Source organism: Streptomyces coeruleorubidus (genome assembly GCF_008705135.1).
GTDB lineage: Bacteria > Actinomycetota > Actinomycetes > Streptomycetales > Streptomycetaceae > Streptomyces > Streptomyces coeruleofuscus.
This window is the reverse complement of record NZ_CP023694.1, coordinates 8,575,730-8,633,400: the sequence shown is the minus strand read 5'-3', so window position 1 is coordinate 8,633,400 and position 57,671 is coordinate 8,575,730. Positions and strand designations below refer to the sequence as shown.

Sequence of the window (57,671 nt, the reverse complement as noted above, 5' to 3'; positions counted from 1 at the left end):
GCCGAAGTCATCAAGTCCACCGGCGACTTCGCGAGGATCGGCCGGATCAACGTCATCCCCGACAAGGACGAGCGGATGGCGGAGATCAACGCCGATCCGATCAGATGGATCGCCTTCATGACGATCCGCAACAGCGTCGGCGAGGGGCACGACCAGTTCGTCGACGACATGTACTCCACGCCGGACGGGAAGTCGGTGGTCGTCTCCCGGCCCAGCTTCGCCGACGTCGTCTCGATCGACCTGGCCTCCGGGCGGACCAACTGGCGCTTCCCAGTGTCCGGTTTCCGCGCCGACCACATGGCCGTCTCCCCCGACGGCAAGCGGGTCGCGGTGTCGGCCTCGACCGGCAACACCGTGCACGTCCTGGACATCGAGACCGGCAAGCAGCTCGGCAAGGCCGCCACCGGCGCCAAGCCGCACGAGAACATCTTCACCAAGGACGGCAAGTACATCTACAACATGTCGATCGGCGAGGTGAACACGCAGACCGACGCGCCCTGGCTGGACTGGACGAAGGGCGACCGGCGCATCACCGTCATCGACGCGACCACGTACCAGCAGATCAAGGTCATCGACATGCGCTCGCGCCTGGACGCGATCGGCCTGAAGGACTTCTCCGACGCGGTCCGGCCCGCCGTGTTCTCGCCGGACGAGTCGAAGCTGTACTTCCAGGTGTCGTTCTTCAACGGCTTCTTCGAGTACGACCTGGCCTCCGACAAGATCACCCGTACGAAGACCCTGCCGAAGAACCCGGCGACCAGCGACGACCGCACCACCTTCGTCAACGACTCACGCCACCACGGCCTCTCGATGAGCCCGGACGGCAAGAAGCTGTGCGTCGCGGGGACCATGGACGACTACGCCACGGTCGTCGACCGCGGCACCCTCCAGGAGGGCCCGCTCGTCACCGCCGCCAAGCCCTACTGGGCGACGGTCAGCGGTGACGGCAGGAGTTGTGTCGTCTCCGAGAGCGGCTCCGACCAGGTCACGGCGATCGACTTCGCCACCGGGAAGAAGGTCGCGTCCGTGCCGGTCGGGGACCACCCGCAGCGTGTCCGGCTCGGTCATGTGGAGGCCGGCTGGACGAGCCCGTCCGCTAGTTGACCTCCTTCGCGGTCCATGCCGCCAGCTCGGAGCGGGCCGCGTTCAGCAGATCCGCCGAGGGAGCCGTCGCCCCGTTGGTCACCAGCGCGTAGTGCAGGACGCCCGAGTCCGGCGCGGTGAGCAGCAGGCGGCGGCTTCCCGTGCCGCCGGGCTCCTGGGCCACGCCGACCGGGGTCGTCGAGGTGTACGCGGGCGGGGCGTGGGACGTGCCCAGGTCGGAGACGACGGTGGTGGACGCGGTCGGGAAGCTCGCCGGCAGGTGCAGTTCGGTGGGTGCCCGGCCGCCGTCCGAACGCCACAGCAGCAGCCCGTACTGCCCCGAGCCCACCAGCCGCTTCACGTTCGGCAGTGAGTCCGGCACCGGGTTCCAGGTCAGGGTCGTCGAGCCGTCCCGGGAGCGGTCCTCGTAGGTGAAGCCGACGGTCTCCCCGGCCGTGGCGCTCGGGTAGAGGCGGTCCAGGAGCCGGGCGTCCTGGCGCAGCACCGGCTTGCCCGAGTCGTCGAGGCGTACGGCGGACAGGTCCTCGTCGTTCCAGGCGTCACCGGCGGTGAGCACCTTGTCGGGGTTGCCGTTCATCAGCTCGCGGTGCCGGCCGTTGTAGATGTCCCACTGCCATTGCGAGCCGGAGAGCACCGGTCCCGAGGCCGCCGGGTCGGACCACCAGTCGGCGCCCTTCAGGCGGGAGTCGAGGGCCTGGTACATCGCCTTGAGGACGGTCGGCGCCTTGTCGGAGACGTTGCCCGCCAGGGGATGCCCGAACTCGCTGACCACGGCGGCGGTCTGCGCGGCGGCCGCCCGGTCGCGGACCGTGCGGAAGTCGCCCGCGTACTGGCCGTCGGCCGCCTTGCCCCACATGAAGACGCCGGAGATGGCCTTCTGGTCGTAGAAGTGGGTGTTGAAGACGTAGCGGGGTCCGAGCTTGCCCGCGTCGAGCAGGCCGCCCTCCTGCTTCTGGAAGTCGAGGTTGGCGTTCCAGAAGAGGTTCGGCTCCACGAAGGCCGGCTTGTCCCGCCAGCCGGCCGCGTCCATACGGGCCCGGAACCTCTCGAAGAACGGCCACAGCACGTCCTTCTCCCAGGCGCGGCTGGTCTGCCCGGAGTCGTAGACGCCGGCATGCGGCTCGTTGTAGGGGTCGAAGCCGACGACGCCCTTGAACTGGTCGGCGCTCAGGTGCTGTCGGACGTACGCCATGGTCTTCTCGGCGGTGGCGAGGAAGGCGTCCTGCACGCCGTGCGCGTTGTGCCAGAAGTCGTACGTGGCACGCTTCACGGCCTCGTTCTGGGTGATGTTCTGCCCCCAGAAGAGGCAGATCCCGCAGGACTCGTCGGGGTAGTTCCCGGCGTCCACCGCCCACTTGGGCGCGCCGTCGCCCGTGTACCAGCTGTCGGAGTCGAAGAGGTGCCGGGAGTAGAGGTCCTGGTGGAAGTCGGGGTAGACGCGGATGCCTGCGTCGAGGAAGGCCTTCATCTGGGCGGTGGCCGCGGCCAGATAGGCGGTGTCCACCTTGCCGCGCTCGGGCTCGGCGTAGGCCCAGGAGAGCAGGAAGCGGACGGTGTTGCCGCCGCCGAGGGCGCGCAGCGCGGTCGCCGACTCGCGGGCGTCGGCGACGGAGGCGAAGGGCAGGCCCTTGTTCTCCGCGAGCTTGGTCTCGCCGGAGACGTTGTAGCCGCGCAGGACGACCTCGCGGCCGGAGGCGTCGGTGAACCGGCCGTTCTTCACGGTGACGGCCGGGTCGTCGAACCAGAGGGAGCCGGGAGGGGGCGCGGCGATGGCGGGCGGGACGCCCGCCACCGACAGGGAGCCGAAGAGGACAGCCAGGACAACCAGCAGACGTACTCGGATAGTCGGCATGTCCACTACAGTCCGGTGATATCAGGACACCGTCAACACCCCTGACTCTGGAGTAAGTTCCCTCTCGGCCAGCGCCCACACCTCAACCACCCACTCTTCGTGTCACGTTCAACAAGTACTCCTTCCTGTTCAGCGGGTTGTGGTCGGTGCGCGGACGCTCGGGAATCGTGCCGTGCGTGACTGGCGCATAGTGGTCGAAGACGCTCTCCAGTTCTCCCTCACCGCGGGTCAGTCCCGGCAGCAGTTGTCCGAGGGCGTGCACCCGGGCCGCCGGCACGGTGCCTTCGAGGACGCAGAGGTCGCCCCGGTTGCGCGTCGCCTCCGGCACGGCCGCGAGCCCGGCGAGGACCGGCAGCAGGGCGCCGAGGGTGTCGGCCGGGACCTCGACACGGAAGCGGTGCATCGGCTCGTGGACCCGTGTCCCGGCCCGCCGCAGCGCCTCGACGAGCACCAGCGGGGTGACGCCGCGGAAGTCGGCTCCGGTGCTCGACATGCTCTTGTCGAAGCCCTGGTGGGCGTGGCTCTGGCGGGGTGAGTAGCCGCTGTGGGTCATCGTGACGGTGCAGTCGGGGACCTGCCAGCCGTACAGCCCCTGGTCGAGGGTCTCGCGCACGGTGTCCTCGACGGCCTTGAAGAAGGCGTACGGCATGGACCCGAGCTCCACCTCCAGCCGGAAGCCGACGCCCGAGCCGACCGGTGCCGGTTCGACGCGCAGCCCGACCGTCGCGAGGAACGGGTTCGGGTCCTGCTTGTTGAACTCCACGGCGTGCCCGGTGCCGACGAGCCGTTCGACGCACAGCGGGGTGGTCTCGCGGAAGGTGACGTGGAGACCGTACTCGTCGGCGAGCGTGGCCTGGACGACCTCCTTCTGCACCTCGCCGTAGAGGGAGACGGAGGTCTCCTGCCGGCGTTCGTCCTGGCGCAGGCCGATCAGCGGGTCCTGTTCGGCGAGCTGGGTGAGCGCGAGGTGCAGTGCGCCTCGGTTCACACCGGGCCCCGGGACGACGACCGTCTCCAGGGTGGGCGGGGCGAAGAAGTGCTCGTACGCCTTGCGGGGTTCGCCGATCGCGTCGCCGATCCTGATGTCGCCGAGGCCCCACAGCCGGGCGATCTGCCCGGCGGCGACGGCGTCCGCACGGGTGTCCGTGCCGTGGCCGAAGACGCTGATCCCGGTGATCCGGCCCTCGGTGCCGTCCGCTCCGCAGGGGATCCGGTCGCGGGTGCGCAGCGTGCCGGAGTACATCCGGGCGTAGGCGACCTTCTCCCCCGCCGGGCCGCGCTCGACCTTGAACACGGTGCCGGAGACCGGCCCGTCCGTGTCCCCGTCGGCGGCCGGCAGCAGTTCCTCGATGCCGGACAGGAGCGCGTCCACGCCCGCGCCCGTGGCGGCGGAGCCGAAATAGACCGGGTGGACCAGGGCCTCCTGGGTCTGCGCGACGAGGGACCTGCGCAGGAGGGCGTCCGTGACAGCGTTCTCGACGTAGGCGGACAGCAGGGTGTCGTCGTGGTCGGCCAGGACGTCGAGGGCGGCGGCCGGGCCGGGTCCCGGGACGAAGCGGGCCGCGCGCGTGCCGAGGCCGGTGGCGGTTCCCATCGGCACGATCGCGGGTGTCAGGCGGGCCGCGACCGACCGCAGCACCTCCTCGTCCCGCGCCCCGCGCCGGTCGATCTTGTTGACGAAGAGCAGGGTCGGGATGCGCAGCCGCTGGAGCGTCCGCATCAGCACCCGCGTCTGCGCCTGCACGCCTTCGACTGCGGAGATCACGAGGACGGCGCCGTCCAGCACGCCGAGCACGCGCTCCACCTCGGCGATGAAGTCCGGGTGACCGGGTGTGTCGATGAGGTTGACCGTCACACCGTCGAGCGGGAACGAGACGACGGCGGACTTGATGGTGATGCCACGCTGCCGCTCCAGCGCGAGGGTGTCGGTACGGGTGTTCCCGTCGTCGACGCGGCCGACCTCGTCGATCACCCCGGCCGAATGGAGCAGCCGCTCGGTCAGGCTGGTCTTACCTGCGTCGACATGGGCGAGAATTCCAAGGTTGAGCAACTGCACGAAGCGTCATGTCCTTCGGAGAGAGAGCCGTTCCTGTCTGGGGGGACATGGACGCAGGGCGCATCTGTTGCTCCTCGGTACTCGATGACGTCGTGGACCCGAGCAGTGCAGCAGACCGGCCCGGTGGGCCACAACGGAATTAACCGCCGACGGGGTACCCGTGGGGTGTCTGGAAGGAGCCGGTCGTGCGTGACATCCTCCCGGTGCTCGGCCGCTGGTACGCGGCCGGGCTCCCGTTCGGCCTGGCGACCGTCGTCGAGGTCAGCCGCAGCACGCCGCGCGATCCGGGCGCGGCGATGGCGGTGGGTCCGGACGGGGAAGTCGTGGGCAGTGTGTCCGGGGGCTGTGTCGAGGGCGCGGTGTTCGAGCTGGCGCAAGAGGTCGTGGCGAGCGGCGAGGCCCGGCTGGAGACCTTCGGCTACAGCGACGAGGACGCCTTCGCCGTCGGCCTGACCTGCGGCGGTGAGATCACGCTGCTGGTGCGTCCCGTGACACCCGAGCTGGATCCCGCCTTCGGCTCGGTCGTGGACTGCGTCGCGGCCGGAGAACCGGTGACCACGGCGACGGTGACCGACGGCCCGGCCCCGCGCGGGGCGACGCTCGCCGTCCGGCCGGACCGGGTGTCGGGCACGCTGGGCACGAGCGGCCTGGACGCGGCCGTCACCGCCGACGCGCGCGGCGAGCTCGCTCTCGGTGCCACCGGGCTGCGGCACTACGGGCCGCGGGGGCAGCGCCGCGAGGACTCCGTCAGCGTGTTCCTCCAGTCCTTCGCACCGCCGCCGCGGATGCTGGTCTTCGGCGCGATCGACTACGCGGCGGCCGTCGCCCGCATCGGGGACTTCCTCGGCTACCGGGTCACGGTCTGCGACGCCCGCCCCGCCTTCGCCACGCCCCGGCGCTTCCCCGAGGGCGTCGAGGTGGTCGCCGAATGGCCGCACCGCTACCTGAGGGACACGGACACCGACGAGCGCACGGTCGTCTGCGTCCTCACGCACGACCCCAAGTTCGACGTGCCGCTGCTCCGGGAGGCACTGCGCCGGCCCGCCGCCTACATCGGGGCGATGGGCAGCCGCCGTACCCACGCCGACCGGGCGAAACGGCTGGCCGAGGCCGGGCTCACCGAGCGGGAGCTGTCCCGGCTGCGCTCACCGGTCGGTCTCGACCTCGGGGCCCGTACGCCCGAGGAGGTGGCGGTGTCCGTCGCCGCCGAGATCGTCGCGCTGCGGTGGGGCGGCACGGGGGCTCCGCTGACCGCCACGGAGGGTGCGGTGCATCCGCCCCGGCCCCGGTGAGTCAGGGCCGGGGGCCGTCGTCGGCGGGCCGTCGGCCCCAGGCGGAGATCATCGGTGAGGTGGCGAGGTCGAGGCGCCCGGCCTCGACGTCGGCGAGGTGCCGCTCGATCTCCTCGTCCGTGGCGAGGCCCTCGGCGACCAGCTTGTCCCGCACCTGCCGGACGGTGGCAGCCTCCAGGACGTCGCACGCGGGCGAGGTGACCGGGAAGTACCCGTCGGCCTCGACGTCGGCGAGTCCGGCCTCGCGCAGCAGCCGGGGCAGCCTGCGTCCGTAGGAGAGGTCGGCGCCGCGCTGCCGCAGCAGCTCGCGGAAGCCGGTGCGGAGCCGGTTGGCCAGCTCCTGCTCGGGGCCGTACTCGTCGGGGCAGATCAGCGGCTGGAGCGCGGGATCGGCGTCCTCCACCAGCAGCCGGCCGCCGGGGCGCAGGGCCTGGATCATGGTGCGCAGCGCGGCGTCGCGCTCGGTCACGTGGACCAGGACGAGGCGGGCGTGGACCAGGTCGAAGGGTCCGGCCGGGGGTTCGTCGCGGCCGACGTCGTGGCGGAGCACCTCGACTCCGTCGGGGGCGGCCGCCTCGGTCCAGGACACGTCGATGTCGGTGGCGAGCACCCGCCCGCGCGGCCCGACGCGCTCGCGGAGCCACGCGGCGACGCCCGGCCCGCCTGCCCCGACCTCCCAGCACCGCCACCCCTCGGCGACACCGACCGTCTCGAAGTGCCGGAACGTCGAGGCGTCGAAGAGGGCGCCCAGCGCGTCGAAGCGCGTACCGGCCTCGGCCTGCCGGTTGTCCAGGAGGTATCCGTCGTCCCGCGCCATGCGCCGATCATGACATGGCGGTTCTGTAAGCGGCCGGACAACCCCTAGCCGGGCGTGCGGGGCGGCAGCCGGTGCAGTTCCACGTCGGTGAGACGGCCGTCGGCGACGGTGGCGGTCATGTACGTGCAGTGGGGCTGGCGGCGGCGGTCCGTCGGGGAGCCCGGGTTGAGCAGGCGCAGGCCGGTGGGGGCCGTGGTGTCCCAGGGGATGTGGCTGTGCCCGAAGACCAGCACGTCGAGGCCGGGGAAGCGGGCTGCGCAGCGCTTCTCCCGGCCCTGCGCGGGGCCCGTCTCGTGGACCACGCCGAAGCGCAGCCCGCCCAGCTCCGCGTACGCCACCTCCGGCAGCCGGGCGCGCAGATCCGGTCCGTCGTTGTTGCCGTACACGCCGACGAGCCTGCGGCAGCGGTCCTCCAGCAGGTCGAGGGTGGCCGTGTCGACCCAGTCGCCGGCGTGGAACACGACGTCGGCGTGCGGGAGTTCGGCCAGCAGGGGGGCGGGCAGGGCCTTGGCCCGTTTGGGCAGGTGAGTATCGGACATGAGAAGCAGGCGCACATTCTCACCCTAGAGGCTTCCGGCCGCCCCGCCCGGGAACCCGGTCGATCTTCAAACAGGCGGAGAGCGCAGCTCAGTTGCCCCTGGCCGGAGATGATCACGGCCCGGTCTCGAAAGGTGAGGCGGCATCGCCGACCGGGTTAGCATCGGGCAACACGCAGTACAACTGGACGTCTACGGCAAGCGACCCGAAGGGGCCCGGAAACCCGATGCCGGTCAAGGTCAGCGTCATCGTCCCCGTCTACAACCCGGGGATCTACATCGAGGACTGCATCGCCTCGCTCCAGAGGCAGTCGTTGCCTCCCGAAGAGTACGAGGTGATCTTCGTCGACGACGGCTCGACCGACGAGACGCCGGCCCGGCTCGACGCGCTCGCCGCCGAGGACCCCCGGATGAAGGTCATCCACCAGGAGAACTCCGGCTGGTCGGGCAAGCCCCGCAATGTCGGCATCGAGGCCTCCCGCGGCGCGTTCGTCATGTTCGTCGACAACGACGACTACCTGGGCGACGAGGCCCTGGAGCGAATGTACGACTACGGCGTGGCCAACGGTGCCGATGTCGTCGTCGGCAAGATGGCCGGCAAGGGCCGCGGCGTGCCGGTGGAACTGTTCCGCCGCAACCACCCGCACGCCACCGTCGAGAACGCCCCGCTCATCGACAGCCTCACCCCGCACAAGATGTTCCGCCGCGCCTTCCTGGACCGCATCGGCCTGCGCTTCCCCGAGGGCAGAAGGCGCCTGGAGGACCACGTCTTCATCGCCGAGGCGTATCTGCGCGCGGAGAACGTCTCCGTGCTCAGCGACTACGTCTGCTACTACCACCTCCGGCGGGAGGACGGCTCCAACGCCGGTTTCGAACGCTTCGATCCGGTCGGCTACTTCAAGAACCTCCGTGAGGCCCTCGACGTCGTCGAGCGGTACACCGAGCCCGGACCGGTGCGTGACAAGCTCTTCCGGCGCTGGCTGCGCGTGGAGATGGTCGAGCGGCTGCGAGCCCGGCGCTTCCTCAAGCTGCCGGACGACTACCGCAGGGAGCTGTTCGCCGAGATCCACGAGGTCGTCGTCGAGCGGTTCGGTCCCGGCGTCGCGGCCGGGCTCCAGCCGACGCAGCAGGTCGTCGCCGCACTGACCGCGGCCGACCGGTACGACGACGTCGTCTCCTTCGCCCAGTGGGAGGCCGGTGTCGCGCCCAAGGCGGCCCCCGGGCACGTGGAGTGGAGGGACGGCTCCCTCAGCGTCGGCTTCACGGCCGAGTACACCTCCGGCGGGGAGCCGGTGACCTTCCCGGCCGACGCCGAGGCGACGCCGCTGGACGACGCGCCCAAGGATGTGTCCGAGGCGGTGGAGTGGGTGGCCGCGCAGACCGCCGCGCGCTTCGGCCAGGCCACCGCGGACCTGCTGCTGCGGGAGCGGTCCAGCGCCGCGCAGTACTTCATGCCCGTGCGGTTCACCCGCGAGACCGTGCCCGTCGGGGACGGCGGGGAGGTCCGGCTGGTGCTGCGGGCGACCGCCACCGTCGACCCGGCCGACCTGCCGAAGGACGGCGTCTGGGACGCGCTCGTCCGGGTCAAACTGGGCGGCTGGACCAAGGAGTGCCGGCTGGGCCCGGCGCCACGGGAGAGCCGGCCCACGCCGGACGTGGGGGTCGTCGGGGGTCGGCCGGTGCTGCCGTACTGGACGGATCCGCACGGCAACCTCTCCCTGGAGCTCGGAGTGCGTGGCAAGCGGCTCGGGCTGGGCCGCGTGCAGCAGTCCGGCGTCACCGTCTCCGGCGACCACGTCCGTGCGCTGCTTCCGGTGTACGTCCCCGGCGAGACCGAAGTGCGGCTGCGGTTCGTCTCCGCCCAGCAGATCCTCGAGGCGCCCGGCACGCTCTCCCCCGCCACGGACGGGACGGGGGCCGTGCTGGCGGCGGCCCTGCCCGTGGAGAATTTCGCGCGCGGCGTCTGGCGGGTGGCCCTGTGCCTGGCCCCGGACGCCGCCCGGCCGCTGTACACCGGGCTGCCGTTCGCGCTGCGCTCGGCGGGCGGGCGTGTGCAGGTGGCGCCGGTGCCGCAGCCCGGCCTGGCGCTGCGGGTGGCGCGGCGTGCGCGACGCGCGGTCGGTACCGTGCGTCGGAAGGTTTCCCGCATCAGGATCGGAGGGCAGTGACGGCATGCGACCACTGGGGATAGAGGGTGCCTGGGTGCTGGAGCCCAAGGTCTTCCCGGACGACCGGGGCAGCTTCCACGAGTGGTACCGCAGCTCGGAGTTCCGTGAGGCCACGGGCTACGACCTGTCCCTGGCCCAGGCCAACTGCTCGGTCTCCCGGCGGGGCGTGCTGCGGGGTGTGCACTTCGCGGATGTGCCGCCCAGCCAGGCCAAGTACGTCACCTGTGTGCGCGGTGCCGTCCTCGACGTGGTGATCGACATCCGCGTGGGCTCCCCCACCTACGGGCAGTGGGAAGCGGTACGGCTCGACGACGACACCCGGCACGCGGTGTTCCTCGCGGAGGGACTGGGCCACGCGTTCATGGCCCTGACGGACGACGCGACGGTGGTGTACCTGTGCTCGGCGGGCTACGCCCCGGAACGCGAACACGGCATCCACCCGCTCGACCCGGCCCTGGGCATCGAGTGGCCCGACGGAATCGAACCGCTCCTCTCCCCCAAGGACGAACAGGCCCCGACCCTGGCCGAAGCCGAACGCGAGGGCTTGCTGCCGTCGTATGAGGCTTGCCTGGCGTTTTACGAGGAGCTGCGGGGGCGGCAGCAGGACGGCTGACATCCGCGGCGCTCCCGGCGGAAAGGCCGAGTCACCTCACCCCGGCACGCCGAAGGCCCGGGCGCGCGCAGCGCCCGGGCTCGGATCCGCAAGGCGCCGGAGGCCTCAGCGGCTGACGCCCACCTGTTGCAGGGCCTTGCGCAGGGGCTCCCAGCCGATGGGGCGGGGCAGGCCGCGGTTGCGGGCCTGGACGAGGGGGCGCCAGAAGCCGGCTTCCACGAGGGCCTCGGGGCGCACCGCACCGGCCCGTTCCAGGATCGCCTCGGGGACCTTCTGCGGGTCGGGGATCTTGTACTCGGCCATGATCTCGTCGTACTTGTCGTGCAGGACCCGGTTGTTCGGGTCGGCGCCGAAGACGACGAGCTGGCCGGTCGGGGCGGTGTCCACCTGCACCGTGACCAGGTCGGGGCGGTAACGCGCCAGCACCTCGGTGATCTTGAAGACGTCGCCGGTCCAGGCGTTGGTGTGCCGGTCCCGGGCCGCCTCGTCGATGCTGCGCGGCAGCATGTCGTCGAGGACGATCACGCTGGACCAGTCCGAGTACTTCTCGACGTTCATGAAGTCGCGCAGTGCGAACTCGAACAGGTGCATGCCGTCGATGAACGACAGGTCCAGCGTCGTTTTGCGCCAGTAACCGATCGGGCTGCGGCCGCGGCGCAGGTTGCGCAGCGGGTGACGGCCGCCCTTGAGGTGCTGGAGGGGGTTGTCACGGGCGAAGAAGTCGTCGCTGGTGGCCTTCACCAGGTGGACGTCGCACCTCAGCTCCGACACCACCTTGAAGGCGGGGTCGATCGCGATGCTGGGGACGCGGGACAACGTCAGGCTGCGGCCGTCGTTGACGCCGATCTCCAGGTAGTTGCGATTGGCGCTGACCTTGTGCAGTTCCCGGAGGAACTCATGGCGTTTCACGAAGGGGGACCTTCCTTGCGGATACGGGGCAGTGCTTCGTGCAGGGCGGAGCGCCAGTCGCGCGGCAGCGGCAGGCCGATCTCCTGCCACCGGCGGTGTGCGAGGGCGCTGTACGCCGGGCGGGGCGCGGGCCGGGGGAAGGCCGCGCTGCTGGTGGGGCGGACCCGGTCCGGGTCGGCGCCGATGAGGGAGAACACCTCGCGTGCCAGCTCGTACCAGGTGGCCTCGCCGGAGTCGGTGGCGTGGAAGACGCCGTGCGCGTCGGGGCCGAGCCGTACGCCGAGGTCGGCGATCCGTTCGGCGACGTCCGCGCTCCAGGTGGGCTGCCCGCGCTGGTCGTCGACGACGTCGAGGGTGTCGCGGCGGGCTTCGAGTCCGATCATGGTCCGCACGAAGTTAGTGCCGTGGACCCCGTAGAGCCAAGCCGTGCGCACGATCGCGCTCGCTCCGGGCAGTTCCTCCAGCACGGCCCGCTCCCCGGCCAGTTTGGTGCGGCCGTAGGCGGTGCGCGGGCCCGTCGGGTGGTCCTCCGGGTAGGGGGTCGTGCGGGCCTCGCCGGAGAAGACGTAGTCCGTGGAGACGTGGATCAGGCGGGCGCCGTGCGCGGCGCAGGCCCGGGCGAGCAGGCGCGGTCCGTCCCCGTTGATCTCCAGGGCGCGGGCCTCGTCGCTCTCGGCGTCGTCCACGGCCGTGTATGCGGCGCAGTTCACGACCACGTCGGGCCGGTGGTCGCGCACAGCCGTGTCGACGGCCGCGGGCGCGGTGATGTCCAGGGCCGCACGGTCCAGCCCCACCACCTCCTCGCCGCGCCGGGTGAGCTCCTCGACCACGTCGTGGCCGAGCATTCCGCCCGCCCCGGTGACCAGCCACCTCATGCGCGCTCCTGGGCGACGCGCTGCTTCAGGGGCTCCCACCAGGCGCGGTTGTCGCGGTACCAGGCGACGGTTTCGGCGAGGCCGGTGGTGAAGTCGTGGCGGGGGCTGTAGCCGAGTTCGTCGCGGGCCTTGGACCAGTCGACGGAGTAGCGCAGGTCGTGGCCCTTGCGGTCCTCGACGTACTCCACCCGGTCCCAGTCCGCGCCGCAGGCCTCGAGGAGCAGGCCGGTGAGTTCCTTGTTGGTGAGCTCGGTGCCGCCGCCGATGTTGTAGACCTCGCCGGGCCGGCCCTTGGTGCGGACGAGGTCGATCCCCTGGCAGTGGTCGTCCACGTGCAGCCAGTCCCGGACGTTGCGGCCCTCGCCGTACAGCGGCACCTTGTGTCCGTCGAGGAGGTTGGTGACGAACAGCGGGATGACCTTCTCGGGGAACTGATGCGGGCCGTAGTTGTTGGAGCAGCGGGTGACGCGCACGTCCAGGCCGTGGGTGCGGTGGTAGGCCAGGGCGAGCAGGTCGGAGGAGGCCTTGGAGGCCGAGTACGGGGAGTTGGGTTGCAGGGGGTGGCTCTCCGGCCACGAGCCGGTCTCGATGGAGCCGTAGACCTCGTCGGTGGAGACGTGCACGAAGGGGCCCACGGCGTGGCGCAGGGCGGCGTCCAGCAGGGTCTGGGTGCCCAGCACGTTGGTGCGCACGAAGTCGGCCGCGCCGGTGATCGAGCGGTCGACATGCGACTCGGCGGCGAGGTGCACGACCTGGTCCGCGTCGGCCATGAGCTTGTCGACCAGTTCGGCGTCGCAGATGTCGCCCTGCACGAACTCCAGCCGGGGATGGGCGAGTTCGAGATTGTCGAGGGTGCCGGCGTAGGTGAGCTTGTCCAGCACGGTGATGCGCGGCGCGTCGGGCGCGTCCGAGTCGAGCAGTGCGCGGACGTAACGGGAGCCGATGAACCCGGCTGCGCCGGTGACAAGGAGGTTCATGAAGTGATCTGTACCTTGCTGTGGTCTCCGAGGACGAAGCGGTGGGCGCTGGGGACACTGGGGGCCGGTGTCACCTCGACGTGCCGGCCGATCAGCGAGGCCTCGATCCGGCCGACGCCCTGGATCGAGGAGTCCCGCAGCACGATGGAGAACTCCAGTTCACTGTCGGTGATCCGGCAGTTCTCCGCGATGGAGGTGAAGGGACCCACGTAGGAGTTGCTGATGACGGTTCCGGAACCGATGACGGCGGGGCCGACGATGCGGGAGTTGACGATCCGCGCGCCCTCCTCCACCACCACGCGGCCGATGGTCTCCGACGCGGTGTCCACGTCGCCGTCGATCCGGCGGTCCATGCCCTCGAGAACCATGCGGTTCACCTCGAGCATGTCGCCGACGTTGCCGGTGTCCTTCCAGTAGCCCGTGATGACCGTGGAGCGCACGTCGGCGCGGGAGTCGATCAGGTGCTGGATGGCGTGGGTGATCTCCAGTTCGCCGCGCCAGGACGGTTCGATGGCGCGTACCGCTTCGTGAATCAGGGGGGTGAACAGGTAGACGCCGACCAGCGCCAGATCGCTCTTGGGCCGGTCGGGTTTCTCCTCCAGGCCGATGACCTGGCCGGAGGGATCGAGTTCGGCGACGCCGAAGGCGCGTGGGTCCGCCACGCGCGTGAGCAGGATCTGGGCGTCGGGCCGGTTGCCGCGGAACTCGTCGACGAGTCCGCTGATGCCGCCGACGATGAAGTTGTCGCCGAGGTACATCACGAAGTCGTCGTCGCCGAGGTAGTCCCGGGCGATCAGTACCGCGTGGGCCAGCCCCAGGGGCCGCTCCTGAGGGATGTAGGTGACCTTCAGGCCGAACTGCGACCCGTCGCCCACCGCTTCCTCGATCTCCGCGGCCGTGTCCCCGACGATCATGCCCACGTCGGTGATGCCGGCCTCGGCGATCGACTCCAACCCATAGAAAAGTACGGCCTTGTTGGCCACTGGCACCAGTTGCTTGGCCGACGTGTGTGTGATCGGCCTCAGTCTTGTTCCTGCGCCGCCGGACAGCACGAGAGCCTTCATTCGGTTCACCATAGTCGTGATCCGGCGGATGTGAACATCACTTCTTTTAGTTGTCGATGCGCGGAGTTACGAGCGTCGTCACCGCGCGGCCCCCTGGGGAGCGGTCAGTCCTCGCCCCTGACGATGTTCCAGTCCGGCTCGGAGCGCGCGGTCCGGGTGGTGGCCCGGTCCTCCACGGCGGGGAGGCAGGTCCGCATCGCCGCCTTGCCGCGCAGGCGGCGTGCCTTCGACCAGCCGGTCTCGGGCCGACGGACGACGGGCTTGTCACTGGTCTCCATGGACGTCACGACTCATCATCTTCCTTCTGCGTTCCGCTGCTGTTCGAGTCCCCACGAACAAACCGAACAAACACGAGTCGTGACGTCCCGGCCGCGCTCTGAAGTCCCGTACGCCACAAGGCTGTTGCCCCCACACACGACGGCCCCGCGCACAGTGCGTGCGCGGGACCGTCCGGCCGGGTGCTGTCGTCAGGTGTTGGGACGCGCGGCACTGATGTCGCCCAGCGCCGAGTCCGGATCGCGCTCCATGGCCATGTCACCCAGGGAGACGATGCCCACGGGGTGGCCGTGGTCGACGACCGGGATGCGGCGCACGGAGTGCTCGCGCATCAGCTGCACCGCCTGGTCCAGGCCGTCGTCGGGGCTGACGGTGACCAGGTCGTCACTGCACGCGCCGGCCACGGTGGTCTGCTCCGGGTCGCCGCCCTGACTGATCGACCGGACCACCAGGTCACGGTCGGTGACCACACCGCGCAGGTCGTCGCCGTCCGTCACCAGGACGACGCCGAGGTCCTCGTCGCGCATGATGCGGGCCACCTCGGCGACGGAGGTCTGCGGCTCGACCGTGGCCGGATCGCTGGTCATGATGTCGCGGACATGCTGAGCCATGACGTTCCACTTCCTTCGGCTCGGGTTCTCCGTCTTGCGCCGCCCGGGTACCCGGCGAACCGGCCCGGTCACCAGATGATCGTGGGCGAGGTTCACCGCCCGAGGACCAGCTCCGCCCACACCTGTTTGCCGCCGCTGACCGGCAGAGTCCCCCACGTCGCCGACACGGCCTCGACGAGGAGGATGCCCCGGCCGCCCGTGGCCTCCCAGCCGATGCTGGCCGGCCGGACCGGGCTGCGCGGGGAGGCGTCGGCGATGGCGACGCGCAGGCGGTTGTTGATGAGCGTGAGGTCCATGCGGACCCGGCCGTCGGTGTGGACGAGGGCGTTGGTGACGAGTTCGGAGACGACGAGGAGGACGGCGTCGATGTCCTCGGTGACACCCCAGGAGCGCAGGGTGCGCCGGGCGAAGCGGCGGGCGTGCCCGACCGCCTGCGGGACGCGCCACACCGTCCAGCTCTCCCGCAGCGGGCGCAGGTCCATGCCGTCGTAGCGCAGGAGGAGCAGGGCGACGTCGTCGCTGCGCGGGGCGTTGCCGAGGAGGGCGTCGGCGACGAGCCCCAGGTCGGCGGGGGCGGCTTCGGCCAGCCGGCCGGCGAGGCGGTCCATGCCCTCGTCGATGTCGGTGCCGGGCGTCTCGACGAGGCCGTCCGTGACCAGGGCGATCACGGTGCCGGGCGGCAGCCGGAGCGGGCTCATGGGGAAGTCTGCCCGGGTGATCACCCCGAGGGGCGGGCCGCCCTCGGCCTCCGCGATCTCGGTCCCGCCGTCGGGGTAGCGCAGCACCGGCGGCAGGTGCCCGGCGCGCACGCACCAGGCGGAGCCCTCCTCCAGGTCGACGTCGACGTAGGCGCAGGTGGCGAAGAGGTCGCTCTCCATGTCCATGAGCAGCCGGTTGGCGTGCGCGACCACGACATCCGGCGGGTGGCCTTCGACGGCGTAGGCGCGCAGGGCGGTGCGCATCTGGCCCATGAGGGTGGCGGCGCCGGCGCTGTGCCCCTGGACGTCGCCGATGATCAGAGCGACGTGGTTGTCGGGCAGCGGGATGACGTCGTACCAGTCGCCGCCGAGTTCGAGTCCGGCCGTGCTGGGCAGGTAGCGGGCGACGGCCACCGCGCCCGGCAGCCGGGGCAGGCGGCGCGGCAGGAGCTGGCGCTGGAGCATGCCGACGAGTTCGTGTTCGGCGTCGAAGGCCCGGGCCCGCACCAGGGCCTGTCCGGCGAGGCCGGCGCAGGCGGTGAGCAGGGCGCGCTCGTCGGTGCCGAAGTCGTGCGGGGTGTCCCAGCCGATCAGGCAGGCTCCGGCCATGCGGTTCCCGGCGGGCAGCGGCAGGACGGCGAGGCCGCCGGGGCCGACCTCGGCCAGGGAGCGTTCCAGGGGGCTGCCGGCGGGCCAGATCCCGGCCCGGCCCTCGCGCAGCGCGGCGGCGAGGGTGGGCATGGCACGCACGGGCGCGTCGGGCCACTCGCCCCGCCACTCCGTGCGCCACAGCTCGGGCCAGACCTCGGGTTCGGGCGGGTCGAGGACGGTGACGACGAGCCGGTCGCTCTCCAGCTCGGCGAGGGCGATCCGGTCGGCCCTCAGCGGCCGGCGCAGGGCGGCGACCACGGCGTTGCCGACGTCGCGGACGGTGACGGCGGTGGCCAGCGCGGTGGCCAGGCGCTGGACCCGGGCCACGTCGGTGACGTCGGAGCGCAGCGTGGAGGCGTCGGCGACGGTGCCCACGAGCCGTGCGGGGTGGCCCTCGCCGCCGGGCAGGAGACGCCCGCTCAGCCGGAGCCACTTCGGCGGCCCGGTGGGCTGGAGCACGCGGAACTCCAGCTCCCGGTCGCCGATGGACATGTGATCCGCCTCCACGACGGACATCAGCGAGGGCAGGTCCTCCGGCACGGTCATGCCGAGCAGGGTCTCGACCCGGCCGTCGAACTCCACGGGGTCCAGGCCGAACAAGTCCAGCAGCTCGTCGCCGACCCGTACGCGGCCGGTGTCCATGGCGAGGCTGAAGGCGCCCGGCGGCAGTTCACCGCCCTCGGCGAGCGCGGCCGGGGCGGTGACGGCGACCGCCTCGGAGATGAGTTCCAGGCACTTGCGGTCGTCGGTGTCGAACCCGGCGGGGCGCTCGCTCACGGCGAGCAGGCAGCCGCCGTCGTTCCCATGCACCGGCAGGGCGACCAGGTGGAAGTCCCGGGACGGCACGCGCCGCGCCTGGGCGTGCTCGGCGAGTTCGGCCGGGCCCATCGAGACCGGCCGCCCGGCGCGGTGGGCCTCGGCGACCGGGGACCGCCCGGCGCGCGGGTAGCTGTCGCGCAGCCCGTACAGCGTCCTGGGCACCCCGGCCGACTCGACGAGGCAGAGCAGTTCGCCGTCCTGACCGGGCGTGTACACGGCGACGAACGCGGCACCGGCGAAGACGAGCGCCTGCTCGAGAGCGCGGTGCACCTGTTCGGGCGACCCCTGATCGACCGCGATCGCTTTGAGGGCACCTTCGGCACGCAGCGTTCGCGTTCCGCGCTCTTGGGCGCCCTCACTGACCACGTTGGCCATTAGAGCGCTTATGAGACACCTGCGCAGCCCCTGTGACCGTTCCGTGGAGGCGGGCCGGTGCGGGCGCTCGAAAGCCACCGAACATGTCTTTACCCATGCGTTCCGCACGGTGTTCTCGTGACAGGCGTGACTGTCCGGGCCCGTCGCGTGGCTGGAAGGCTCGGTGCCCGTCACGGAGGGGGACGCATGGACAAGCGGTACGAGGTGTACGCGCTCGCCGACCGGCATTTCTACGAGACGCCGGACCGGCTGCGGGGCGGGCAGGAGGCCGCGCAGGGGGCGGCCGCGCACCTCTACGAGACGGCCCGCCGGCCGGTGCCCGAGGGCTGGGAGGCGGCGCGGATCGGCGACTGGCTGACGATGACGCCGCTCGGCCCGGACGGCGAGCCGCTCCCGGGTCCGGCGCAGGGCTGGAAGATCCACGCCTCGGCGATCCGGTCGAACGCGGAACGGATCGCCGGGATCGTGTGGGACTACTGCGTCGAGCGGCGGATCCCCTTCAAGTTCGTGCCGGGCCCGCACCTGCTGCACCTGCGCAACACCAAGTACGCGCCGCGCGACGGCAGCGGCAAGTTCGTCACCGTCTATCCGGCCGGTGAGGAGCAGCTGCACGAGGTGCTGCGCGAGCTGGGCGCGCTGCTGGAGGGGTTCGAGGGGCCGTACATCCTGACCGACCTGCGGTGGGGCGAGGGTCCGCTGTACGTCCGGTACGGCGCCTTCGCGCGCTCGTTCGTCGTGGACGACCGGGGCTCGCTGGTGCCGGCGGTGCGGGACGGCGAGGGGCGGCTGGTGCCGGACCGGCGGGCGCCGTCCTTCCAGGTGCCGGAGTGGGTGACGCTGCCGGAGTTCCTCAGGCCTCATCTGGAGGCGCGCAACAACACGACGACGGGCGACCTGCCGTACCGCATCGAGAAGGCGCTGCACTTCTCCAACGGCGGCGGTGTGTACACCGGCACGGACACGCGCGACGGGCGCAAGGTCGTGCTGAAGGAGGGCCGGCCGCACGCGGGGCTCGCCTCGGACGGCGCCGACGCGATCGCCCGGCTGGAGCGGGAGAAGCGGGCGCTGGAGCAGGTCGCGGGCACGGGTGTGGTCCCGGAGGTGCGCGACTGGTTCGAGCTCGGCGGCCACCGTTTCCTGGTGATGGACTTCCTTGAGGGCCGTCCGCTCAACTCGTTCTTCGCCGAGCGGCATCCGCTGCTCGCGCAGGACCCCGAGCCGGAGGCCGTCGCCGCGTACACGGCGTGGGCGCTGCGCATCCACCGCAGGGTGGAGGAGGCCGTGGCGGCGGTGCACGCACGCGGCATCGTCTTCAACGACCTGCACGTCTTCAACATCATGGTCGCGCCGGACGAGGAGACGGTCTTCCTCCTCGACTTCGAGGCCGCGGCCCCGCTCGGGGAGAACGGCCGCCAGGTCGTCGCCCACCCGGGCTTCTTCGCGCCGCCGGACCGCAGGGGCGCCGACGTCGACCGGTACGCCCTGGCCTGTCTGCGGCTGGCCCTGTTCCTGCCCGTGACGACGCTGTTCGTGGTCGACCGCGGCAAGGCGGCGCATCTGGCCGAGGTGATCGCCCATCAGTTCCCTGACGTGCCACGGGAGTTCCTCGACGAGGCTGTCGCGGAGATCACGCGGGAGGTGTCCGGCCGTACGGTGGCCGCTCCCTCCTCCCCGGTGGACCCCGGCGACTGGCCGTACAGCCGCGACTCGATGGTCAAGGCCATCCTCGCCTCGGCCACCCCGGAGCGCGACGACCGGCTCTTCCCGGGCGACGTCGCCCAGTTCTCCGACGGCGGCGGGCTCGGGATCGCCCACGGCGCGGCCGGGGTGCTCTACGCACTGGACGCGATCGGCGCCGAGCGGTACGAGGAGGGCGAGCGCTGGCTGCTGGCCCGGACCGCGCCGGCCCCGGTCGGCACGCCGCTCGGCCTGTACGACGGGCTCGCGGGCGTGGCCCTGGTCCTGGACCGGCTCGGGCACCGGCAGCGGGCGCTGGACCTGGTCGAGGGCATCCTCGCGGAGAGGTGGCAGAACCTCTCCTCCGACCTGCACGGCGGACTGGCCGGGCTGGGCCTCGTCCTGGGCCATCTGGCGCGCACCACCGGGGAAGCGGTGCTGCGCGAGCGGGCCGACGAGGCCGCCCGGATCCTCGTGCGACGGCTCGCCGAGCCGCTCCCGGCCACGCCCCGGCGGCGCGCCGGACTGCTGCGGGGCGCGACCGGTCCGGCGCTCCTGCTGCTGCGGCAGTACGAGTGGACCGGCCGGGCCGAATGGCTTCAGGCGGCGGCCGTGGCCCTGCGCCGGGACCTGGAGTCCTGCGTGACCCGCGAGGGCGGTGCGCTGGAGGTCGACGAGGGCTGGCGGACCCTGCCCTACCTCGGCGACGGCAGCGCGGGAATCGGCATGGTCCTCGACGACCTCGTGGCCCACGCCCCGGAAACGGCCGGGGAGTTCGGCCCGGCCTGCTCCGGCGTGCTCACCGCCGCCACCTCACGCTTCTACGCGCAGCCCGGGCTGTTCCAGGGCCGCGCCGGAATGATCCTGCACCTCGGCCGCACGACCGAGCCGGGCGCGACCGCGGACCGGCTGGCCGGGCAGATCGCCGCACTCGGCTGGTTCGCGATGGCCTACGAGGGCCAACTCGCGTTCCCCGGCCACCAGATGATGCGGCTGTCCATGGACCTCGCCACCGGAACGGCAGGGTGCCTGCTGGCGCTCGGCGCGGCCCTCGACCCGGCGACCGACGCCCACCTGCCGTTCCTCCCGCCGCCGAACCGGCGGCCCACCTGAACGCGGCTCCGCGACCCGCGGAGTCGTGACACCACCCCGTCCCCACGGATGACCACGGACGGACACCCAACGGAAGGACACACCATGGCACTTCTCGACCTCCAGACGATCGAGTCCGAGGAGCGGACGGACGGCGGCGGCGCCAGCACGGTGAGCCTGCTCTCCTGCATCAGCGCGGCGAGCGTCCTGCTCTGCCTCTGACCGGCGTCATGGCCCCGGGCGGTCTTCCCCTTCGGGGAGGGGCCGCCCGGGGTCCGTCCAATCCTGTGAAAGGCCCGTATGAGCACGCGTGGTGACGACGACCCGGCGACCGGACACGCCCGCACGCTGCTGCGCACGGCCACCCGGTACAGCGGGGCCCGCTGCGCGGCCCTGTGCCTGGTGAGCACCGCCGCCACCGGTGCCGGGCTGCTGCTGCCGGCCGCGCTGGGCCGGGCCCTCGACCTTCTGCTGGCGCATGCCCCGGCGACCCGCTGGGTGCTGTACTGCGCCGGCCTCGTGCTGATTCTCGCCCTGCTGGACGCGGCGCAGACCGTGCTGACCGGGACCGTCGACGCCCGCAGCACCGCGTGGCTGCGCCGCCGGCTGACCGGACATGTCCTGGGCATCGGCCCGCGGGCCGCCGACCGCTTCGGCTCGGGTGACCTCGTCGCGCGCCTGGTCGGCAACGCCGCCGAGGCGGGGACCACTCCGGCGGCCCGTGCGGCGCTGCTCGCCGCCCTCGCCGGTCCCCTCGGGGGTGTGGTCGCGCTCGGCCTGATCGACTGGCGGCTCGCGGCCGTCTTCCTCGCCGGGGCGCCCGTTCTGACATTCCTGCTGCGTGCCGTGGCCCGTGACACCGCTCAGAGCGCCACGCGTTACCAGCGGGCCCAGGGCCGGATCGCCGCCGCGCTGGCCGAGGCCGTCGAGGGTTTCCGCACCGTCCGGGCGGCGGGTACGGAGGGCCGGGAGACGGCCCGGGTGCTGCGGCCACTGGCCGGCCTGTCCGAGGCCGGGCACCGTATGTGGCGGGTGCAGGGACGCGCCGCAGCACAGGCGGTCGCCGTGGCACCGCTGCTCCAGCTCGGGGTCGTCGCCGTGGCCGGTGTGCTGCTCACACGGGACCTGTTGTCGGTGGGCGAGGTGCTCGCCGCCTCGCGGTACGCGGTGCTCGCGACGGGCGTCGGCGTCCTGGTCGGCCGGCTCGCGGGCCTGGCCCGGGCCCGGGCGGCGGCCCGGCGCCTCGGCGAGATCCGGGCCGAGCCCGCCACCGCGTTCGGCGAACGGCGACTGCCCGACGGGCCCGGGCGGCTGGAGCTACGCGACGTGACGGCCCGGCGGGGCGGACGCACCGTGCTCGACGGGGTGGACCTCGTCGTACCGGGCGGCACGACCCTCGCCGTGGTGGGCCGGTCGGGCGCGGGCAAGTCTTTGCTGGCCGCGCTCGCCGGGCGGCTGGCCGACCCGGACGCGGGCGAAGTGCTCCTCGACGGGGTGCCGTTGCGCGAGCTGCCGCACGACGATCTGCGGCACGCAATCGGTTACGCCTTCGCCCGTCCGGCCCTCCTCGGCGGCACGGTCGAGCAGGCGATCGGCCTCGGACTCGCATCGCCCTCCCCCGACCACGTCCGGGCGGCGGCCCGCACGGCCCTCGCGGACGACTTCGTCCGCCGCCTCCCCGACGGATACGACACGGCCGTCGCCGACGCCCCCCGCTCCGGCGGCGAGTCCCAACGGCTGGGGCTGGCCCGGGCGTTCGCACACGGCGGCCGGCTGCTGATCCTCGACGACGCGCTCTCCAGCCTGGACACGGTGACGGAACGCCACATCACCGACGCCCTCCTCGGCGACGGCCCGGGCACCACACGGCTACTGGTCGCCCACCGCAGCGCCACGGCCGCGTGCGCCGACGCGGTGGCCTGGCTGGACGAGGGGCGGGTGCGGGCGGTGGGGCGGCACGAGGAGCTGTGGCGGCTCGCGGAGTACCGGGCGGTGTTCGGGGAGGGGATGGACTCCGCGTACGCCGGGGCCGGGAGCGAGGCGGAGGCATGACGGGCATGACGGACAGCCCCGTGCGGGGCGGACTGCCTTCGCGTGGCCTGCGGTTCCTGCTGGCCCGGTGGCGGGTCCTGCTGCGGCTCACCGCCTGGTCGGTGCTGGAGACCGGGCAGACCTTCCTCATCGGGTACGGGCCCGCCCGCGCCCTGGACGACGGGTTCCTGCGAGGGCGGCCGGATGTCGGGCTGGCCTGGCTGGCGGTGGCCGGTGTCGGTGTCCTGGCCGGGGCGTACGGGACCGCACGGGTGTACGCGGCCGTCGCCGCGCTGGTCGAACCGTTCCGGGACCGGCTCGTGGAGCGGGTGGTCGCGCGCGGAGTGCGGACCGGTGACGCGGGTTCCCTGTCCGGGCTCACCCAGCAGGTGGAGATCGCGCGGGACACCTTCGCCGGGCTGGTCATGGTCTCCCGCTCCTTCGTGTTCACCGCCGCCGGTGCCCTGGCCGGGCTGTTCACGCTCGCCCCGCCGCTCCTGCTGGTCGTCGGGCCGCCCCTGGCCGCGGGGGTGGCGCTGTTCGCGGTGACACTGCGGCCGCTCGCCCGGCGGCAGCAGGCGTTCCTCGTCGCCGACGAGGCCCTCGCGGGACACCTGGGCACCATCTGCCCGGGCCTGCGGGACATCACGGCGACCGGCGCCGAGGCACACCTCGCCGCCGCCACCGGCGAACGGGTCGAGGCGGAGTTCCGGGCGGCACGCTCCCTGGCCCACTGGGGCGTACTGCGCGTGGCGTCCCTGGCGCTCGGCGGCCAGCTCCCGATCGTGCTGCTGCTCGCCACCGCCCCGTGGCTCCTGGCCCACGGTGTCACCACCGGCGCCCTGGTCGGCGCCCTCGCCTACGTCACCCAGTCCCTGCTGCCCGCCCTGCGCAACCTGATCCACGGCCTGGGCACCAGCGGCTCCCGCCTGACGGTGGTGCTGCGCAGGCTCGCCCCGGCGGGTTCCGCCGAGACCGACGGCACGGGCGGCGACGGAACGCGGTCGCGGACGGACGGGCGGCCCGCGGACACGACGAACGGGAGTGCGGGGCAACGCCGCGCGGACACGACGAACGGGAGTGCGGGACAACGCCCCGCAGACACGACGAACCCACGCGCGGAGCAACGCCCCGCAGACACGACGAACCCACGCGCGGAGCAACGCCCCCCGGACACGGCACAGCAGCACCCGGATCCCCGCCCCGCTCCCGGCACCCGCGCCGACAGGCCCCGCGGCGGACTCCCGGGAGCCGTACGGGCCCCCGACGGCACACTCCACACGCCCACCGCACCGGCATCCGACGGCACACCCCGCACCCCCACCGCATCCGACGGCACCTCCCGCACCCCTACCGCCGACGGCCGGACCACCCCCGCCGGCGATTCGCCGCCCGCCCCCTCTCCCCCAGCCCTGTCCCTCTCCTCCGTCACCTTCGCCTACGGCCCCGCCGGCACCCCCGTCGTCGAGGACCTCGACCTGACGCTCCCGGCCGGCTCACACCTGGCCGTCGTCGGTCCCAGCGGTGCCGGCAAGTCCACGCTCACCGCCCTCGTGGCGGGGCTTCTCACACCGGACCGGGGCACCATCGCCGTGGGCGGACACCCCGTGCCCGGGCCGGAGGCGGCCGCTGCCCGGGTGCTCATCCCGCAGGAGGCGTACGTCTTCGGCGGCACGCTGGCCGAGAACCTCGCGTACCTGCGCCCGGAGCCGGTGCCCGAGGAGGAACTGCTGGCCGCGGCCGGGGCGGTCGGCCTCGCCCCGCTGGCCGGCCGGCTCGGCGGCCTCGGCGCCCGGGTCGATCCGGCCGCCCTGTCGGCCGGCGAACGGCAACTGGTCGCGCTGACCCGGGCCTATCTGTCGTATGCCCCGCTCGCCCTGCTCGACGAGGCGACCTGCCATCTGGACGCCGAGGCGGAGGAGCGCGCCGAGCGGGCCTTCGCCGCGCGGCCGGGCGGGACCCTGGTGGTCGTCGCCCACCGCGTCAGCTCGGCCCGCCGCGCCGGCCGTGTGCTGGTCATGGACGGCCGGAGCGCGGCCTGCGGCGGCCACGAGGAGCTGATGCGGTCCTCGGCGCTGTACCGGGACCTCGTCGGGAGCTGGGCGCCCGCACCGTCCCGGCGGCGGTCAGAGCCAGCCCTGTCCCTGCGAGATGCGGATCGCGTCGATGCGGTTGCGGGCCCCGGTCTTGCGGGTGATGGCCGCCATGTAGTTGCGCACGGTCCCGTGGGACAGGTGCAGGCTCCCGGCGATCTCCGCGATGGAGGCTCCCTCGGCCGCGAGGGATAACACGCTCAGCTCTCTGCGGGTCAGCGGCATCTCGGCCGCCTTGAGGAAACCGAACCCCAGCGAGTCGTTGACGAAACGTTCCCCCTGGGCGACCCGGCGGATTCCGCGCAGCAGGTTCTGCGGCGAACCCTCCTTGTCGACGTAGCCGAGCGCCCCCGCCTCGGCCGCCCGTTTCAGCAGTCCGGGCCTGTTCGCGGTGGCGAGCACGAGCAGGCGCGGGCGCGTCCGGTCCGGGCCCGGCCGGCACAGCTCGCCCAGTGGCGGGATGCCGTAGGAGTCCGCGCACTCCAGGTCCGCCGCGCAGACGTCCGGCCGCGCGGACGGCAGCAGTCCGGGAGCGCCTCGCCACGACGTGTCGTGCACCACGAGATCGGACTCCCCCCGCAGCCACTCCGCCAGCACCGATCGCACCAGACACTCGTCGTGCACCAGAAGCACCCGGATCACTGCCACCCCCTCGGCTCGTCGTACGCCACCTCGTCGTGTTGAGCGCGTGCCCCATTGTTCGCGACCGTGACCCTGCGTGGGCGCGGAGAACCGGCCATCAGGGTGCGTGGGGGCGCACGTGCGGCGCCCATACACCCCACCGCGCTTCGACTTCGGCGGCATGGGTCGCGGCGGTCGGGGTACGCGGGCGCCCCCAACGGTGCCCGTGGGTCTGTGACCGACGGTAACCAGGTTCGTCCCCGTGCCGCTCGTCGTGCGCGACGGGCCGCCAGGGAGGAGATTTGTTCGTGGGCCCGGTCGCGCGGCCGTGCGAGGAGGTGGTCGGCGTGTCCGACGGACAGTCGTCCGCGCAGGCGCCGGCGGCCGCCAGGACGCCGGTCGGCCGGCCTCTGCTGTCCTTGGCGCTGGCCTCGATGATGGACGAGGTGCACGCCCACTCCGGCGCGGTCTACCTGCTGGCGCAGGACCAGCCGGTGCTGGAGATGGCGGTGATGGCGGGGCTGCCCCGGGCGTTCGCGGCGCCCTGGGAGCGGGTGGGGCTGAGCTCGCCGATCCCGGTCGCCGACGCGGCGCGCGAGCGCAGGCTGGTGTGGGTCGGCGGCGAGGAGGAGATGGCCCGCCACTATCCGCGGATCGCCGTGGTGCTGCCCTATCCGTTCGCCCTGGCGGCGGTGCCGGTGGCCACCGAGTCCACCGTGTACGGCGCGGTGTTCGTGACCTGGCCGGGCGGGCATCCGCAGGAGCTGTCCGACCGGGAGCGCGATGGCCTGACCGCGGCCTGCGGCCGGCTGGCGGTCCGGCTGGAGCGGGCCGCCGAGCACAGCATCCCGCCGCATCCCGAGACCGATCTGGTCGCCTCGCCCCTGGTGGGCGGTATGGCCGGCACGCTCGGCACGGTCGAGGCGGCCCGGATGGTGAGCCGGCTGCCCTACGGGCTGGTCTCGCTGGATCTGCATGGGCGGATCGGCTTCGTCAACGCGGCGGCGGCCGAGCTGCTGAACGTCCCGGTCAGCCGGCTGCTCGGCACGCAGCTGTGGGCGTCGGTGCCGTGGCTCAACGACCCGGTGTACGAGGACCGCTACCGGGCAGCGCTGATGAGCCAGCACACCGCCTCGTTCGTGGCGCTGCGCCCGCCCGGCGAGTGGCTGTCGTTCCGGCTGTATCCGAGCACCACGGGCCTCAGCGTCCGGATCACCAGGTCCCGGGCCGTGGCGGAGATGAACCGGGCCGCTCCGCCGCCCGACGGGACGCCGACCCGGCTGGTCACCATGTCACAGGTGCTGGACCTGGCCAGCGCGCTCACCGAGGCGGTGGGGGTGCAGGACGTGGTGCAGCTCGTCGCGGACGAGATCGCCCCGGCCGTGGGCAGCCAGGCCCTGGTCGTGCTGGGCTCGCGGGCGAACCGGCTGCGGGTGCTCGGGCACCGCGGGTACCGGGACGCGGCCGTGGTGGAACGGTTCGACGGGATGCCGCTGACCGAGCCCACTCCCGGTACACAGGTGCTGCGCACGGGCGTGCCGGCCTTCTTCGAGTCGCAGGACCAGCTTGAGCGCCTCTACCCGGCGCGGGTCGCCACGCCCGACGGGTTCGCGGCCTGGGCGTATCTGCCGCTGATCGCCCAGGGCCGGCCGGTGGGGACGTGCGTGCTCTCCTACGCCGAGCCGCACCACTTCCCGACGGAGGAGCGGGCGGTGATGACCAGCCTGGCCGGGCTGATCGCCCAGGCACTGGAGCGGGCGCTGCTCTACGACGCCAAGCACCGGCTCGCGCACGGCCTCCAGGAGGCGCTGCTGCCGCACTCCCTGCCGTCGCTGCCCGGCATCGAGGCGGCCGCCCGCTATGTGCCGGCCACGCAGGGCATGGACATCGGCGGCGACTTCTACGACCTGGTGCGCACCCAGGGGATGGCGGCGGCGGTGATCGGGGACGTGCAGGGCCACAACGTCACGGCGGCCGGGCTGATGGGGCAGGTCCGCACCGCGGTGCGCGCGTACACGGCCGTAGGCCAGGCTCCCGAGGAGGTCATGCGCAGCACCAACCGGCTGCTGCTCGACCTGGGGGCCGACCTGTTCGCCAGTTGCCTGTACCTGCGCCTGGACCCGGCGCACGGCCGGGCCGTGATGTCCCGGGCGGGTCATCCGCCACCGCTGCTGAGACGTCCGGACGGGCGGGTGCGCGTCCTCGACCTGGCAGGGGGCCCGCTGCTGGGCATCGACGCCTCCGCGGTGTACCCGACGACGGAGGTGGCCCTCGCCCCCGGCTCCCTGCTCGTCCTCTACACCGACGGGCTGGTCGAGTCCCCCGGAACCGACTTCGAGGAGGCCCTCGCGGGCCTGGGCCGCCGCCTGGCCGACGCCGGGGACCAGCCGCTGGACGAACTGGCCGACAGCCTCGTCCGCCAGGAACCCCACCGCACGGACGGGGAGGAACGGCTCGACGACATCGCCCTGTTGCTGCTCAGGGCCGTCGGATAGGGCCCGGACGTTCTCCTGCGGACCCCTCCGGCGCGCGGAAGGGCCGGCCCTCCCGCCGGAGGGCCGGCCCGGTCCACCGCCGGCCGGAACCGCATGAGCGCGGCTCGGGCCGGGGCGGCTTCTAACGCCGGTGGGCGCCGCCGACCAGGACCCGCCCGAACGCGCCTCAAGCCGCTCGGCGGCCGGGAACGCGATGGACGCCAACGGCCCGGAACCGCGGCTCGGCCCGGTCGGCGGCCGGGAACACCGGTGGGCGCCATCAGCCCGGAACTGCGGCTCAGCCCAGTCGGCGGCCGAAACGCCCGTGGGCGCCATCAGCCCGGAACCGCGGCTCAGCCCAGTCGGCGGCCGAAACGCCCGTGGGCCGGCCCGGTCCCGCCAGGAAGGGGGCGGAACCGGACCGGCGGCGTCGGACAGGCTGCCGACGTTCTCGGGTCAGCGGGACTCGGTCAGACCGGAGTCGTCCCCGACCTCCTGGCCCGTGTCCTGACCGGCGCCGGCTCCGGCGCCCGCGTCCTCGCCTCCGGCCTGCTCACCGGCACCGGCACCAGCACCGGCACCGGCACCGGCCTCTTCACCGGCACCGGCTTCCTCGCCCGCACCAGCACCGGCCTCGCCGCCGGCTCCGGCCTCCTCACCGGCGCCCGCTTCCTCACCGGCACCTGCGCCGGCGTCCTCGCCCGCACCGGCTTCCTCGCCGGCACCGGCCTCTTCACCCGCGCCGCCGGCCGCGCCGCCCGCGCCGAGGGTCGCGCCGACCGCCTCCAGGGCGGTGGTCACCGGCTGGAAGAACGTCTCGCCGCCGACCGTGCAGTCGCCGCTGCCGCCCGAGGTCAGGCCGATCGCGAGACCGTCCTGGGTGAACAGCGAGCCGCCGCTGTCGCCGGGCTCGGCACAGACGTTGGTCTGGATGAGGCCGGTGACGGTGCCCTCGGGGTAGTTCACCGTGGCGTCGAGTCCGAGGACCTGGCCGTCGGCGAGCCCGGTGGTGCTGCCCATCCGGAAGACCTCCTGGCCGACGGTCGCCTCCGCGGCCTCGGTGATCTGGACGGTCTGGTCGCCGGTGTTGACCTCGCTGGGCGCCTCGGTCGCCGGGTCGTCGTACTTCACGAGTGCGAAGTCGCCGTCGCCGGGGAAGGTCGACTGGTCGACGGTGGCGATCGGCTGGCCGCCCTGCGTGTCCGACCACTCGTTGCCGCCGAGGGTGCAGTGACCGGCCGTCAGGAAGGCCGGCGAGCCGTCGCCGGCGGTGACGTTGAAGCCGAGGGAGCAGCGCGAGCCGCCCGCGAAGATGGCGTCACCGCCCGAGACGAACGGCTTGAAGGTGCCCGCGGACTTCTTGAGGGTCGCCATGCCGGAGCCGAGGCTCTGCACGGTGGACTCCAGTCTGTCCCACTTGGCGCCGGTGACGGTGCTGTCGGCCGTCACCAGGAGCTTGTTGGTGCGCGGGTCGATCGCCCACGAGGTGCCCGCGATGGTCGCGTCCGACTTCAGGGTCTGCGCCCCGCCCTGGAGCTCCGACCAGCTGTTGTCGACCTCGCGGACCTTCGCGCCCGCCGCCTTCGCCTGCACGATCACGTTGTTGTTGTCGCCCGGTACGACGTTGACGACGAGCTGCTGGCTGTCGCTGTCGTAGTAGGAGCCGCCGAACGCCTCACCGAGGAGCCCGGAGAGCTGCGAGGCGAGATCCGAGGCGTCGCCCGCCTTCAGGGTCTTCGGCGCGGCCGCCGCGTCGTCGGACGAACCGTCCTGCGACGCGTTGGCGTTGGGGAGCAGGATCGCGGCCGCGCCGAGCGCCACCACGCTGCCCGCCGCTATCGCGGCCTTGCGCTTCGGAATTCGCTTGTGACTCAAACTTCTCTCCTCCTGGGGAACGGAGTAGGTGCCGCCGTCCGGCAGCTCTTGGGGGGCGCCTGGATGGCTGTTGGTACGCACGGGCCGTCCGGGGCGTTCAATTCCGTTTGCAAGTGATCCATTCGCATCGCGGAATCAGCCAACTCCCGCCACCCGGGCACCGACCGCGCGGTCTGCGACCGCCCTGGTCACAGCGGCACGCCGGGGAGGACGAAACGCGTCGGCGCGCGGCTGCCCCATGGCCGGATGACGGCGTTTCAGACGCGGCCCTCGTGACGGCATACCGAACGAACACGATCCGTGTCCGACCAGAAACGATCTGTTGACATCACAGAGCGGAATCCCACCTTCAGCGAATCTGCACATCGAATGCTCAACCCGGTCACCGAGTCGAGGGTTACCCGCGCGCCGACCGCGTCGGTCATGCCTTTGGGGCGGGAGTGCCGGATTCGCCGTTCCGCGATGTAAGGGGCTGGATGGGCCGATGCGGTGCCGCATGTGAAGAAGTCGCCACGAAGGCGTGCCCACACCTGCACGCTTCGGTGCCGCTGGGGCGCAAGTTGCCTGGTGGGACGGGTGGTTGATTGGAAGCCCGCGCCCGCAGCGTGCTTTGATCCATCGCACCGCGGGGGCCGCTCAGGACACTCGGAAACGGGAGTCCGGCACTCGCGGTCGCGGCCGTCATCTGTCCCCAGAGGGGGCCGCTCCCCCCTTGTGAGATATCCATACGGAAGGAAGTTCCATCATGAACTCCACCCCCCAGGTTGAGACCGTCGAGATCGCCGACGCCGAGCTCGACGCCGTCTCCGGCGGCCTGTCCGTGAACGCCGTGAACACCGTCACCGACACGGTCGACGGCATCGCCCCGGTTTCCGGCCTGGTCAACACGGCCGTCGGCACCGTCGAGGGCGCCACCGGCCTGAACACGGCCCCGGTCACCAACCTGGTCGCCGGTCTCTGATCGAGCCCCAGTGCCGTTGACTCCCGGAGCCGCAGCCGGCGGTTCCGGGATCTTCGGGTGCCGTAACCACGTCCGCTACGGCTGTAAGTACCTCTTCTACGGGTGAGGGAAGTTCCTTGCAGTTCCGCCAACAGGCCCTCGCCAAGCTCCAGTCACCAGAAGAACTCGACCTTCCGGTGCGTTTCGCCCGCCCGCAGGGCTGGCTTGTGCTCTCGGTGACGGTGGTCGCGATGGCGGCCGCCTCGGCATGGGCGGTGACCGGCTCGGTGACCTCCACCGTCAGCGCACCCGCCATCCTCACGCACGGGCAGGGCAGTTACCTCCTCCAGAGCCCGGTGGCGGGCCAGGTCACCGCGGTGCTCGCGAAGCAGGGTGAGCGGTTGCCCGCCGACTCCCCCGTGCTCAAAGTCCGTACACCCAAGGGCGAAACCGTCGTCCGCACCCTCGACGCGGGCCGTGTCTCCGCGCTCGCCGCGACCGTCGGGCAGATCATCCAGACCGGCGCGAACGTCGCCGCCGTCGAGAAGGTCGCCCGCACCACGGACGCGTTGTACGCGACGGTCTACGTCCCCGCCGAGAACGCCGCCTCGGTCCCCGACGACGCCGCCGTCGACCTGACCGTGCAGTCGGTGCCGACCCAGGAGTACGGCGTGCTGCGCGGCCATGTGAAGTCGGTGGACCGCTCGGCCCAGTCCCCGCAGCAGATCGCCGCGTTCCTCGGGGACAGCCAGCTCGGCGAGCAGTTCACGAAGAAGGGCAGGCCGGTGGCCGTGACGGTCCGGCTGGACAAGTCGTCCGCCACGAAGAGCGGTTACAAGTGGTCCTCCGCGGACGGGCCGCCGTTCAAGCTGAACTCCATGACACTGGCCTCGGGGTCGATCCGGCTGGCCGACCAGCGTCCCGTCGACTGGCTGCTGCCGTGACCGCGACCGCACCGGACACCCGGGGCCGGCGCCGCGCCGCCCCGCCCAAGCGCAAGGTGCCCAAGGCCGGGGCGAAGACCGTCCGCACGCCCACCGTGCTCCAGATGGAGGCCGTGGAGTGCGGCGCCGCCTCCCTCGCGATGGTGCTCGGCCACTACGGCAAGCACGTCCCGCTGGAGGAGCTGCGCATCGCCTGCGGCGTCTCCCGCGACGGCTCGCGCGCCAGCAACCTCCTCAAGGCCGCCCGCAGTTACGGCCTGACGGCCAAGGGCATGCAGATGGACCTGGCCGCCCTCGCCGAGGTGAAGTCGCCGGCCATCCTGTTCTGGGAGTTCAACCACTACGTCGTCTATGACGGCATGGGCCGCCGCTTCGGCCGCCGTGGGGTCTACATCAACGACCCGGGCAAGGGCCGCCGGTTTGTCCCCATGGAGGACTTCGACGGCAGCTTCACCGGTGTGGTGCTGGTCATGGAGCCCGGCGAGGACTTCACCCGGGGCGGCCGCAAGCCCGGCGTCCTGGGCGCGATGCCCGCCCGGCTGCGCGGTACCGCGGGCACGATGCCCGCCGCCGTCCTGGCGAGTCTGCTGCTGGTGGGGGTCGGCGCGGCCGTGCCCGCGCTCAGCCGCACCTACATCGACGAGTTCCTGATCGGGAACCAGACCTCGCTGCTGCCGACGCTGTTCACGGCGATGGCGGCGTGCGTCCTGCTCACCGTCGTTCTCACCTGGCTCCAGCAGGCCAACCTGCTGCACGGCCGGATCATCTCCTCGACCCTCTCCAGCGCTCGCTTCCTGCGCCATCTGCTGCGGCTGCCGGTCACGTTCTTCTCCCAGCGCAGCCCGGCCGACCTGGTGCAGCGGCTCCAGTCCAACGACGCGGTCGCCGAGACGCTGTCGCGCGACCTCGCGGCGGCGGGCGTGGACGCGGTCGTCGTCGTCCTGTACGCGGTGCTGCTGTACACCTACGACCCGCAGCTCACGTTCGTCGGCATCGGCGTGGCGCTGCTGAACGTCGTGGCCATGCGGGTCGTCATCCGCCTGCGGGCCACGCGCACGGCGAAGCTGCGCGCCGACACGGCGCGGCTGACCAACACCGCCTACACCGGTCTTCAGCTGATCGAGACGATGAAGGCGACCGGCGGCGAGGACGGCTACTTCCGCAAGTGGGCCGGCCAGCACGCCACCACGCTGGAGGAGCAGCAGCGGCTCGGCGTGCCGAGCGCCTGGCTGGGCGTGGTCGCGCCGACGCTGGCCACCCTCAACAGCGCGCTGATCCTCTGGATCGGCGGCATGCGGGCGGTCGAGGGTCACATCTCGGTCGGTCTGCTGGTCGCCTTCCAGGCCCTGGTCACCCGGTTCACCGCCCCGCTGACCCGGCTCAACGGCGTCGCGGGCCGCATCCAGGACTTCGCGGCCGACGTGGCGCGGCTGAAGGACGTGGAGAACTTCAAGGCCGATCCGCTCTACGGCCGCCCCGAGTCCGGCGAGTCGACGCGCCGCCTCCAGGGCCACGTCGAGCTGGAGAACATCACCTTCGGCTACAGCCCGCTCGACAAGCCCCTGCTCACCGGCTTCGACCTGACGGTCGGTCCCGGGCAGCAGGTCGCGCTGGTCGGCGGGTCAGGCAGCGGCAAGTCCACGGTGTCCAGGCTGATCTCCGGCCTGTACGCGCCGTGGGAGGGCGTGATCCGCATCGACGGACAGCGCATCGAGGACATCCCGCGCGGGGCGCTGGCCGCCTCCGTCTCCTTCGTCGACCAGGACGTGTTCCTCTTCGAGGGCACGGTCCGCGACAACGTGGCGCTGTGGGACCCGTCGATCCCGGACGAGGCGGTGGAGGACGCGCTGCGGGACGCCGCCCTGCTCGACGTGATCACACGGCGTCCGGGCGGCATCCGCAGCAAGGTCGAGCAGGACGGGCGCAACTTCTCCGGCGGGCAGCGCCAGCGCCTGGAGATCGCGCGGGCGCTGGTGCGCCGGCCGAGCATCCTGGTCCTCGACGAGGTGACGAGCGCGCTGGACGCGGAGACCGAGCTGGTCGTGATGGACAACCTGCGCAGGCGCGGCTGTGCCTGTGTGGTGATCGCGCACCGGCTCAGCACGGTCCGCGACAGCGACGAGATCGTCGTCCTCCAGCACGGCACGATCGTGGAGCGGGGACGGCACGAGGACCTGGTGGCGCGCGGCGGAGCGTACGCGGCACTGGTCAGGGAGCGGTGAGATGACGGCCGTTCAGGGACACGAGGGTGACCTCGTCCTCAACGCGTTCGGGCAGATGGGCTCGCGCATCGACTGCGCCGGGTTCAACCGCCTCGATCTGGAGGGCCCGCAGGTGCTGTGGCTGGTCGCGTCGGGTGCCGTCGACCTGTTCGCGGTGGACGCCGGCCAGCAGGGCCACTGGCACCACCTGGGCCGCCTGGAGGCGGGCTCGCTGGTGCTCGGGCCCGTGGCGGGGCCCCAGCACACCCTGGTGGCCCGCCCGCTGCGGGACTGCGTGGTGCACCGCATCGGCCTGCGCGAGCTGTACCAGCCCGCCAACACCGCGACCTGGTCGTACGACGAGTACGGCAACCCGCAGTACGTGCCGCCGACGACGAGCCCGCTGGAGTACGCCCTCGCCCTGGGGGTGGGCCGCAGCCTGTCCATCCTCTTCCAGGCGCCGATGGCGACCGAGCGGGCCGCCGCGCCCACGGACGACGACGTGTTCTGGATGCAGGTGCCGCCCGGCAGCGTCCAGTACGGCTCGCTGTACGGCGCGGAGGCCGCGGCCGACCTGCTGATGGACCCGGCGCTGTGGCAGTCCATGGTCGACCAGCAGTACCGGCTGCTCACCACGCTGGACCGCTGGATCGAACAGCTGGAGCGCACCCACGAGTCGCGCACGGCCGAGGGCATCAAGGCCGGTGAGGCGGTGCGCGCCCAGGCCGACCAGACGCTGCTCGCGTCGATCGGCAAGCGGTCGTCGAAGCGGACCACCGCGGCCGACGCCGACGCCACGTACGCGGCGTGCAAGCTCGCCGCGCAGGCGGCCGGGATCAGCCTCACCGAGCCCACCCAGAAGGGCACCGGCGGCGACCGCCTCGACCCGGTCGAGCAGGTCGCCCTGGCTTCCCGCGTCCGCACCCGGTCCGTGCGCCTGGACGGCCGCTGGTGGCGGGACGACGTCGGGCCGCTGGTCGGCCACCGGGCCCTGTCCGGCGCGCCGGTGGCGCTGCTGTGGCGGCGCGGCGGATATGTCGCCGTCCATCCGTCGACCGGGCGTGAGACACCGATCGAGAAGGCGAACGCCGACGAGTTCGAGCCGCGCGCGGTGATGTTCTACCGCCCGCTGCCCGAGCGGCGGCTCAGCCCGCTCAGGCTGCTGCGGTTCTGCATGCAGGGCACGCGCCGCGACCTGACGGGGCTGCTGCTCAGCGGACTGGTGACGGTGGCGATCGGCGCGCTGGTGCCCATCGCGACCGGCAAGGTGCTCGGCGAGTTCGTGCCGAAGGCGCAGACGGACCTGATCGTGCAGGTGTGCCTGGCGGTGATGCTCAGCAGCGTGGTGGCGGCGGCCTTCATGCTGTTGCAGAACCTGACCATCCTGCGGCTGGAGGGCCGGGTCGAGGCCACGCTCCAGCCGGCCGTGTGGGACCGGCTGCTCAGGCTGCCGACGAGGTTCTTCACCGAGCGCTCCACCGGCGAACTGGCCAGCGCGGCCATGGGCATCAGCTCGATCCGCAGACTGCTGGCGGGAGTCGGTCCGACGGTCGCCCAGTCGGTGACGGTCGGGGCGATGAACCTGGGGCTGCTGCTGTGGTTCAGCGTGCCGATGGCGATGGCCGCGGTCGGCATGCTCGTCGTCATCGCGGCCGTGTTCCTGGGGCTCGGGCTGTGGCAGGTGCGGTGGCAGCGGCGGCTGGTTGTGCTGTCCAACAAGCTGAACAACCAGGCCTTCCAGACGTTGCGCGGTCTGCCCAAGCTGCGGGTGGCCGCCGCCGAGAACTACGCGTACGCCGCGTGGGCGTCCCAGTTCGCGCGCAGTCGTGAGCTCCAGCAGAAGGTCGGCCGCATCAAGAACCTCACGTCGGTGCTGGGCGCGGTGTATCTGCCGCTGTGCACGCTGCTGATGTTCATGCTGCTGGCGGGCCCGGCCCGGGGCTCGATGTCGGCGGCCGCGTTCCTCACCTTCAACACCTCGGTGACGATGGTGCTGACCTCGGTGACCCAGCTGACGAACGCGTTCGTCTCGGCCGTGGCCGCGCTGCCGCTGTTCGAGGAGATCAAGCCGGTGCTGGACGCGACGCCGGAGGTGCGCACGGCGAGCACGCGTCCGGGCCCGCTCTCCGGGGCGCTCGAGGCGCGGCGGCTGTCCTTCCGCTACTCCGACGACGGTCCGCTGGTCCTGGACGACGTGTCGTTCGAGGTGCGGCCGGGCGAGTTCGTCGCGGTCGTCGGCCCCAGCGGCTGCGGCAAGTCGACGCTGCTGCGCCTGCTGATCGGCTTCGACCGCCCGGTGTCGGGCAGCGTCCTCTACGACGGTCAGGATCTGGCCGCGCTCGACCAGTCGGCGGTGCGCCGCCAGTGCGGTGTGGTGCTCCAGCACGCCCAGCCGTTCACCGGCTCGATCCTGGACGTCATCTGCGGCACCGAGCCGTACACGCCGGAGGAGGCGATGGCGGCGGCCGAGATGGCCGGGCTCGCCGAGGACATCAAGCGGATGCCGATGGGCCTGCACACGATCGTCTCGGGCAGCGGCGCCGTCTCCGGCGGCCAGCGCCAGCGGCTGATGATCGCCCAGGCGTTGATCCGCCGGCCGCGCATCCTCTTCTTCGACGAGGCGACCAGCGCCCTCGACAACGAGACCCAGCGCACGGTCATCGAGAGCACCAAGGCCCTCAACGCCACCCGGATCGTCATCGCCCACCGGCTGTCGACCGTGCTGGACGCCGACCGGGTCGTGGTGATGGAGGACGGCAAGGTCGTCCAGCAGGGCCCGCCCGCCCAGCTGCTCGCCGACACGAACGGCCGGCTGCACGAGCTGGTGCGGCGCCAGATGGCGTGAGGATCCGCGGTCTGCCGGGTGGCGTGTCTTCGCCGTACTCCGGGGACCGGATCGTTGGGCTCTGTCAGAAGTGGGTACCCACGGCCCATGCGAATGAGCGTGGTGGACGTGGGATCGAACACGGTCAGACTGGTGGTCGCGGACGCGGACGACGGCGTACCGCTTCCGGTGCACACCGCCAAGTGGCGGCTCAGGCTGTCCGAGCAGGTCACACCAGGGGGACCCATCCCGGAGCAGGCCGTCGAACAGCTGGTGCACGCGGTCGCCGAGGCGAGCCGGACCGCCACCCGGTGGGGTGCGGCCGGCCCGCTGGCGTTCGCGACCGCCGTGGTGCGCGGCGCGCCGAACCGGCACGAGGTGCTGCACACGGTCCGGACCCGTACGGGTGTGGACCTGTGCACCCTGCCGGGCGAGGTCGAGGCGGAACTGACGTTCCTCGGGGCCCGGCGCTGGATGGGCTGGCGGTCGGGGCCGCTCGCGCTGCTCGACATCGGTGGCGGCTCGCTCGAAGTCGCCTTCGGGCGCGGCCGGTTGCCCGACTTCGTGGCGTCGTTGCCGCTGGGCGCGGGGCGGCTCACCCACGAGTTCTTCAAGGACGAGGACCCGCCGTCGCCGGAGCGGGTGCGGGCGTTGCGCCGCAAGGTCCGCCACCAGCTGCGGGACGTCGCGGCGCGGATCCGCTGGGAGGGCCCGCGCACCGCGGTCGCCACCTCCCGCACCTTCCAGCAGCTGGGACGGCTGTGCGGTACGGCACCCGGACGCCACGGCCCGTTCGTGGACCGGCAGTTGCACCGCGCGGCGCTGCGGGAGGCGATCCCGCGGCTGGCCGCCCTGCCCGCCGCCGAACGCGCGCTGCTGCCCGGCATCTCCGCGCCGCGGGCGGCGCAGAGCCTGGCCGGAGCGGTGGTCGCGCACACCGCGATGAAACTGACCGGCATCAGGTCCGTCACGGTCTGCCCCTGGGCGATCCGCGAGGGCGTGCTGCTGCGGCACATCGAGGACGGCCCCGCCTGGTGGGCGGAGGTCACCCGCCGCAACGAGGAGGCGGCCCCGCCCGACCCGGTGCCGCTGCGCATCGCCACCGCCTCCAGCTGAGCACCGGCGGACCGGACGGACGCACCGAACGCAGGAAGGAGACCCCCGTGTCCCAGGACAAGAATCACGACAGCTCCGACAACAAGCCCGAGACGGCGCTGGAGGAGGTCCTGCGCGAGATCGAGGACGCCGAGAACCGCACGCAGGACTCCACCGAGCAGCGCCGCCACCGGGGCGAGGCCGGAGAGGCCATCACCCCCAACACAGGCGCCCAGGAGGAGTCCCACGGGGACTGAAATGGGGGAGGTCAGGGGGGCCGGGCCCACGCCCGGCCCCCCTCCATGACGTGCCGGTGCCTTTCCACGCCGGTGGCTTTCCACGCCGGTGCTACGCGGGTAGGTGACCCCGGGCGCCGGGCGGGTACCCGGTGCGCATGGAGCACCACCGTGAAGAACCAGGACTGCCACCCCCGCGCGGCCCGCTGAGCGGGGGCGTCGAGGCATACCTGCGGGGAGCGGGCCGGCTGCCCCGCCTCGAGGACGTCGCCCGTGCCGAGGTGTACGGAGAGGATCTCCAGCTGGCGCTCTACCTGTGCTACGAGCTGCACTACCGCGGGTTCGCGGGGGTGCCCACCGACCGCGAGTGGGACCCCGGCCTGCTGCGCGTCCGGGCGGCCCTGGAGCACCGCTTCCTGTCCGCCCTGCGTGCCGACGCACCGGTCCACGACAGCGTGGACGAGGCGCTGGCGGACCTCCTGGTCGAGCCCGTCGACGGCGCGGGGGTCACCCACTTCCTGCGTGACGAGGGCGAGCTGTGGCACCTGCGCGAGTACGCGGCGCAGCGCTCCCTGTACCACCTCAAGGAGGCGGACCCGCACGCCTGGGTGCTGCCGCGGCTGTGGGGCCGGGCGAAGGCGGCGATGGCGGCGGTGGAGTTCGACGAGTGGGGCGGCGGCCGGGCCGACCGTGTGCACGCCCGGCTGTTCGCCGACCTGATGACGGACCTGGGCCTGGACACCACGTACGGCCGCTACCTCGACGCGGCGTGTGCCGAGGCCCTGGTCACGGTGAACCTCATGTCCCTCTTCGGCCTGCACCGGGCCCTCAGGGGCGCCCTGGTCGGCCACTTCGCGACGGTCGAGATCACCTCGTCACCGGGATCGCGGCGACTCGCCGAGGCGATGCGCCGCACCGGCGCCGGGCCGGCGGCCGAGCACTTCTACGACGAGCACGTCGAGGCCGACGCGGTCCACGAGCAGGTGGTGCGCCACGACGTCATCGGCGGCCTGCTGGAGGATGAGCCGCACCTGGCCCCGGACGTCGCGTTCGGGATCGACGCCACCGAGTTCGTCGAGGACCGCTTCGCCGCCCGGCTGCTCGCCGACTGGCGCGCGTCGCGTTCGTCACTGCATGCCCCACTTGCCCTGGAAGCGGCCCATATCTCCTGATTGCCCGGGTACCCGAGCACCGTGAACCCACTGGTACCCCCGGGCGTGTACGCCCCACAGGAAGACACCGAGTTGCTGGCCGGCGCTCTGTTCGACGAGCCGTTGCCGCCCGGCGCGGAGGTCCTGGACGTCGGCACCGGCACCGGCGCGCTGGCCTTGGAGGCCGCGCGCCAGGGTTTCCGTGTGACCGCCGTGGACGTGTCGCGGAGGGCGGTGTGGGCCGCGCGGCTGAACGCCGTACGAGCGCGGCTGCCGGTCCGCATCCGGCACGGGAACCTCTTCGATCCGGTGCGCGGCGAGTCGTTCGACCTGATCCTGGCCAACCCTCCGTACGTGCCGGCGCCGGACGGCGCCCGACGGCCGCGGGGCGCGGCCCGCGCCTGGGACGCGGGTGACGACGGACGGCTGGTCGTGGACCGGATCTGCCGGGAGGCGCCTGAGCTGCTGCGTCCGGGCGGGGTGCTGCTGCTGGTGCAGTCCGCGCTGAGCGGCCCGGACCTGACCGTCGGGCAGCTGCGTTCGTCCGGCCTGAAGGCCGCGGTGACGTGCCGGCGGCGGATCGCGTTCGGCCCGGTGCTGCGCGGCCGGGAACGCTGGCTGCGGGAGCGGGGGCTGCTGCCCCCCGCCGAGGACAAGGAAGAGCTGGTGGTCGTCCGTGCCGAACTCCCCGTCTGACCGGTCCGCGGCGCCGCGCCGCGTCACGGTCCAGCGCAAGGGCCCACTGCTGGTGGAGGGCCCGGTGGAGGTGGAGCTGGAGGACGGTTCCGTCGTCACCTCGAACCGCTTCCGCGTGGCCCTGTGCACGTGCCGCCGCAGCCGCCGCTACCCGTGGTGCGACACGAGCCACCGCGACCGGGCCTGAGCCCGGTCGCGGTGGGCGGCAAGCCCAGGGGCCGGCGGGCGGCCCCACTCCGCCCACCGGCCCCCTTGTACGAGATCGCAGGTCCCCGCGACAGCGGCCCGGCTCCCCAGCCTCGAGCCGCTGTGTCTCACGGGAACGGCGCGATCCCGGTCTCTCAGAACGCGAAGACGCCGGAACCGTAGGCGTTCTTCACGCACTCGTTGGAGAAGGTGCGCTCGTAGGAGACGCGCTGCCCCTGCCAGACACCGTCGACGGTGACGACCACCGGGTCGTACTGCTTGGTGCACATCACGCCGTCCGTGGCGGTCAGGGCGTGGATGTCGCCGCCGACACCACGCAGTTCCGCGCAGGCCGAGGCGGCGACCGGGTGCGTGCCGGAGGGCCTCGGGGCACAGGTCAGGGTGACCGCGCGTTCCGGAGTCGCTGCGGCCGCGCTCTCACCGTGGCCCACCGTGAGAACGAGGGCCGACGGGGCGTAGAGCGCGGTGGGGGCCTGACCCGGACTGGCGAGCGCGGCCCCGGACAGGGGTCCGCAGACGGCGGTGGCCGTCAGGCCGAGGGTCATGGCCCAGCGCGCGGTGTTCCGCATTGTGTGCATCCTTCCGCTCGATTACAGGGTGTGCCGGCCCGTGCTCGATCGGTGCCCGGGGCGGCGACCGCGAGTCTGCCGAGTCCGCCCCCGAAACACACATCGACCCCACCGGTTTCAGTAACCTTGCGTGTTGAATCAGTGGCGTGAAGTTACGGAACGCGCCCGTGTGAAGCCCGTAACCGCGCGGGCTCCGGGATCACGAAGCGGCCAGATGGCCGATTTCCGCGGGTTCGTTAATAGGCCTGAAACATTCCGATTCCGCTCTCGGCCGACTGCTTCGCGACCCCTTGTGTTCATGCTCAGGCGGAGTAATCGTCATTACATGATTACGACAGAGCAGCGAGAGAAACTGCGCGGCTGGTTCGCCGGCCGCCTTCCCGACGACCTCTTCGAGGAACTGACCGAGATCACGGTCGACCGCGAGGAGATCACCGTGATCGGCCGCATCCCCCAACCCCGGCTGGCCGAGGACGCCCCGGCCGCCGAGCGGGAGGCGGCCCTGGAGAGCCGGGTGCAGGACTTCCGGGAACGCACGCGTGAGGACCGGATGGCCGTGGCCCGGGAGGCCGAGCACCGGTTCCGCCGGAAGGTGTCCTGGGGTGTGGAGTGCGGCGGACGGCGGACGCTCTTCACGCACGTGGCCGCGCCCGTGATGACACGGCTGCGCCAGCCGGAGCGCCAGGTCCTCGACACCCTGATCGCCGGCGGCGTCGCCCGCAGCCGCAGCGACGCGCTGGCCTGGTGCGTGCGCCTGGTCCAGCGTCACACCGACGACTGGCTCGCGGAGTTGCGTGACTCCCTCGAACACGTGCAGCGGGTCCGGGCCCAGGGGCCGGACGCCGAGCCGGATCGAGCGGATCACACCGAGCACACGGATGACGAGGAGTGACCATAGAGTGGAGGATTGGTCCACTCACAGCGCAGAGAATGGATGAACCGTCCTCTGGTGTCGTCCGCCTGCGGCGCCCTACCGTCGGCAGCACCCCAGAGGACGGGCTCCGCACGCCGCCGCACACCCAGGCGCCGGCGAGCGGCCGTCCGCGACGCCGCCGCGCCACCCCGCGCTCCACCGCCCCGTCCCCGCTGGAGCCCTCTTGTCCTCGCCGGCCGAACATCCCCCGGGCGCCGACCTCCCCTCCCCCGCCGCGCCTCCCCCGTCCCTGACGGAGGTCGAGGCCCACGGTGTCGAGCGCATCCCCGACACCGAGCGCACCGCCACCCCGCTGGACCTGTTCCGGCTCGCCTTCGGCGGTGCCAACACCTTCTCCACCTGCGTCCTCGGCGCCTTCCCGATCCTGTTCGGCCTCTCCTTCTGGCAGGGCCTCACGGCCACGCTCCTGGGGGTCGTCGCGGGCGCGCTGATCCTGTGCCCGATGGCGCTGTTCGGCCCGGCCAACGGCACCAACAACGCCGTGTCGTCCTCGGCGCACCTGGGTGTGCACGGCCGCGTGGTCGGCTCCTTCCTGTCCTTGCTGACGGCCGTGGCCTTCTTCTCCCTCTCGGTGTGGAGCTCCGGCGACGCCCTGGTCGGCGGCGCCCACCGGCTCTTCGGCCTCGACCGGGGCGACCTGTCCTACGCCGTCGCGTACGCGCTGTTCGCGGTGCTGGTCCTCGCGGTGTGCGTCTACGGCTTCCGGTTCATGCTGTTCGTCAACAAGATCGCGGTGACCTCGGCGAGCGCGCTGTTCCTGCTCGGCGCCGTGGCGTTCGCGGGCGACTTCGACCCCTCGTACGCGGGCGCCTTCACCGACTCGGCGGACGCGGCGACGACGGCCCTGTTCTGGCCGTCGTTCATCGGGGCGGCCCTGATCGTGCTGTCGAACCCGGTGTCGTTCGGGGCGTTCCTCGGCGACTGGTCGCGCTACATCCCGGCGAGCACCCCGCGCCGGAAGGTGGTCGGGGCCGCGTTCCTGTCGCAGATCGCGACACTGCTGCCGTTCCTGTTCGGTCTGACGACCGCGAGCGTCATCGCGAGCAAGGCGCCGGAGTACGTCGATCCGGCGGCCCCCGACTTCGTGGGCGGGCTGCTCGCGATCTCGCCGGGCTGGTTCTTCCTGCCGGTGTGCCTGCTCGCGCTGATCGGCGGCATGGCGACGGGCACGACGGCGCTCTACGGGACCGGGCTCGACTTCTCGTCGGTGTTCCCGAGGCTGTCACGGGTGCAGGCGACGCTACTGGTCGGCGCGCTGTCGATCGGGTTCGTCTTCGCCGGCCGGTTCGGGCTGGACCTCGTCCGGTCCATCTCGACCTTCGCCACGGTGATCATCACCTGCACCACTCCGTGGATGGTCGTGATGATGCTGGGCTACTGGACGCGGCGCGGCTGGTACGACCCGGAGGCGCTCCAGGTCTTCAACCGCCGTCAGCGCGGCGGCCGTTACTGGTTCGCGCACGGGTGGAACTGGCGGGGCATGACCGCCTGGTGGGTCTCGGCGCTGACCGGCGTGCTCTTCACCAACCTGCCCGGGCAGTTCGTCGGGCCGCTCGGCGACCTCGCGAACGGGGTCGACATCGGTCTGCCCGTGTCGCTGGTGGTGGCGGCGGTGCTGTTCCTGACGCTGCTGCGGCTGTTCCCCGAACCCCGGGCGGTGTACGGGCCCGAGGGCGCGCGGCTGGCCCGGACCCTCGAGGTGCCGGTGCCGCCGATCACCGGGCCCGGCGCGCAGGGGGCGTTGTCGGACCCCTCGGCTACGTTGCCGGCATGACCGACTTCGTATTGGTGGCGGGGACGTGGCTCGGGGCGTGGGCGTGGGACGAGGTGGCCGCGGAGCTGCGCGGCGCCGGGCATGACGTCCATCCGCTGACGCTCTCGGGCCTCGCCGAGAAGCAGGGTGTACCGGCCGGGCAGCAGACGCACGTGCGGGACATCGTCGACGAGGTGGAGCGCCTCGGCCTGCGCGACGTCGTCCTCGTGGGGCACAGCTACGCGGGCATACCCGTCGGGCAGGCCGCCCAGCGGATCGGGGAGCGGCTGCGGCGCGTGGTGTTCGTCGACGCGAACGTGCCGGTGGACGGGGAGTCGTTCCTGTCGGGCTGGCCGAGCGACGCCGTGCGGCAGGCGATCGCCGAGCACGACGGGTTCTGGCCGCCGCTCGGCGCGCCGGAGTACGCGGGGCAGGGACTGACGGACGAGCAGATCGCCCGGATCGTCGGCGGTTCCCCGCATCCGGGTGCCACACTCACCGAACCGGCCGTGCCGGCAGGCCCCTTGGGCGACCTTCCGGCGACGTATGTGAAGTGCCTCCTCGACGGGGACGAGCCGATGCCGGCGGTGGCCGAGCTCCTCAAGAGTGACAGCTGGGAGCTCGTGGAGCTGGACACCGGCCACTGGCCGATGTTCTCGCAGCCGCACGCACTCGCTCGCCTCCTGGACGCGGCGGGGGGCCGCCCCTGATCCGCCGTCGCACACCCCTCGGTATCGTCGGCCGTCGGGCACGGTCTCGACGAGGAGACGACGAGAGGCGGTTGCGTACGGTGGGCAGACACTGGGCGGACTTCCAGTACGAGATCTACCTGAACGGGATGACGGGTGCCGTACCCCGGCTGCCCACCGATCTGACCCGGCTGGAGGAGCTGACCGAGCAGCGGCTCGGGCCCGGCCCGGTCGGCTATGTGGCGGGCAGCGCGGGCAACGGCAGCACGAGCCGCGCCAACCGGGCGGCCCTGGAGCGTCGTCGGATCGTGCCGCGCATGCTGCGGGACGTGCACGAACGGGACCTGTCGGTGGAGGTGCTGGGCCGGGCCCTGCCGGCCCCGCTGGCGCTGGCCCCGGTCGGGGTGCTGTCGATCATGCACCCGGACGCCGAGTCCGCCGCGGCCCGGGCCGCCGCCGCGCAGGGCGTGCCCTTCGTCCTGTCGTCCGCGTCGAGCACGCCCATGGAGCAGGTCTCCGAGGCGATGGGCGACGCCGAGCGGTGGTTCCAGCTGTACTGGCCCAGGGACCCCGAGGTGGCCCGCAGCTTCCTGAACCGAGCCAAGGCGGCCGGGTTCAGCGTGCTCGTGGTCACCCTGGACACGCCGCTGCTGGCGTGGCGGCCGCGCGATCTCGACCAGGCGTATCTGCCGTTCCTGCACGGCGTCGGCACGGCCAACTACTTCTCGGACCCGGCCTTCCAGGCGGGTCTGGCCAAGCCGGTGCACGAGGATCCGAACGCGGCCGTGATGCACTTCGTGGGGATGTTCGCCGACCCGGCGAAGAGCTGGCCGGACCTGGCGTTCCTGCGGGAGAACTGGGACGGCCCGATCGTCCTCAAGGGCGTGCTGCACCCGGACGACGCCCGGCAGGCCGCCGAAGCGGGCATGGACGGTGTCGTCGTCTCCAACCACGGCGGGCGCCAGGTGGCCGGGTCCGTCGCGGCGGCCGACGCGCTGCCCCGCGTGGCCCAGGCCGTGGGCGACCGGCTCACCGTCCTCTTCGACAGCGGCATCCGCACCGGCGACGACATCTTCAAGGCACTCGCCCTCGGCGCCCGCGCCGTCCTCGTCGGCCGCCCGTACGTCTACGGTCTCGGCCTGGACGGCCGGCCGGGCGTCGAGCACGTCATCCGCTGCCTGCTGGCCGAACTCGACCTCACCCTCGCCCTGTCGGGCCACGCCACGCCTGGCACGATCGGTCCGGCCGACCTCGTCGAGGAACCGGCCTGACAGGCGGGCTGCGCGACACGTGCGCCGCGCAGCCCCGCTCAGGCCCCGGGGCCTGTGCTCACGCCGTCCCCCCGCGGGGCAGGGTGACCTGCCGGGACGTCGGGCCCTCCTGCTCCTCGATCGACAGGGAGCCCGCCGTCGTCGGCACGGGCTCGGCCTGCCAGCGCTGCTCGTCGGAGCGGTCGCGGACCTTGACGACGACGTCGGCGCCGGGGTCGTCGTTGGTGGAGGCGAGGGCGAGCTGTTCGTCCCAGCGGGGCAGCAACTCCCCTTGCACGGTGAGGTCGTAGCGCACGTCCTCGCCCCGCTCGGCGTCCTCCTCGGCGCAGGTGCCGAGGACGACGACGCCGGCGTCCTTGTGCGAGTCCAGGCACAGGCCGGGATCGGCGACGCTGCGCAGCAGCCCGTCGGTCTCCAACGTCCACTGCTGGGTCCACGCCGTCGAGCACTCCGCCAGCTTCGTCCCCGAGCCCTCCTTCGGCAGGTCCCGGACGTCGAGGCACAGGCCGGCGCCGGCGTTGCGCAGCCGCGTCACGCCCGGTGCCCCCGTGGGAAGCCTGGCCGTGTCGGGCGGCGTCACGGACTCGGCGCCGGTGCCGCCGGCGGCGCTGCTGGAGCCGGCCGGGTCGGCCTGGCCGCCGTCGTAGGACGACACGTTGATGATGAGCACGGTCGCCAGCACCCCGGCCGACACCGCGCCGACGCCCGAGAGCAGCGCCCGTGAGGAGCGCATCGCGTCCGGGATGCGCGCGCCCGGGACCCGGCGGACCTGCATGGGGATCCGGGACAGCAGGCGGTGGCGTCCGCCCTCGGGCCGCCCGTCGCCCCGTCCTCCGCCGCGCCGGCCCGTACGCTTGCCCCGCGTGCCGTGCGAGGACCGGCCCGGGCGCGAGTCGAGGTAGCGGCGGGCTCCCCAGCCGAGTACCGCTTCGGCGATCAGCGGGCCCAGCCCGCCCTCGAAATGGCTCAGTTGTTCGGCCGCGTTCCGGCAGTAGCGGCACTGCGCCAGATGTTCCTGGACGTCGGGCAGCAGTGCGCCGCCCCGGCGGATCGGGACGTCGAGGAGGCGGTTGTAGAAGCGGCAATCCTGGGTCGGCGCGAGTTCGCTATGGGCATGTACACAACCCTCACGGAATGCGGCACGCGCTTGTTCGAGTGCGGCCGACGCGATGTCGGTATCCATGCCCAGGAGGCCGGCCGGGACGCTTAAAGGATCGGCCTCGACCTCGACGTGCCAGAGCAAACAGCGTGCGGCTGCGGGAAGTGCCTGAAATGCCCGCTCCGCGAGGGCGCGATTTTCGGGCGTCATGGACGTCGCCGCGCGCAGCCCGCGCCCTCCGGCCGGTTTCTGCAAGGCCGGCAGTACGGCGGATATTCGATCGTCGCCGGACCACTCCCGGACCGTGTCGCGCACGGTCGCCAGAAGCGCCGGGCGCAGCGCGACGGCCGACTCACCGAAGGCGAGGCGGTTGAGGGTCCGGTGGAAGGCGGTCCCCGTGACCATCTCGGCGACCTGCGCCGACGAGGCGAGACAGATGACCGCGTACTGGTGCACCGGCTGCCAGTGCCGCGCCATCAGCAGCGCGACGGAATGGGCGGCGACCCCGCCCTCCGGGCTGCCTCTCAGGGGGGCGGCGAGAGATTCATCGGATTCCCCGGCATCCCCGCCGGGCGGGGGATACGGAGGACGAGGGGGGTGGGGGGTGGGCACTGAGATGGTTCCTTCCCACGCGCATGTGACACACAGAAGTCCTGCCGCCGAAAAAGGAGCCCGGTGGGTGCGTACCTCTTTTGGCGCGGCGCGGGAGGTGCGAATTCACCGACGGCGAATCGGACCCGGTCTGCAAAACGCGTGCGACACTCGGCCATTCCCCCCGCACGTCTGTTTCACTCTTGCACAACCCCCACACGGCCAACAAGGCGCCCGTGCAACATCAAGCCCATTGACAGAAAGTCAGAGACGGGAACACATGCGCGCCGGTCGCACCGGTTTTCGACCTTTTCAGATCTGCCAGGACCGCAGCCGGTCGGCCGCGCCGTAGACGTCGGTGGTGCCGGACATCAGGTCGCGGGCGAGGTCGACGAGGGCACCGTAGGGCGGGTCGATGCCGACGCCGCTGACGAACATGTAGGCCACGGCCGTCGCGCACGCGAAGCGGGCGTTGGCCGAGGGCAGCGGGCGGAGCACGGTGATGGTGTGCAGCAGCGCGGCGGCCCGCCAGGCCGCGTCGGAGTTCACCCCGAGGCGCGGCGGGTCGACACGGTGCCGGGCGACGGCGGCGACCAGCGCGGAGAAGTCGTTGACGGTGGGCTGGTCCGGCAGGACCTCTTCGTGGCGCTGAAGCAGCCAGGGCACGTCGATATGGATGACGGGTGCCATCGGTCAGGCGGCCCGCCCTTCGCCCTTGCTGGGCGGTTCGTCGTCAGGGAAGGCCGCGGCGAACTCGTCGGCGTGGGTCGCGAAGAACCTGCGGAAGGCCTCCGCGCCCTCCTGGAGGGCCCGGTGGCGGGCTATGTCGGCCGCGGCCGCCTCGCGCACGAGTGCCTTCATGGACGTACCGCGCTCCTTGGCGATCTGCCGCAGGTCCTCAAGTTCGCGGTCGCTGAACTCCACGTTGAGAGCTGGCATGTCCTCACGGTACCGCTCGGGTACTGACTCGTAAATACCAGCAGGTCAGAGGGCAGACTTCGCGGTACCGGAGGCGGCGCGCCCGGGTCATCCGCTGAGATCTGCATCACATCACACCTCCCGATGTCACATTCCGGGCTCCCCGGCGGCTCGCAGTAGTGACCGCGTCTTCTGGGAGGACCACGCATGACCGAGATCCCCGTCCCCGGCACCGCAGCCCCGCTCGACGAGGCGACCGGGGTGTTCGTGGACCATCGCGAGCTGCTGTTCGGCGTCGTCTACAACATGCTCGGCAGCGTCGCCGACACCGAGGACGTCCTCCAGGAGACATGGCTGTCCTGGACGGCCCGCGGCGGGGGCGCTCCCCTGGCCGGCGTCGACAATCCCCGGGCCTATCTGGTCCGGGTGGCGGTCAACCACGCGCTGCGGCGCCGGGCCGTGATCAGCCGCAGGCAGGAGACGTACGTGGGCGCCTGGCTGCCCGAGCCGCTGGTCGCCGACGAGGGCGCCGACACCGCCGACGGCCCGGCCCTGCGCTCGGAGTCGGTGTCGCTGGCGATGCTGGTGGTCCTGGAGTCGCTGACCCCGCTGGAACGGGCCGTGTTCGTCCTGGGCGAGGTGTTCGGCTACCCGCACGCCGAGATAGCCGGGATCATCGACCGCTCCCCCGCCGCCGTACGGCAGTTGGCGCACCGGGCCCGCGAGCACGTGAACGCGCGGCGGCCGCGGTACGAGGCGCATCCGCGGGTGCGGCGGGAGGCGACCGAGCGGTTCGTGCGGGCGGCGCTCGGCGGTGACATCGCCGAGCTGATGGAGGTCCTCGCGCCGGACGTCACGGCGTGGACGGACGCCGGTGGCAAGCGCAAGCCGGCGAGCCTGCGCCCGGTGCACGGCCGGGACAAGGTGGCCCGCCTGCTCACGTCCGGACGGGGCGGCCCGAGCAACCCGGTGTTCCGCTACCGGCGGGTCAACGGCGACGACGCGGCGGTGCTGTTCGACGGCGACGCGCCGTTCGCCGTCCTGGTGCTGGACCTCACCCCGGAGGGCGACCGGGTGCGGGGCATCTACGTCGTGGCCAACCCGGACAAGCTCGCCCACCTGCCCAGGGAGGCGGTGTGAGCGCCGGACGGGGCGAGCGTCTCGCCGACTGGTTCGACGGCCGGCTCGGCACCCACACGCTCGGCCGGAAGTACCTGCGCAAGGTGTTCCCCGACCACTGGTCCTTCCTGCTCGGCGAGATCTGCCTGTACAGCTTCGTGGTGCTGGTCCTCACCGGTGTGTATCTGACGCTGTTCTTCCATCCGTCGATGAACGAGGTGACGTACCAGGGGAGTTACACACCGCTGAACGGCGTGCGGATGTCCGAGGCCTACGCCTCGACGCTGGACATCAGCTTCGACGTGCGCGGCGGGCTGCTGATCCGGCAGCTCCACCACTGGGCGGCGCTGGTCTTCGTCGCCGGGATGCTGACGCACATGATGCGGCACTTCTTCACCGGCTCGTTCCGCAAACCGCGGGAGGTCAACTGGCTGTTCGGCTGGCTGCTGCTCTTCCTCGGCCTGTTCGAGGGCCTGTTCGGCTACTCGCTGCCGGACGACCTGCTGTCGGGCACGGGCCTGAGGTTCGTGCACGGCGCGCTGCTGTCGGTGCCGATCGTGGGGACGTACCTGGCAATGTTCCTGTTCGGCGGCGAGTTCCCGGGCCATGACATCGTGGCGCGCTTCTACTCGCTGCACGTCCTGCTGATCCCCGGGATCATGGCGGCGCTGATCGTGGCCCACCTGCTGCTGGTCGTGTACCACAAGCACACCCAGTTCGCGGGCCCCGGGCGCACCGAACGCAATGTCGTGGGCGCGCCCTTCATGCCGGTGTACCTCGCGAAGGCGGGCGGCTTCTTCTTCCTGGTGTTCGGGGTGCTCGCGCTGATGGCGGCGGTGGCGACGATCAACCCGGTGTGGTCGTACGGCCCCTACCGCGCCGACCAGGTGTCCACGGGCGCCCAGCCCGACTGGTACCTCGGCTTCGCCGAGGGGCTGGTGCGGATCATGCCCGGCTGGGAGATCACTCTGGGGGGCCACACGCTGGTGCTGGGCGTGTTCATCCCGATCGTGGTGTTCCCGCTGCTGCTGCTCTTCATCGGGGTGTACCCGTTCCTGGAGGCCAGGTTCACCGGCGACGGGCACGAGCACCATCTGCTGGACCGGCCCCGCAACCGCCCGGTCCGCACGGCGATCGGGGCGGCCTGGATCAGCCTCTACCTGGTGCTGCTGGCGGGTGGCGGGAACGACATCGTGGCGACCCGCTTCCATCTGTCGATCAACACGGTGACCTGGGCGGTGCGGATCGCGATGTTCGTCGTCCCGGCGGTCGTCTTCTTCATCACCCGGCGGATCTGCCTGGGGCTCCAGTCGCGCGACCGGGAGCTGGTGCTGCACGGCCGGGAGACCGGCGTGATCAAGCGGCTGCCGCACGGCGAGTACGTCGAGGTGCATGAGCCGCTCGACCAGGCCCGGCTGCACACCCTGACCGCCCATGAGCGGCCCGGGGAACTCGTGGTCAGGAGCGGGCGCGACAGAACTCCCGGACGGTCCGGTTGAACGGCTCCGGGGCCTCGATGTTGCTGAGGTGCCCGGTGCCGGGCAGCACGACCAGGGTGGCCTCGGGGATCGCCTCCAGGAGGGGACGGGCGACGAGGTCCACCGGCGAGCGTGTGTCCAGCTCGCCCCACAGCAGCAGGGTCGGCACCGTGATCTTGGGCAGCAGGTCGCGCAGGTCGGCCCCGGCCATGATGGTGAGCTCCGTCCGCATGCTCCGGGGCCGGGTGTCGGCGGACATCACGGACAGCAGGCGGACGGCTTCGGCCGGTGGCCGCCCGGCGAACAGGCCGGGCACGGTCGGTGCGAACTCCTCGGCCGGGACCGCGAGCATCCGCTCCGCCCCCTCGACCCGCGACCGCACCTCCGCCGGAGGCAGCGAGCCCTTCCAGCCGGCGTAGGTGTCCACCAGGAGCAGCGTCCGGACGAGCTCGGCGTGGTGGCGGTAGAGCTCCAGCACCACGGTCCCGCCCCAGGACAGGCCGAGCACGTGCGCCGGACCGAGGTCCACGTCCTCGATGACGGCCGCCAGACAGCGGGCGTAGTCCGCCAGGACGAAGGAGGGCGGTACGTCGGAGGAGCGGCCGGCCCCGGGCTCGTCCCAGGCGACCACGGTGAACTCGTCAGCCAGGTCCGCGATCTGCGGGCGCCACAGGCGGGCGTCGGTCGTGGCGCCGTGCGCGAGCACCAGGGGCGGGCCCTGGCCCACCCGGTCGTAGGCGACCTCGATGCCGGCTACCCGCACCGCGTGCATGACACCAGGCTACGCGCGGGTGCCGGAGGCGTCCTGTCGGCGGACTCCCCCGGCACCCGGCGCGCTCGGGTCGCCTCCTACCCCTGGTCCGCCACGAAGGCGGCCATGCGGGTCAGGGCGGCGTTCCAGTTGATCGTGTGCTCGTTGGTCGACCAGGACTGGATGTCGTCGATGTAGCAGAACTGGCCGACGCAGCCCTGGAGTTTGCTCTGTGCGTAGGGGTCCTGGATGCTCGAGTTCGGTCCGCCCGCCAGGGTGCCCTTCGGCGGGTTCGGCTGGTTCGGGTCGAGCTGGCGGGCGTACCAGCGGCTGTGCTGGTTCTGGGCGCTGACCTCGCCGTAGCCGGTGACGTAGGAGATGTTCAGGGCGTTGCGGCCCAGGATGTAGTCCATGCTCTGGAGCGCGCCGTCCCGGTACTTCGAGGCGCCGGTGATGTCGTACGCGGTGGCGAGGACGACGGCGTTGTTGAGGATCTGGTGGCTGGAGCCCCAGTCGTACTTGTTGCCGTCGGGGGCGTACGGCATGCCGTAGGGGTGTGCCTTCAGGGTGGCCAGGTAGCGGTCGGCGCCCTTGACGACGGACTGGCGGACCTTGTCCCGGCCAGGCAGCCTGTTCGGCACCGTGGCGAGGTCGAGCCGTCCCGCCGCGCCCGTGCGGGCCCAGTCGAAGCCGATGGGGGCGAAGATGTCGGCCGTGTGGACCGGCGACTTCAGGACGTAGTCCTGGAACCGCTTCTCACCTGTGGTGAGGTACAGCTCGGCCGCCGCCCAGTAGAAGTCGTCGGTGACGTCGCTGTCGGCGTAGGCGCCGCCGCCTATGCCGTCGCTCTCGGAGGCGTAGCGGTCGGGGTGGGCGAGCGCCGCCGACCAGGCCTTGCGGGCGGCCGCCAGGGCCCTGTCGGCGAACGCCTTGTCGTAGGGCCGGTAGAGGCGGGCCGCCTGTGCGGCCGTGGCCGCGAGGTTCAGGGTGGCCGCGGTGGACGGCGGGTGCAGTTCGCGCTTCTGCGGGTCGTCACTGGGCAGCAGCGGCAGTCCGGTCCACTGCTCGTCGTGCATCTTGTGGTGGGCCATGCCGGCCAGCGGCTTGCCGTCGGGCACCTGCATCCTGAGCAGGAACTCCAGTTCCCAGCGGGCCTCGTCGAGGATGTCGGGGACCTTGTTGCCGCTCTCGGGGATGGCGAGCGTGCCGTCGCCGAGCTTGCCGGCGTCGCCAGTGCGGGCGTGCAGCGCGCGTTCGTGGGTGCTCAGCACCTCCCAGGTGGAGATGCCGCCGTTGACGACGTACTTGCCGTGGTCGCCGGCGTCGTACCAGCCGCCGCTGACGTCCAGGGTGTAGTCGCAGACGCCGGGCTGGCACGGGACGTCGGTGTCGCCCTTGTTGGGGGCCACGCCCACGTGACCGGCCGGGCGGCCGTAGCCGGGCCGCAGGTCGTCGCGTATCGCGATGCCGCTGCGCTGGGTGTAGTAGTACTTCGCCGAGTCCAGCCGGAGCCGCTCGTAGGCGCTGGCGTCGATGTCGAAGGGGCGGCTGGTCTCGCCGTCGGCGACGAGTGTGAGGCCCGTGCCCTTCTTGCGGTACGCGCCGAAGTCGATCGAGTGGACGTTCTGCCCGGAGGAGGCGTCGACGCCGCGCGGCACGGTCGTGCCCCGGGCGACCGTCTTCCCGCCGGAGGTCCTCAGCTCCCAGGGCAGTTTCGCCGTGGCGTCGGTGACCAGGGTGGCGTTCTTCGGCCCGGCGGGCAGATAGGCGACCTGGTTGACGCGGACCCGGGGCCCGGTGTCGGGCTCGTACGGCTCCGGCGTCACCCCGCCGAGCAGGGAGACGTCGTCCATGCAGAAGCGCCAGGGATCCGCGCTGCCGCCGAGCTGGAAGCCGACCTGGCCCTGGGTGGTGTCGGCGGGTGCGGTGAAGGTGTAGGAGTAGGTGTCGCCGGAGACGCTGAGCTGCGGTGTCACCTCGTGGTAGGTGTCGTACGGCGACACCGACAGGCCGACGATGGCCCGCACGACGTGCCCGGCGGGCGTGCCGGTCGCGCTGAACGACAAGCGGTAGGACTCCCCCTTCACGAGGGTGATGTCGTTCTGCCCGACGGCGGCGTCCCAGCGGTTGGCCGTGCCGCCGGGGACGTCGGCGCAGAGCCGGCCGTCGGACAGACCCGCGGTGACGTTGCTGGTCGCCCACCACGGGTCCATGGTCGTGTCGAAGGTGCCGTTCCTGACCTGCTCGACCTCCTCGGCCCCGGCCGGTGCGGAGGGCAGCGCGGTGAGCGCGGTGGCCAGCAGGGCCGTCAGGGACAACAGGGCGGTTCTGCGTCGTTTCACGTCCGGGCTCCTCTGGAGAGGTGCGGGTGGCGCTCGGCGTGGGAGCGCTCCCAGATGTGGATGCCCGCCATGGTTGTGGCTGATGTGACGCCCCGTCAACGGTCCGGACAGGACTGGCTGTTCGCCGCTCGTCCGGACCGTCGTACCCGAGGGGTCAGGCAGCCGGGGTCTCCAGCCTGCTGATGCGGAGGGCGCCCCGGGCCTCGTCGGGGTGGCGGCTCGTCATCGTGAGCCGGATCCGGGAACCGCGGACGGCCTTGAACGTGATCACCGTCGGGGTGTCGGAGGCGGTGGCCCAGTCGATCGCCGTGTCCTCCACGGCCCGCCACGCGCGCCCGTCCCACACCGCCACCTCGACGGCCGCGGGCAGGCTGTGCGTGGCGTCCACGGTGAAGGAGACGTCCACCCGGTCGAAGCCGCGGGTGCGTCCGTGGTCGACCGTGACCCAGTCCTCGGCGCGCGCGCCGTCGAAGGCCGGCAGCAGGGCCGTGGCCTGCTTGTGGAAGCCGTTGGACCAGCCGGTGGCCGGGTCGCCGTCGAGCATGGCGGCGGGCAGGGTGTCCGGGCGGCCGGAGTAACTGGCGTCCGCGTGGGGGTAGTCGACGGGCGCGGGGTGCTCAGGCCGGAAGGCGGGCGGGGCGGTCTCGGTCCGGTTCGCCGCCCTGGTGGCGCGTACGGTCGCCGTGCCGGTGCGCAGGCCGCCGGCGCGGGCGGTCACCTTCACCGTGCCCGTCTTCGTGCCGGAGCGGACGATGGCGAGGGCCTTGCCGTGGAAGGCGGTGCGGGTGCTCGCCTGGTAGCGCTCGGCGCTCTCCTGGCGGCCGTTGTCGAGCCCGGCGAGCGAACCGCCCGCCACCTCGAAGGAGAGCAGGTGCTCCGCGTCGGGCACCACCACACCGCGCCGGTCGACCACCTCGGCGGTCACGAAGACCAGCGAACGCCCGTCGGCGGCCAGGGACGTGCGGTCCGGCGTCAGGCGTATCGCGTGCGGGGCGCCGGCGGTGCGCAGCACGTCGGTGGCGACCACCTTGCCGTCCCGCCGCGCGACGGCCTTCAGCTCGCCCGGCCGGTAGGGCACCTTCCAGGTCAGGTGGAGCTTGCCGGCGCTGCCGTTCGGGCTGGTGTAGCTGCCGGGGTAGGGGCCGTCGGTGAAGGTCTTGTCGTCGCCGGTCGCCTCGGTCGTCTCCAGGTACGTGCGGCCGTCGACGGTCTTCTTGGTGTCGAACCGCCGTACGCCCAGGGACTTTCCGTTGAGGAACAGCTCCACGGTCTCGACGTTCGAGTACGCCCAGACCTCGACCGTGTCGCCCTCGGCGTGGTTCCAGGTCATCGGCAGCAGATGGACCATCGGCTTGTCGGTCCACTGGCTCTGGAACAGGTAGTACATGTCCTTGGGGAAGCCCGCGGTGTCGACCGCGCCGAAGAAGGACGCCTTGACCGGGAAGACGTCGTACGGCGTGGGCTCGCCGATGTAGTCGATGCCCGACCACAGGAACTGCCCGGTGAACCACTTGCGGTCCCGGTCCTTCTTGTGGCCGTACTCGCCGCTCATGGTCCAGGAGGCGAGGTTGTTGTCGTACGAGGAGGTCCCGCGCCTTCCGGGCGTGTAATTCTCGCCTGTGTTGAGGTGTTCGGGCTCCTGGTACTCGCCCCGGGTCGAGGTCTCCGAGGAGGACTCGGACTCGAAGAGGAAGAGGTGCGGGTAGGCCGCGTGCAACTGGTCCACCGACTTGGCGGTGTTGTAGTTGAGGCCGAGGCCGTCCAGCTTGGCCAGCATCAGGTCCGCCGCGGAGCCCTTGGCGGGGAGGCGGCGGTACTTGTCGGAGCCGATGACCAGCGGGCGGGTGTCGTCGGCGGCCCTGATCGCGGCGATGATCCGGTCGGCCATGGCGAGACCGGCGGTGGAGGTGGAGTCGGGGACCTCGTTGCCGATGGACCACATCAGGACGGCGGGCGAGTTGCGGGCCGCCAGCACCATCTCGGTGGCGTCCTTCTCGCACCACTCGTCGAAGAACCGCCCGTAGTCGTACCGGTTCTTCCCGGTGCGCCAGCAGTCGAACGCCTCCACCAGCATGACCACGCCCAGCTCCTCGCAGACCTGGATCACCTCGGGCGCGGGCGGGTTGTGGGAGGTGCGCAGGGCGTTGACGCCCATGGACCGCATGATCTCCATCTGGCGGCGGACGGCGTCGATGCTGACCGCGGCGCCGAGCGCGCCCAGGTCGTGGTGGAGGTCGACGCCCTTGAGCTTGTGGTGGGTGCCGTTGAGGAAGAAGCCCTCCTCCGGGTCGAAGCGGAAGGTGCGGAAGCCGAAGGGCGTGCGGCAGGTGTCGGTGATCCTGCCGCCGACGCGCAGTTCGGTGTGCAGGGTGTAGCGGTGCGGGGCCGCGATGTCCCACAGCTCGGGACGCCGGACCGTCAGTTCGTGGGTCTCGGTCCGCTCGCCGGTGACGGCGGCCGTGGAGGAGGTACGGGCGACCGTCCGGCCCTTCTGATCGACGATCCGGGAGACGACCTCGACGTCGGCGCCCGCGCCCGACGCGTCGACGACCGAGGTGTCGATCCGTACGAGGGCCCGTTCGGCGGAGATCTCGGGGGTGGTGACGCGGGTGCCCCAGCGGGCCACGTGCACCGGCTCGGTGATCACCAGGCGGGCCTCGCGGTAGATGCCGCTGCCCGAGTACCAGCGGCTGCTGGGGAGCCGGTTCTGGACCTTGACCGCGAGCACGTTCTCGGTGGTGCCGTCGGTGTGCACCAGGTCGGTGAGGTCGAGCGCGAAGCCGGTGTAGCCGTAGGGGTGGCGGCCGGCCTCCTCGCCGTTGCAGTAGACGGAGGAGTCCATGTAGACGCCGTCGAACTCCACCGAGATCCGCTTGCCGGCGAGGGCGGGCGGCAGCGTGAAGGCGAGGCGGTACCAGCCGAGGCCGCCGGGGAGGAAGCCGGTGCCGCTGGTGGTGCCGTGCTCGGTCGTGGGGCTCTGCTCGATGCTCCAGTCGTGCGGGACGGCGACCTCGCGCCAGCCGGAGTCGTCGTGCCCGGGAAGGTGGGCGTCGGTGTAGGCGCCGGTCGGGTCGGTGATCCCGCCCGGGTTGACCAGCGCGAAGCGCCAGCCGTCGCGCAGGGCGACGGTGCGGCGGCCGGACGCGCCGCGCACCTCCTCGGCGGCCCACGCCTCCGGGGCGCCCAGCAGTGTTCCGGCCGCGGGCGCGGCGGCGGAGGCGAGCAGGACCGATCTGCGCGTGACCGACATGGCGGCTCTCCCTCATTAGGGACCAGAAGTACTCACAACTCATCGCGAACAAACAGATTCTGTCGAGGTGTCACACAGGGCCGTCAAGAGTGCGGGAGCGCCGTTCTGCCCCAGAGGTCACATCGGCCGGAAATGCGCCTTGACCGCTGCTACCGGGCGGCCCGGGGGTTACCGGTCCACGTCGGGCACCCACGGACTAGTCTGGAACTCAAGCGACCTCTCTGATCACTGTGAGTGTCCGTATGGAGTGCCGACGATGAGTCCGGACGAGCCGTTCGACGATGGCGTGGCCGCCCGTGCCGTCATCGCCGCCGACGGCACGCTCACCGAGTGGAGCGAGGGCGCACACCGTCTGCTGGGCCACCCGGCCGCCGAGGTCCTGGGCCGTCCGGCCATCGAGCTGCTGGCCGACGGAGCGGAACCGCCGCCCGTGCCGGAGGACGCCCGCTGGAGCGGGACGGTCACACTGCGTCACCGCGACGGGCACGCGGTCTCCGCGTGGGTGGTCGCCCACCGCAGACCGCCCGACGGCCCGGAGACGGCCGAGTGGCTCGCCGTGTCCCCGCCGGAGGCCCTCGTCCGGGAGCTGCCGGACGACCCGCTGGTGCGGGCGGCCCTCACGCAGTCGCCCTGCGCCACCATGATCTTCGACGAGCGGCTGCGGCTGCGCGGCGTCAACGACGCCATGGCGGCCCTGGTCGGCCTGCCGGCCGACCGGCTGCGCGGCCTGCGGCCCACCGACATCGGCAGCCGGCCGCAGAACGCGGAGCTCGAGGAGTATCTGCGCCGTGTGCTGAGCACGGGCCGGCGGCAGGACATGCAGACGTACATGAAGGCCAGCGGCGAGAGCCGGGCCGCGCACGCCTGGCTGGCCCGGCTCGCCCCGCTGACCGACGACTCGGGGCGGGTGCGGGGCGTGTGCGTGACCGCCCACGACTTCAGCGACCAGTACCGGTCACGGGAGCGGCTCCAACTGGTCAACGAGGCGAGCGTGCGCATCGGCACCACACTCGACGTCACCCGCACGGCCCAGGAGCTGGCGGACGTGTGCGTCCCG

The 57,671-nt window shown here is 72.2% G+C and carries 44 protein-coding genes and 1 pseudogene (2 of these 45 running past the window's edge); 25 read left to right on the top strand and 20 right to left on the bottom strand.

Features of this window, described 5'->3' with window-relative positions; translation table 11 throughout:
• Window positions 1–1,104: the 3' portion of a YncE family protein gene (locus CP976_RS39315; RefSeq protein ID WP_150484626.1), read on the top strand. 153 nt of this gene lie to the left of the window's left edge; 1,104 of the gene's 1,257 nt are visible here — the last part of the coding sequence; its start codon lies off the left edge, out of view; its stop codon occupies window positions 1,102–1,104.
• Here the strand turns inward: CP976_RS39315 and CP976_RS39310 are convergent.
• Window positions 1,097–2,956 (bottom strand): cellulase family glycosylhydrolase, encoded by a 1,860-nt coding sequence (locus tag CP976_RS39310; protein WP_150484625.1) that lies wholly within the window; start codon window positions 2,954–2,956, stop codon window positions 1,097–1,099. The two genes, CP976_RS39315 and CP976_RS39310, sit on opposite strands and share 8 nt — an antisense overlap.
• A gap of 82 nt (window positions 2,957–3,038) precedes the next feature.
• Window positions 3,039–5,012, bottom strand: coding sequence for an elongation factor G (locus CP976_RS39305; protein ID WP_150484624.1), 1,974 nt, complete (start codon window positions 5,010–5,012; stop codon window positions 3,039–3,041).
• Window positions 5,013–5,197: 185 nt separating this feature from the next.
• Here CP976_RS39305 and CP976_RS39300 point away from each other — a divergent pair, with 185 nt between their 5' ends.
• Window positions 5,198–6,304, top strand: coding sequence for an XdhC family protein (locus CP976_RS39300; RefSeq protein WP_150484623.1), 1,107 nt, complete (start codon window positions 5,198–5,200; stop codon window positions 6,302–6,304).
• A gap of 1 nt (window position 6,305) precedes the next feature.
• Here the strand turns inward: CP976_RS39300 and CP976_RS39295 are convergent, their stop codons facing one another.
• Window positions 6,306–7,121, bottom strand: a complete 816-nt coding sequence (locus CP976_RS39295; RefSeq protein WP_150484622.1) for a methyltransferase domain-containing protein — start codon at window positions 7,119–7,121, stop codon at window positions 6,306–6,308.
• A gap of 44 nt (window positions 7,122–7,165) precedes the next feature.
• Window positions 7,166–7,675 (bottom strand): metallophosphoesterase family protein, encoded by a 510-nt coding sequence (locus CP976_RS39290; protein WP_150484621.1) that lies wholly within the window; start codon window positions 7,673–7,675, stop codon window positions 7,166–7,168.
• A 209-nt stretch (window positions 7,676–7,884) separates the two neighbouring features.
• On the opposite strand from CP976_RS39290, the gene CP976_RS39285 reads away from it, so the two are divergent.
• The gene (locus tag CP976_RS39285) at window positions 7,885–9,825 is read left to right on the top strand and encodes a glycosyltransferase family 2 protein (protein WP_150484620.1); all 1,941 of its coding nucleotides are present in this window, start codon (window positions 7,885–7,887) and stop codon (window positions 9,823–9,825) included.
• Window positions 9,826–9,829: 4 nt separating this feature from the next.
• Window positions 9,830–10,438: a dTDP-4-dehydrorhamnose 3,5-epimerase gene (rfbC, locus tag CP976_RS39280; protein ID WP_150484619.1), complete on the top strand. Its 609-nt coding sequence runs from the start codon at window positions 9,830–9,832 to the stop codon at window positions 10,436–10,438.
• Between the two features lie 105 nt (window positions 10,439–10,543).
• On the opposite strand, the gene CP976_RS39275 is transcribed toward rfbC, so the two are convergent.
• The 7 genes from CP976_RS39275 to CP976_RS39245 all read right to left on the bottom strand — a co-directional run bounded on the left by CP976_RS39275 (window position 10,544) and on the right by CP976_RS39245 (window position 17,693).
• The gene (locus CP976_RS39275; protein ID WP_150484618.1) at window positions 10,544–11,347 is read right to left on the bottom strand and encodes a class I SAM-dependent methyltransferase; all 804 of its coding nucleotides are present in this window, start codon (window positions 11,345–11,347) and stop codon (window positions 10,544–10,546) included.
• Entirely contained in the window at window positions 11,344–12,222 is an 879-nt protein-coding gene (gene rfbD / locus CP976_RS39270; protein ID WP_150484617.1) for a dTDP-4-dehydrorhamnose reductase, read from the bottom strand. Before rfbD ends, CP976_RS39275 begins: the two co-directional genes overlap by 4 nt.
• Complete coding sequence (gene rfbB, locus CP976_RS39265) at window positions 12,219–13,199, bottom strand: dTDP-glucose 4,6-dehydratase (protein ID WP_150484616.1); 981 nt, start codon at window positions 13,197–13,199, stop codon at window positions 12,219–12,221. The genes rfbD and rfbB overlap by 4 nt, the downstream gene beginning before the upstream one ends.
• Window positions 13,196–14,263 (bottom strand): glucose-1-phosphate thymidylyltransferase, encoded by a 1,068-nt coding sequence (locus CP976_RS39260; protein ID WP_150484615.1) that lies wholly within the window; start codon window positions 14,261–14,263, stop codon window positions 13,196–13,198. Before CP976_RS39260 ends, rfbB begins: the two co-directional genes overlap by 4 nt.
• A gap of 104 nt (window positions 14,264–14,367) precedes the next feature.
• On the bottom strand, window positions 14,368–14,550 hold the full coding sequence (locus CP976_RS39255) for a hypothetical protein (RefSeq protein WP_150484614.1): 183 nt from the start codon (window positions 14,548–14,550) through the stop codon (window positions 14,368–14,370).
• A gap of 180 nt (window positions 14,551–14,730) precedes the next feature.
• Window positions 14,731–15,150: a CBS domain-containing protein gene (locus tag CP976_RS39250; RefSeq protein WP_150484613.1), complete on the bottom strand. Its 420-nt coding sequence runs from the start codon at window positions 15,148–15,150 to the stop codon at window positions 14,731–14,733.
• Between the two features lie 92 nt (window positions 15,151–15,242).
• Window positions 15,243–17,693, bottom strand: a complete 2,451-nt coding sequence (locus CP976_RS39245; protein ID WP_150484612.1) for a SpoIIE family protein phosphatase — start codon at window positions 17,691–17,693, stop codon at window positions 15,243–15,245.
• A 186-nt stretch (window positions 17,694–17,879) separates the two neighbouring features.
• Between CP976_RS39245 and lanKC the strand changes: the two genes are divergently transcribed.
• From lanKC to CP976_RS44545, 4 genes are all read left to right on the top strand, one after another.
• Entirely contained in the window at window positions 17,880–20,483 is a 2,604-nt protein-coding gene (gene lanKC / locus CP976_RS39240) for a class III lanthionine synthetase LanKC (protein WP_150484611.1), read from the top strand.
• Window positions 20,484–20,567: 84 nt separating this feature from the next.
• The gene (locus tag CP976_RS39235) at window positions 20,568–20,684 is read left to right on the top strand and encodes a SapB/AmfS family lanthipeptide (RefSeq protein WP_010040504.1); all 117 of its coding nucleotides are present in this window, start codon (window positions 20,568–20,570) and stop codon (window positions 20,682–20,684) included.
• 78 nt (window positions 20,685–20,762) lie between these two features.
• Window positions 20,763–22,514, top strand: a complete 1,752-nt coding sequence (locus tag CP976_RS39230) for an ABC transporter ATP-binding protein (RefSeq protein WP_150484610.1) — start codon at window positions 20,763–20,765, stop codon at window positions 22,512–22,514.
• Window positions 22,515–22,519: 5 nt separating this feature from the next.
• Window positions 22,520–24,781, top strand: a complete 2,262-nt coding sequence (locus tag CP976_RS44545; protein WP_308430091.1) for an ATP-binding cassette domain-containing protein — start codon at window positions 22,520–22,522, stop codon at window positions 24,779–24,781.
• On the opposite strand, the pseudogene CP976_RS39220 reads toward CP976_RS44545, so the two are convergent.
• Window positions 24,704–25,390 (bottom strand): annotated as a pseudogene (locus tag CP976_RS39220) (LuxR C-terminal-related transcriptional regulator); the annotation flags it as partial. The gene CP976_RS44545 and the pseudogene CP976_RS39220 sit on opposite strands and share 78 nt — an antisense overlap.
• Window positions 25,391–25,545: 155 nt before the next feature.
• On the opposite strand from CP976_RS39220, the gene CP976_RS39215 reads away from it, so the two are divergent.
• Window positions 25,546–27,702 (top strand): SpoIIE family protein phosphatase, encoded by a 2,157-nt coding sequence (locus CP976_RS39215; protein ID WP_167537598.1) that lies wholly within the window; start codon window positions 25,546–25,548, stop codon window positions 27,700–27,702.
• 435 nt (window positions 27,703–28,137) lie between these two features.
• On the opposite strand, the gene CP976_RS39210 is transcribed toward CP976_RS39215, so the two are convergent.
• Complete coding sequence (locus CP976_RS39210; RefSeq protein ID WP_150484607.1) at window positions 28,138–29,556, bottom strand: S1 family peptidase; 1,419 nt, start codon at window positions 29,554–29,556, stop codon at window positions 28,138–28,140.
• Window positions 29,557–30,301: 745 nt separating this feature from the next.
• Between CP976_RS39210 and CP976_RS39205 the strand changes: the two genes are divergently transcribed.
• The 9 genes from CP976_RS39205 to CP976_RS39165 all read left to right on the top strand — a co-directional run bounded on the left by CP976_RS39205 (window position 30,302) and on the right by CP976_RS39165 (window position 39,830).
• On the top strand, window positions 30,302–30,517 hold the full coding sequence (locus tag CP976_RS39205) for a type A2 lantipeptide (protein ID WP_086851420.1): 216 nt from the start codon (window positions 30,302–30,304) through the stop codon (window positions 30,515–30,517).
• 116 nt (window positions 30,518–30,633) lie between these two features.
• Window positions 30,634–31,440 carry a biotin/lipoyl-containing protein gene (locus tag CP976_RS39200; RefSeq protein ID WP_086851423.1) on the top strand — a complete coding sequence of 269 codons (807 nt, stop codon included), beginning with the start codon at window positions 30,634–30,636 and terminating at the stop codon, window positions 31,438–31,440.
• Window positions 31,437–33,662 (top strand): NHLP family bacteriocin export ABC transporter peptidase/permease/ATPase subunit, encoded by a 2,226-nt coding sequence (locus tag CP976_RS39195; RefSeq protein ID WP_190147031.1) that lies wholly within the window; start codon window positions 31,437–31,439, stop codon window positions 33,660–33,662. Before CP976_RS39200 ends, CP976_RS39195 begins: the two co-directional genes overlap by 4 nt.
• Window position 33,663: 1 nt before the next feature.
• The gene (locus CP976_RS39190; protein WP_150484606.1) at window positions 33,664–36,486 is read left to right on the top strand and encodes an NHLP bacteriocin export ABC transporter permease/ATPase subunit; all 2,823 of its coding nucleotides are present in this window, start codon (window positions 33,664–33,666) and stop codon (window positions 36,484–36,486) included.
• Window positions 36,487–36,573: 87 nt separating this feature from the next.
• Window positions 36,574–37,581, top strand: coding sequence for a Ppx/GppA family phosphatase (locus CP976_RS39185; RefSeq protein WP_150484605.1), 1,008 nt, complete (start codon window positions 36,574–36,576; stop codon window positions 37,579–37,581).
• Between the two features lie 47 nt (window positions 37,582–37,628).
• Window positions 37,629–37,817, top strand: coding sequence for a hypothetical protein (locus CP976_RS39180; protein ID WP_150484604.1), 189 nt, complete (start codon window positions 37,629–37,631; stop codon window positions 37,815–37,817).
• Window positions 37,818–37,954: 137 nt separating this feature from the next.
• Window positions 37,955–38,968: an iron-containing redox enzyme family protein gene (locus CP976_RS39175; RefSeq protein WP_150484603.1), complete on the top strand. Its 1,014-nt coding sequence runs from the start codon at window positions 37,955–37,957 to the stop codon at window positions 38,966–38,968.
• A 21-nt stretch (window positions 38,969–38,989) separates the two neighbouring features.
• On the top strand, window positions 38,990–39,643 hold the full coding sequence (locus CP976_RS39170; protein WP_229876388.1) for a HemK2/MTQ2 family protein methyltransferase: 654 nt from the start codon (window positions 38,990–38,992) through the stop codon (window positions 39,641–39,643).
• A complete protein-coding gene (locus CP976_RS39165) occupies window positions 39,624–39,830 on the top strand; it encodes a CDGSH iron-sulfur domain-containing protein (protein WP_150484601.1) in 207 nt (68 codons plus the stop codon). The genes CP976_RS39170 and CP976_RS39165 overlap by 20 nt, the downstream gene beginning before the upstream one ends.
• A 154-nt stretch (window positions 39,831–39,984) precedes the next feature.
• Here the strand turns inward: CP976_RS39165 and CP976_RS39160 are convergent, their stop codons facing one another.
• Window positions 39,985–40,419 carry a protease inhibitor gene (locus CP976_RS39160; protein ID WP_150484600.1) on the bottom strand — a complete coding sequence of 145 codons (435 nt, stop codon included), beginning with the start codon at window positions 40,417–40,419 and terminating at the stop codon, window positions 39,985–39,987.
• 325 nt (window positions 40,420–40,744) lie between these two features.
• On the opposite strand from CP976_RS39160, the gene CP976_RS39155 reads away from it, so the two are divergent.
• The 4 genes from CP976_RS39155 (at window position 40,745) to CP976_RS39140 (ending at window position 45,066) form a co-directional block, all read left to right on the top strand.
• Window positions 40,745–41,311 (top strand): hypothetical protein, encoded by a 567-nt coding sequence (locus CP976_RS39155; RefSeq protein ID WP_150484599.1) that lies wholly within the window; start codon window positions 40,745–40,747, stop codon window positions 41,309–41,311.
• Window positions 41,312–41,516: 205 nt separating this feature from the next.
• On the top strand, window positions 41,517–43,127 hold the full coding sequence (locus CP976_RS39150) for a purine-cytosine permease family protein (RefSeq protein WP_190147032.1): 1,611 nt from the start codon (window positions 41,517–41,519) through the stop codon (window positions 43,125–43,127).
• The gene (locus tag CP976_RS39145) at window positions 43,124–43,816 is read left to right on the top strand and encodes an alpha/beta fold hydrolase (RefSeq protein ID WP_150484598.1); all 693 of its coding nucleotides are present in this window, start codon (window positions 43,124–43,126) and stop codon (window positions 43,814–43,816) included. The genes CP976_RS39150 and CP976_RS39145 overlap by 4 nt, the downstream gene beginning before the upstream one ends.
• Window positions 43,817–43,896: 80 nt before the next feature.
• Entirely contained in the window at window positions 43,897–45,066 is a 1,170-nt protein-coding gene (locus CP976_RS39140) for a lactate 2-monooxygenase (protein WP_150484597.1), read from the top strand.
• A 58-nt stretch (window positions 45,067–45,124) separates the two neighbouring features.
• Here CP976_RS39140 and CP976_RS39135 read toward each other — a convergent pair whose 3' ends face one another.
• The 3 genes from CP976_RS39135 to CP976_RS39125 form a co-directional block, all read right to left on the bottom strand.
• Window positions 45,125–46,777, bottom strand: coding sequence for an RICIN domain-containing protein (locus tag CP976_RS39135; RefSeq protein ID WP_150484596.1), 1,653 nt, complete (start codon window positions 46,775–46,777; stop codon window positions 45,125–45,127).
• 291 nt (window positions 46,778–47,068) lie between these two features.
• Window positions 47,069–47,446: a toxin Doc gene (locus tag CP976_RS39130; RefSeq protein WP_086604073.1), complete on the bottom strand. Its 378-nt coding sequence runs from the start codon at window positions 47,444–47,446 to the stop codon at window positions 47,069–47,071.
• Window positions 47,447–47,449: 3 nt separating this feature from the next.
• A complete protein-coding gene (locus CP976_RS39125) occupies window positions 47,450–47,695 on the bottom strand; it encodes a hypothetical protein (protein WP_003994883.1) in 246 nt (81 codons plus the stop codon).
• Between the two features lie 186 nt (window positions 47,696–47,881).
• Between CP976_RS39125 and CP976_RS39120 the strand changes: the two genes are divergently transcribed.
• Together CP976_RS39120 and qcrB are read left to right on the top strand one after the other, a co-directional pair.
• Entirely contained in the window at window positions 47,882–48,814 is a 933-nt protein-coding gene (locus CP976_RS39120) for a sigma-70 family RNA polymerase sigma factor (RefSeq protein ID WP_150484595.1), read from the top strand.
• Window positions 48,811–50,292, top strand: coding sequence for a cytochrome bc1 complex cytochrome b subunit (qcrB, locus tag CP976_RS39115; RefSeq protein ID WP_150484594.1), 1,482 nt, complete (start codon window positions 48,811–48,813; stop codon window positions 50,290–50,292). Before CP976_RS39120 ends, qcrB begins: the two co-directional genes overlap by 4 nt.
• On the opposite strand, the gene CP976_RS39110 is transcribed toward qcrB, so the two are convergent.
• The 3 genes from CP976_RS39110 to CP976_RS39100 form a co-directional block, all read right to left on the bottom strand.
• Window positions 50,252–51,043: an alpha/beta fold hydrolase gene (locus CP976_RS39110; protein ID WP_150484593.1), complete on the bottom strand. Its 792-nt coding sequence runs from the start codon at window positions 51,041–51,043 to the stop codon at window positions 50,252–50,254. The two genes, qcrB and CP976_RS39110, sit on opposite strands and share 41 nt — an antisense overlap.
• 77 nt (window positions 51,044–51,120) lie before the next feature.
• Complete coding sequence (locus tag CP976_RS39105; RefSeq protein WP_150484592.1) at window positions 51,121–53,364, bottom strand: glycoside hydrolase family 9 protein; 2,244 nt, start codon at window positions 53,362–53,364, stop codon at window positions 51,121–51,123.
• Between the two features lie 154 nt (window positions 53,365–53,518).
• On the bottom strand, window positions 53,519–56,614 hold the full coding sequence (locus CP976_RS39100) for a glycoside hydrolase family 2 TIM barrel-domain containing protein (protein WP_150484591.1): 3,096 nt from the start codon (window positions 56,612–56,614) through the stop codon (window positions 53,519–53,521).
• A 256-nt stretch (window positions 56,615–56,870) separates the two neighbouring features.
• On the opposite strand from CP976_RS39100, the gene CP976_RS39095 reads away from it, so the two are divergent.
• Window positions 56,871–57,671 carry the beginning of a SpoIIE family protein phosphatase gene (locus CP976_RS39095; RefSeq protein WP_150484590.1) on the top strand. 1,587 nt of this gene lie beyond the right edge of the window, so the window shows 801 of its 2,388 coding nt (coding positions 1–801); the start codon lies at window positions 56,871–56,873; its stop codon lies beyond the right edge, outside the window.

Bases quoted from the DNA above. Each gene is read 5' to 3' on its own strand.
- CP976_RS39230 (WP_150484610.1), top strand. From the start codon at position 20,763: ATGAGCACGCGTGGTGACGACGACCCGGCGACCGGACACGCCCGCACG.
- CP976_RS39185 (WP_150484605.1), top strand. From the start codon at position 36,574: ATGCGAATGAGCGTGGTGGACGTGGGATCGAACACGGTCAGACTGGTG.
- CP976_RS39310 (WP_150484625.1), bottom strand. From the start codon at position 2,956: ATGCCGACTATCCGAGTACGTCTGCTGGTTGTCCTGGCTGTCCTCTTC.
- CP976_RS39145 (WP_150484598.1), top strand. From the start codon at position 43,124: ATGACCGACTTCGTATTGGTGGCGGGGACGTGGCTCGGGGCGTGGGCG.
- CP976_RS39130 (WP_086604073.1), bottom strand. From the start codon at position 47,446: ATGGCACCCGTCATCCATATCGACGTGCCCTGGCTGCTTCAGCGCCAC.
- CP976_RS39250 (WP_150484613.1), bottom strand. From the start codon at position 15,150: ATGGCTCAGCATGTCCGCGACATCATGACCAGCGATCCGGCCACGGTC.
- CP976_RS44545 (WP_308430091.1), top strand. From the start codon at position 22,520: ATGACGGACAGCCCCGTGCGGGGCGGACTGCCTTCGCGTGGCCTGCGG.
- CP976_RS39110 (WP_150484593.1), bottom strand. From the start codon at position 51,043: ATGCACGCGGTGCGGGTAGCCGGCATCGAGGTCGCCTACGACCGGGTG.
- lanKC (WP_150484611.1), top strand. From the start codon at position 17,880: ATGGACAAGCGGTACGAGGTGTACGCGCTCGCCGACCGGCATTTCTAC.
- CP976_RS39260 (WP_150484615.1), bottom strand. From the start codon at position 14,263: ATGAAGGCTCTCGTGCTGTCCGGCGGCGCAGGAACAAGACTGAGGCCG.
- CP976_RS39285 (WP_150484620.1), top strand. From the start codon at position 7,885: ATGCCGGTCAAGGTCAGCGTCATCGTCCCCGTCTACAACCCGGGGATC.
- CP976_RS39175 (WP_150484603.1), top strand. From the start codon at position 37,955: ATGGAGCACCACCGTGAAGAACCAGGACTGCCACCCCCGCGCGGCCCG.
- CP976_RS39295 (WP_150484622.1), bottom strand. From the start codon at position 7,121: ATGGCGCGGGACGACGGATACCTCCTGGACAACCGGCAGGCCGAGGCC.
- CP976_RS39125 (WP_003994883.1), bottom strand. From the start codon at position 47,695: ATGCCAGCTCTCAACGTGGAGTTCAGCGACCGCGAACTTGAGGACCTG.
- CP976_RS39245 (WP_150484612.1), bottom strand. From the start codon at position 17,693: ATGGCCAACGTGGTCAGTGAGGGCGCCCAAGAGCGCGGAACGCGAACG.
- CP976_RS39155 (WP_150484599.1), top strand. From the start codon at position 40,745: ATGATTACGACAGAGCAGCGAGAGAAACTGCGCGGCTGGTTCGCCGGC.
- rfbD (WP_150484617.1), bottom strand. From the start codon at position 12,222: ATGAGGTGGCTGGTCACCGGGGCGGGCGGAATGCTCGGCCACGACGTG.
- CP976_RS39235 (WP_010040504.1), top strand. From the start codon at position 20,568: ATGGCACTTCTCGACCTCCAGACGATCGAGTCCGAGGAGCGGACGGAC.
- rfbC (WP_150484619.1), top strand. From the start codon at position 9,830: ATGCGACCACTGGGGATAGAGGGTGCCTGGGTGCTGGAGCCCAAGGTC.
- CP976_RS39160 (WP_150484600.1), bottom strand. From the start codon at position 40,419: ATGCGGAACACCGCGCGCTGGGCCATGACCCTCGGCCTGACGGCCACC.
- CP976_RS39120 (WP_150484595.1), top strand. From the start codon at position 47,882: ATGACCGAGATCCCCGTCCCCGGCACCGCAGCCCCGCTCGACGAGGCG.
- CP976_RS39190 (WP_150484606.1), top strand. From the start codon at position 33,664: ATGACGGCCGTTCAGGGACACGAGGGTGACCTCGTCCTCAACGCGTTC.
- CP976_RS39205 (WP_086851420.1), top strand. From the start codon at position 30,302: ATGAACTCCACCCCCCAGGTTGAGACCGTCGAGATCGCCGACGCCGAG.
- rfbB (WP_150484616.1), bottom strand. From the start codon at position 13,199: ATGAACCTCCTTGTCACCGGCGCAGCCGGGTTCATCGGCTCCCGTTAC.
- CP976_RS39100 (WP_150484591.1), bottom strand. From the start codon at position 56,614: ATGTCGGTCACGCGCAGATCGGTCCTGCTCGCCTCCGCCGCCGCGCCC.